This window comes from Kribbella sp. VKM Ac-2571, from assembly GCF_004362255.1.
Taxonomy (GTDB): Bacteria; Actinomycetota; Actinomycetes; order Propionibacteriales; family Kribbellaceae; genus Kribbella; species Kribbella pratensis.
The window spans coordinates 115,344-173,014 of the sequence record NZ_SNWS01000017.1; the positions used below are offsets into that span (position 1 = coordinate 115,344).

50 protein-coding genes (2 of these 50 cut by a window edge) are annotated in these 57,671 nt (G+C 68.0%); 31 read left to right on the top strand and 19 right to left on the bottom strand.

The window, feature by feature from the left end; all coding sequences use genetic code 11:
• Positions 1-664: the 5' portion of a DNA glycosylase AlkZ-like family protein gene (locus tag EV651_RS31650; RefSeq protein WP_133788929.1), read on the bottom strand. 440 nt of this gene lie to the left of the window's left edge; only the first 664 of its 1,104 coding nucleotides appear in the window; the start codon lies at positions 662-664; its stop codon lies beyond the left edge, outside the window.
• 131 nt (positions 665-795) lie between these two features.
• On the opposite strand from EV651_RS31650, the gene EV651_RS31655 reads away from it, so the two are divergent.
• A complete protein-coding gene (locus tag EV651_RS31655) occupies positions 796-1,050 on the top strand; it encodes a GlsB/YeaQ/YmgE family stress response membrane protein (protein ID WP_133788930.1) in 255 nt (84 codons plus the stop codon).
• Positions 1,051-1,086: 36 nt separating this feature from the next.
• Here the strand turns inward: EV651_RS31655 and EV651_RS31660 are convergent, their stop codons facing one another.
• The 5 genes from EV651_RS31660 to EV651_RS31680 form a co-directional block, all read right to left on the bottom strand.
• Positions 1,087-3,456: a glycoside hydrolase family 65 protein gene (locus EV651_RS31660; protein ID WP_133788931.1), complete on the bottom strand. Its 2,370-nt coding sequence runs from the start codon at positions 3,454-3,456 to the stop codon at positions 1,087-1,089.
• Complete coding sequence (locus tag EV651_RS31665; RefSeq protein WP_133788932.1) at positions 3,453-4,196, bottom strand: beta-phosphoglucomutase family hydrolase; 744 nt, start codon at positions 4,194-4,196, stop codon at positions 3,453-3,455. Before EV651_RS31665 ends, EV651_RS31660 begins: the two co-directional genes overlap by 4 nt.
• Positions 4,197-4,216: 20 nt before the next feature.
• Entirely contained in the window at positions 4,217-5,167 is a 951-nt protein-coding gene (locus tag EV651_RS31670; RefSeq protein ID WP_133788933.1) for a sigma-70 family RNA polymerase sigma factor, read from the bottom strand.
• A complete protein-coding gene (locus EV651_RS31675; RefSeq protein ID WP_133789008.1) occupies positions 5,164-5,577 on the bottom strand; it encodes a glyoxalase superfamily protein in 414 nt (137 codons plus the stop codon). The genes EV651_RS31670 and EV651_RS31675 overlap by 4 nt, the downstream gene beginning before the upstream one ends.
• 103 nt (positions 5,578-5,680) lie before the next feature.
• Complete coding sequence (locus tag EV651_RS31680) at positions 5,681-6,682, bottom strand: acetylxylan esterase (RefSeq protein WP_133788934.1); 1,002 nt, start codon at positions 6,680-6,682, stop codon at positions 5,681-5,683.
• Between the two features lie 139 nt (positions 6,683-6,821).
• Between EV651_RS31680 and EV651_RS31685 the strand changes: the two genes are divergently transcribed.
• From EV651_RS31685 to EV651_RS31725, 9 genes are read left to right on the top strand one after another with little or no spacing between them, the layout of a single operon-like run.
• Positions 6,822-7,409 (top strand): PadR family transcriptional regulator, encoded by a 588-nt coding sequence (locus EV651_RS31685; RefSeq protein WP_166658858.1) that lies wholly within the window; start codon positions 6,822-6,824, stop codon positions 7,407-7,409.
• Positions 7,410-7,449: 40 nt separating this feature from the next.
• Positions 7,450-9,033, top strand: coding sequence for a sulfatase-like hydrolase/transferase (locus tag EV651_RS31690; RefSeq protein WP_133788936.1), 1,584 nt, complete (start codon positions 7,450-7,452; stop codon positions 9,031-9,033).
• Between the two features lie 10 nt (positions 9,034-9,043).
• On the top strand, positions 9,044-10,558 hold the full coding sequence (locus tag EV651_RS31695) for an ABC transporter substrate-binding protein (protein ID WP_133788937.1): 1,515 nt from the start codon (positions 9,044-9,046) through the stop codon (positions 10,556-10,558).
• Between the two features lie 5 nt (positions 10,559-10,563).
• Positions 10,564-11,505, top strand: a complete 942-nt coding sequence (locus EV651_RS31700; RefSeq protein WP_133788938.1) for an ABC transporter permease — start codon at positions 10,564-10,566, stop codon at positions 11,503-11,505.
• Positions 11,502-13,196 (top strand): dipeptide/oligopeptide/nickel ABC transporter permease/ATP-binding protein, encoded by a 1,695-nt coding sequence (locus tag EV651_RS31705; RefSeq protein WP_133788939.1) that lies wholly within the window; start codon positions 11,502-11,504, stop codon positions 13,194-13,196. Before EV651_RS31700 ends, EV651_RS31705 begins: the two co-directional genes overlap by 4 nt.
• Complete coding sequence (locus EV651_RS31710; RefSeq protein ID WP_133788940.1) at positions 13,189-14,019, top strand: ATP-binding cassette domain-containing protein; 831 nt, start codon at positions 13,189-13,191, stop codon at positions 14,017-14,019. The genes EV651_RS31705 and EV651_RS31710 overlap by 8 nt, the downstream gene beginning before the upstream one ends.
• The gene (locus EV651_RS31715) at positions 14,016-15,776 is read left to right on the top strand and encodes a sulfatase (RefSeq protein WP_133788941.1); all 1,761 of its coding nucleotides are present in this window, start codon (positions 14,016-14,018) and stop codon (positions 15,774-15,776) included. Before EV651_RS31710 ends, EV651_RS31715 begins: the two co-directional genes overlap by 4 nt.
• A complete protein-coding gene (locus tag EV651_RS31720) occupies positions 15,776-17,296 on the top strand; it encodes a sulfatase (protein ID WP_133788942.1) in 1,521 nt (506 codons plus the stop codon). The genes EV651_RS31715 and EV651_RS31720 overlap by 1 nt, the downstream gene beginning before the upstream one ends.
• 25 nt (positions 17,297-17,321) lie before the next feature.
• Positions 17,322-18,959 (top strand): MOSC and FAD-binding oxidoreductase domain-containing protein, encoded by a 1,638-nt coding sequence (locus tag EV651_RS31725; protein ID WP_133788943.1) that lies wholly within the window; start codon positions 17,322-17,324, stop codon positions 18,957-18,959.
• On the opposite strand, the gene EV651_RS31730 is transcribed toward EV651_RS31725, so the two are convergent.
• The 4 genes from EV651_RS31730 to EV651_RS31745 form a co-directional block, all read right to left on the bottom strand.
• Positions 18,943-20,001 (bottom strand): enolase C-terminal domain-like protein, encoded by a 1,059-nt coding sequence (locus EV651_RS31730; protein WP_133788944.1) that lies wholly within the window; start codon positions 19,999-20,001, stop codon positions 18,943-18,945. The two genes, EV651_RS31725 and EV651_RS31730, sit on opposite strands and share 17 nt — an antisense overlap.
• A 119-nt stretch (positions 20,002-20,120) precedes the next feature.
• Positions 20,121-20,498, bottom strand: coding sequence for a DUF4037 domain-containing protein (locus tag EV651_RS31735; RefSeq protein WP_202870597.1), 378 nt, complete (start codon positions 20,496-20,498; stop codon positions 20,121-20,123).
• 11 nt (positions 20,499-20,509) lie between these two features.
• Positions 20,510-20,716, bottom strand: coding sequence for a hypothetical protein (locus tag EV651_RS31740; RefSeq protein ID WP_133788945.1), 207 nt, complete (start codon positions 20,714-20,716; stop codon positions 20,510-20,512).
• The gene (locus EV651_RS31745; protein WP_238157311.1) at positions 20,709-21,356 is read right to left on the bottom strand and encodes a methyltransferase domain-containing protein; all 648 of its coding nucleotides are present in this window, start codon (positions 21,354-21,356) and stop codon (positions 20,709-20,711) included. Before EV651_RS31745 ends, EV651_RS31740 begins: the two co-directional genes overlap by 8 nt.
• A gap of 42 nt (positions 21,357-21,398) precedes the next feature.
• Here EV651_RS31745 and EV651_RS31750 point away from each other — a divergent pair, with 42 nt between their 5' ends.
• From EV651_RS31750 to EV651_RS31770, 5 genes are all read left to right on the top strand, one after another.
• Positions 21,399-22,040, top strand: a complete 642-nt coding sequence (locus EV651_RS31750) for an HAD family hydrolase (RefSeq protein ID WP_238157312.1) — start codon at positions 21,399-21,401, stop codon at positions 22,038-22,040.
• A 98-nt stretch (positions 22,041-22,138) separates the two neighbouring features.
• Positions 22,139-22,888, top strand: coding sequence for a universal stress protein (locus EV651_RS31755; protein WP_133788948.1), 750 nt, complete (start codon positions 22,139-22,141; stop codon positions 22,886-22,888).
• Between the two features lie 37 nt (positions 22,889-22,925).
• On the top strand, positions 22,926-25,649 hold the full coding sequence (locus EV651_RS31760) for an AAA family ATPase (RefSeq protein ID WP_202870598.1): 2,724 nt from the start codon (positions 22,926-22,928) through the stop codon (positions 25,647-25,649).
• Between the two features lie 12 nt (positions 25,650-25,661).
• Complete coding sequence (locus tag EV651_RS31765; RefSeq protein WP_133788949.1) at positions 25,662-26,840, top strand: N-acetylglucosamine-6-phosphate deacetylase; 1,179 nt, start codon at positions 25,662-25,664, stop codon at positions 26,838-26,840.
• Between the two features lie 82 nt (positions 26,841-26,922).
• Positions 26,923-28,188 (top strand): ABC transporter ATP-binding protein, encoded by a 1,266-nt coding sequence (locus tag EV651_RS31770; protein WP_133788950.1) that lies wholly within the window; start codon positions 26,923-26,925, stop codon positions 28,186-28,188.
• A 3-nt stretch (positions 28,189-28,191) separates the two neighbouring features.
• Here EV651_RS31770 and EV651_RS31775 read toward each other — a convergent pair whose 3' ends face one another.
• Positions 28,192-28,869 carry an alpha/beta fold hydrolase gene (locus EV651_RS31775; RefSeq protein ID WP_133788951.1) on the bottom strand — a complete coding sequence of 226 codons (678 nt, stop codon included), beginning with the start codon at positions 28,867-28,869 and terminating at the stop codon, positions 28,192-28,194.
• An 81-nt stretch (positions 28,870-28,950) separates the two neighbouring features.
• On the opposite strand from EV651_RS31775, the gene EV651_RS31780 reads away from it, so the two are divergent.
• A complete protein-coding gene (locus EV651_RS31780; RefSeq protein WP_133788952.1) occupies positions 28,951-29,373 on the top strand; it encodes a MarR family winged helix-turn-helix transcriptional regulator in 423 nt (140 codons plus the stop codon).
• Positions 29,374-29,417: 44 nt separating this feature from the next.
• Here the strand turns inward: EV651_RS31780 and EV651_RS31785 are convergent, their stop codons facing one another.
• Positions 29,418-30,182: a sulfite exporter TauE/SafE family protein gene (locus EV651_RS31785; RefSeq protein WP_133788953.1), complete on the bottom strand. Its 765-nt coding sequence runs from the start codon at positions 30,180-30,182 to the stop codon at positions 29,418-29,420.
• 121 nt (positions 30,183-30,303) lie between these two features.
• On the opposite strand from EV651_RS31785, the gene EV651_RS31790 reads away from it, so the two are divergent.
• From EV651_RS31790 to EV651_RS31800, 3 genes are all read left to right on the top strand, one after another.
• Positions 30,304-32,247 (top strand): glycoside hydrolase family 43 protein, encoded by a 1,944-nt coding sequence (locus EV651_RS31790; protein ID WP_133788954.1) that lies wholly within the window; start codon positions 30,304-30,306, stop codon positions 32,245-32,247.
• Positions 32,248-32,268: 21 nt separating this feature from the next.
• Complete coding sequence (locus EV651_RS31795; protein ID WP_133788955.1) at positions 32,269-33,336, top strand: LacI family DNA-binding transcriptional regulator; 1,068 nt, start codon at positions 32,269-32,271, stop codon at positions 33,334-33,336.
• A 69-nt stretch (positions 33,337-33,405) separates the two neighbouring features.
• On the top strand, positions 33,406-35,160 hold the full coding sequence (locus EV651_RS31800) for a beta-galactosidase family protein (RefSeq protein WP_133788956.1): 1,755 nt from the start codon (positions 33,406-33,408) through the stop codon (positions 35,158-35,160).
• Here EV651_RS31800 and EV651_RS31805 read toward each other — a convergent pair.
• The gene (locus tag EV651_RS31805) at positions 35,157-35,882 is read right to left on the bottom strand and encodes a sulfite exporter TauE/SafE family protein (protein WP_202870599.1); all 726 of its coding nucleotides are present in this window, start codon (positions 35,880-35,882) and stop codon (positions 35,157-35,159) included. The genes EV651_RS31800 and EV651_RS31805 overlap by 4 nt on opposite strands.
• Before the next feature lie 90 nt (positions 35,883-35,972).
• On the bottom strand, positions 35,973-36,095 hold the full coding sequence (locus EV651_RS43060) for a hypothetical protein (protein ID WP_255512273.1): 123 nt from the start codon (positions 36,093-36,095) through the stop codon (positions 35,973-35,975).
• A gap of 127 nt (positions 36,096-36,222) precedes the next feature.
• On the opposite strand from EV651_RS43060, the gene ligD reads away from it, so the two are divergent.
• The 8 genes from ligD (at position 36,223) to EV651_RS31845 (ending at position 45,231) form a co-directional block, all read left to right on the top strand.
• On the top strand, positions 36,223-37,143 hold the full coding sequence (gene ligD / locus EV651_RS31810) for a non-homologous end-joining DNA ligase (protein ID WP_133788957.1): 921 nt from the start codon (positions 36,223-36,225) through the stop codon (positions 37,141-37,143).
• Entirely contained in the window at positions 37,133-37,645 is a 513-nt protein-coding gene (locus tag EV651_RS31815; protein ID WP_202870600.1) for a hypothetical protein, read from the top strand. Before ligD ends, EV651_RS31815 begins: the two co-directional genes overlap by 11 nt.
• 106 nt (positions 37,646-37,751) lie before the next feature.
• On the top strand, positions 37,752-38,951 hold the full coding sequence (locus tag EV651_RS31820) for an ROK family transcriptional regulator (RefSeq protein WP_133788958.1): 1,200 nt from the start codon (positions 37,752-37,754) through the stop codon (positions 38,949-38,951).
• 89 nt (positions 38,952-39,040) lie between these two features.
• The gene (locus EV651_RS31825; protein WP_238157313.1) at positions 39,041-39,886 is read left to right on the top strand and encodes a carbohydrate ABC transporter permease; all 846 of its coding nucleotides are present in this window, start codon (positions 39,041-39,043) and stop codon (positions 39,884-39,886) included.
• Positions 39,879-40,682, top strand: a complete 804-nt coding sequence (locus tag EV651_RS31830; protein WP_133788960.1) for a carbohydrate ABC transporter permease — start codon at positions 39,879-39,881, stop codon at positions 40,680-40,682. The genes EV651_RS31825 and EV651_RS31830 overlap by 8 nt, the downstream gene beginning before the upstream one ends.
• A gap of 11 nt (positions 40,683-40,693) precedes the next feature.
• On the top strand, positions 40,694-41,953 hold the full coding sequence (locus EV651_RS31835) for a sugar ABC transporter substrate-binding protein (protein WP_133788961.1): 1,260 nt from the start codon (positions 40,694-40,696) through the stop codon (positions 41,951-41,953).
• A 2-nt stretch (positions 41,954-41,955) separates the two neighbouring features.
• Positions 41,956-43,068: a glycoside hydrolase family 15 protein gene (locus EV651_RS31840; protein ID WP_238157314.1), complete on the top strand. Its 1,113-nt coding sequence runs from the start codon at positions 41,956-41,958 to the stop codon at positions 43,066-43,068.
• Entirely contained in the window at positions 43,069-45,231 is a 2,163-nt protein-coding gene (locus EV651_RS31845) for a TIM-barrel domain-containing protein (RefSeq protein WP_133788963.1), read from the top strand.
• A 4-nt stretch (positions 45,232-45,235) separates the two neighbouring features.
• Here the strand turns inward: EV651_RS31845 and EV651_RS31850 are convergent, their stop codons facing one another.
• Positions 45,236-46,288 (bottom strand): Gfo/Idh/MocA family protein, encoded by a 1,053-nt coding sequence (locus EV651_RS31850; RefSeq protein WP_133788964.1) that lies wholly within the window; start codon positions 46,286-46,288, stop codon positions 45,236-45,238.
• A gap of 114 nt (positions 46,289-46,402) precedes the next feature.
• Between EV651_RS31850 and EV651_RS31855 the strand changes: the two genes are divergently transcribed.
• Entirely contained in the window at positions 46,403-47,410 is a 1,008-nt protein-coding gene (locus EV651_RS31855; RefSeq protein ID WP_133788965.1) for a LacI family DNA-binding transcriptional regulator, read from the top strand.
• 47 nt (positions 47,411-47,457) lie between these two features.
• Here the strand turns inward: EV651_RS31855 and EV651_RS31860 are convergent, their stop codons facing one another.
• From EV651_RS31860 to EV651_RS31870, 3 genes are read right to left on the bottom strand one after another with little or no spacing between them, the layout of a single operon-like run.
• Entirely contained in the window at positions 47,458-47,808 is a 351-nt protein-coding gene (locus EV651_RS31860; protein ID WP_133788966.1) for a helix-turn-helix transcriptional regulator, read from the bottom strand.
• Entirely contained in the window at positions 47,805-48,251 is a 447-nt protein-coding gene (locus tag EV651_RS31865) for an SRPBCC domain-containing protein (RefSeq protein WP_133788967.1), read from the bottom strand. Before EV651_RS31865 ends, EV651_RS31860 begins: the two co-directional genes overlap by 4 nt.
• Entirely contained in the window at positions 48,248-49,651 is a 1,404-nt protein-coding gene (locus EV651_RS31870; RefSeq protein WP_238157315.1) for an MFS transporter, read from the bottom strand. The genes EV651_RS31865 and EV651_RS31870 overlap by 4 nt, the downstream gene beginning before the upstream one ends.
• Positions 49,652-49,856: 205 nt before the next feature.
• Between EV651_RS31870 and EV651_RS31875 the strand changes: the two genes are divergently transcribed.
• Entirely contained in the window at positions 49,857-51,617 is a 1,761-nt protein-coding gene (locus EV651_RS31875; protein ID WP_133788968.1) for a glycosyl hydrolase family 28 protein, read from the top strand.
• Between the two features lie 38 nt (positions 51,618-51,655).
• Positions 51,656-52,876, top strand: a complete 1,221-nt coding sequence (locus EV651_RS31880) for an alginate lyase family protein (protein WP_133788969.1) — start codon at positions 51,656-51,658, stop codon at positions 52,874-52,876.
• Here EV651_RS31880 and EV651_RS31885 read toward each other — a convergent pair.
• Positions 52,864-56,211, bottom strand: coding sequence for an alginate lyase family protein (locus tag EV651_RS31885; RefSeq protein ID WP_133788970.1), 3,348 nt, complete (start codon positions 56,209-56,211; stop codon positions 52,864-52,866). The genes EV651_RS31880 and EV651_RS31885 overlap by 13 nt on opposite strands.
• Before the next feature lie 787 nt (positions 56,212-56,998).
• Between EV651_RS31885 and EV651_RS31890 the strand changes: the two genes are divergently transcribed.
• Positions 56,999-57,671 carry the 5' portion of an HNH endonuclease signature motif containing protein gene (locus tag EV651_RS31890; RefSeq protein ID WP_166658861.1) on the top strand. Its footprint extends 1,328 nt past the window's final position, so only the first 673 of its 2,001 coding nucleotides appear in the window; it begins with the start codon at positions 56,999-57,001; the stop codon falls past the right edge of the window.

Consider the following 57,671-nt stretch of genomic DNA (forward strand, 5'->3'; position numbering starts at 1 on the left):
TCGCCCGCAGCAGGCCCATCGAACGCAGCCGCTGCTCGTCCCGGATCCGGGCCGCCTTCGCGATCGGCACCGCCGGATCGTCCGGGTAGACCCGGGACGCCAGATCCCACAAGCGGTCCCGGCCGTCGCGGCCGGCGACCGCCACCTCGCCGCGCTGCATCATGAACTCGAGCATTTGCGACACGTTCCGGTTGTTGGTCCAGCCGCTCGACCTCCATGGCCGCACACAGGTGTCCGGTAGTTCGCGCATCACCAGCGGACCGTCCTGCCGTAACCGCTCGAGGATGTCGACGCGGCAGCCCTCGTTGGCCCGGACCCAGTCCCGCCGATACTCCTGCCAGTCGAGCGGCTCCCCGTCGCTCGGCCACGCCACCATCTCGGCCCGGAACAGCGCCAGCGTCTCCGGCAGGCGCACGAACCCGCGGAACTCCAGCAGCTCCAGCGAAGCCAGCGCGTCGGCCAGCTCCGCCGGGTCGTACGACGAACCGAGCCGGCTCCAGGCCACCAGATCGGCGTTCGGCGCGACGTACGCCGTCTGGTCGAGCTGCAGCACGTTCAGACCGCGCACAACCTCGAACAGATCACCCGGCCGCTCGCTGGTCAGCAACTGCGCGCGCACAGCCAACCGCCGAGCATCCCGCTTCGAGAGCTGATGAATAGCCACAACCCGAGGCTAGGCCATGGCCCGGGGCCCAGGGTCCGGTCCGGGTTCGGTCAGGGGGAACTCCACTGCCGTGGGCCTGGTTGCGACGGCAGACTGGTGTCATACCGTTCGACTCTCGGAGGACATCAGCCATGATCGGCTTCATCATCGCCGGACTCATCATCGGAGCGCTGGCCCGGCTCTTCACGCCCGGCAGGCAGAAGCTCGGCCTGCTCGCCACGCTGCTCCTCGGACTCGCCGGCTCGGTGATCGGCGGCACCATCGCGAGCCTCCTCGGCACCGGCGGCATTTTCGAGCTGAACGTGCTCGGGTTCATCATCGCGGTGATCTCGTCGGTGATGCTCGTCGGCACCGCCGAGTCGCTGGCCGCCCGCAAGAAGAACTGACCAACCAGTCCCTGACTCCTGGCGAAGCGCCGGCCTTCAGCTGCTCTCGTTGACCCCCAGCGCCGGCCGCGGCTCGCGGCCCGGCGGCTGTGGCGGCCGGGGCAGCAACGGCCGGCGTTTCTCCAGTGTCCGGACCACCGGCTGCTTCGCGGTGACCGTGAGCTCCTCGCCCGCATGCCGGATCCTCATCGACGCGTCCGGCCCGTCGTGCACCGAGTACTTCACCGCCACCGGATCGATCTCCACCTTCAGCCGGACGCCGCGCCACCGGATCGTGAAACTCAGCCCGGCCAGGCCGATCGGCAGCGCCGGATCGAACGACAGGCCGCCGTTGTGCTCACGCAACCCGCCGAAACCGGCCACCAGCGCGCTCCACGCACCGCCGAGCGACGCCATGTGCAGGCCGTCGCCGGTGTTGTGGTGCAGGTTGCGCATGTCGATCAGCGCGGCCTCGTACGCGTAGTCGTAGGCCAGATCCAGATGCCCGACCTCGGCCGCCATCACGGCCTGCACGCACGCCGACAACGACGAGTCCCGCACCGTCAGCCGCTCGTAGTAGTCGAAGTTGCGCGCCTTCTCCTCGGCGGTGAACGCGTCGCCGCACCAGTACGTCGCCAGCATCAGGTCGGCCTGTTTCACCACCTGGGTGCGGTACAGCTGGAAGTACGGCGCATGCAGCAGCAGCGGATACCGGCCCTTGTAGGCCTCGAAGTCCCACACGGCATACCCGGTGAAACCTTCGGACTGCGGGTGTACGCCGAGATCCGCGTCGTACGGCACATACACAGCAGCCGCCGCGTCCCGCCAGCGGGCCTCTTCCTCGCTGTCGACACCGAACTCGCGCGCCTTGGCCGGAAACTTCGCCGCGACCTCGGCCGCGGACCGCAGGTTGCGCGCCGCCATCAGGTTGGTGAAAACGTTGTCGTCGGCAACAGCGCTGTACTCGTCCGGACCGGTCACACCGGGCAGATGCCAACGGCCTAGGCGGTCGTGGTGGCCCAGCGACATCCACAACCGGGCGGTCTCGACCAGCAGCTCCAGCCCGACCTCGTCGAGGAAGTCGTCGTCGCCGGTAGCCCTGTAGTAGCGCATGACGGCTTCGGCGATGTCGGCGTTGATGTGGAACGCCGCCGTACCCGCGGGCCAGTAGCCGGAGCACTCCTGGCCGCGGATCGTCCGCCACGGGAACGCGGCGCCCTGGAAGCCCAGCTCCTCGGCCCGTTGCTTGGCCATCCGCAGCGTCGAATGTCGCCAGCGCAGCGCGTCGGCAGCCGCATCGGGCATCGTGTAGGTCAACACCGGCAGCACGAAGCCCTCGGTGTCCCAGAATGTGTGCCCGTCGTACCCGGCTCCGGTCAGACCCTTGGACGGGATGGCGCGCCGCTCGGCGCGCGCACCGGCCTGCAGGACGTGGAAGAGCGCGAACCGCACCGCCTGTTGCAACTCCGGGTGTCCCTGCACCTCCACGTCGGCGCCGTCCCAGAAGTCGTCCAGGAACTCGGCCTGCTGCTTGGTCAACCCGTCCCAGCTGGAGAACCGGGCACTCGCGAGCGCGGCCGCGACCTGGTCCCGGATCGCGGTCTCCGACCGCAGGCTGGACCAGCCGTACGCCAGGTACTTCACCACGCGCAGGCTCTCGCCCGGCTGCAGCTGGCAGATCACCGTGGTCCGCGCCCAGTCCTCACGGACGTCCTGGTCCATCGCGTAGCGGGCCGACGTGTCCACCTCGTGCGACATCGCCGCGGCCATCAACTGCTGGCTCCGCGTCGTCCGGTGGATGAGGACGGTCCCGTGTTCGCCGCCGTCATGGCTGACCGGCTTCAACGGGTTGTCCAGTACGGCGGCCACGCGCGGATCGTCGGACAGCTTCGGCTGCGCCTCGTTCGCGACGAGCTCGGACTGGATCACGAAGCGCGCGGGCTGGTCGACGGGCTCCACGACGTACTCGATCGCGGCCACCGCGCGCTGGGTGAGCGACACCATGCGGCGGCTGCGGACCTTGACCCGCTTGCCGCCGGGCGACGTCCAGTCCACGTCGCGTTCGAGGATGCCGGTCCGGAAGTCCAGCGAGCGCTCGTGTTTGGACAGGTAGCCGTAGCGGACGTCGAACGGCGAGTCGTCGACGAGCAGCCGGATCAGTTTGCCGTTCGTGACGTCGACGAGGGTCTGCCCGGACTCCGGGTAGCCGTAGCCGGCCTCGGCGTACGGAAGCGGACGCTGCTCGTAGAACGAGTTCAAATAGGTGCCGGGAATCGCGTACGGCTCGCCCTCGTCGAGGTTGCCGCGCAGTCCGATGTGGCCGTTCGACAGCGCGAACAGAGACTCCGCCTGGGCCAGCTTGTCCATGGCGAGCCGTGTCTCCCGCAGCCGCCACGGCTCGATCGGGTGGTGGCCTCGGTCGATCATCGGTTCTCCAGCAAGTCGGCGAGGTCGCGGACTACGACGTCGGCCCCGTGCGTCTTCAGGTCTGCGGCCTGGCCGACGCGGTCCACCCCGATCACATACCCGAAGTGGCCTGAACGGCCGGCGGACACGCCGGCGAGTGCGTCCTCGTAGACGGCCGCCGCCGACGGCTCGAGGCCGAAGCCCTTGGCCGCGGCGAGGAACGTGTCCGGCGCCGGCTTTCCTTTCAGGCCCTTGGTCCGGATCGTCACGCCGTCGACGATCTGCTCGACGTACTGCGCGAGACCGGTGACCTCGAGCACCTCGCGGGTGTTCGCGCTCGACGACACCACGGCTCGTCGGAGCCCGGCTTGCTCCGCGGCCTGCAGGTACCGCCGGGAGCCCTCGAACACGTGCACGCCCTCGGTCCGGATCCGTCGCTGCACGGCCTGGTTCTTTCGGTTGCCGAGGCCGTTCACGGTCATCGCGGACGGCGGATCGTCGGCGGTCCCCTCCGGCAGCGTGATGCCGCGCGCGGTGAGAAAGTCCCGGACACCGTTGGCCCGCGGCTTGCCGTCGACGTACGCGTCGTACTCCGCCCGCGCGTCGAACGGCTGGAAGGCGATCCCGTGCTGCGCCGCATAGTCGCGGAGAAACTCGTCGAACATCTCTTTCCATGCAGCAGCGTGAACGGCAGCGGTATCGGTGAGCACACCGTCCAGGTCGAACAAACAGGCCTGGATCCCCGTAGGTAGTCCCAGCATGCTTCCCACAGTAGCGGCCGCTAGGGAGTCAGCCGGTCAGGTAGGCCGAAGGCGGGGAAGCGGGAGTAGCCGAAGGTCATGATTTCGGCGATCTTGCCGTCGTGCACGCGGAGCACGTCCAGCTTGAACGCCCGCCACACGGTGTCTCCCGGGCGCAGCAGGTACGACGCTGCCGCGGGCAACCGGTTCGCCGATGTCGGCACCAGCCGCCACTCGCCGTCGCGGTTCGGTCCGAGCCCACGTTCGAACAGCGGCAGGCATGCGGCGAGGCCGTCGAACGACAACCGGTCGGGCGGCATCGAGATCCGCAGGTCCTCGGCCGCGATCGCGATCGCCGCCGCGGCGTCACACCGCTGGTGTGCGTCGATGAACCGCGCCAGCACCTCTCGCTCCTCAGCTGTCGGCTGCGGCGCACTCCAGTCGCTCCGACGTACCGGCAGGCGCTGCTGCATCGTCACCCGGGCCCGCTGGAGTGCGCTGTTCGCCGCGGCCACGCTGGTGTCCAACAACCCGGCAGTCTCGGCGGCCGACCAGCCGAGTACGTCGCGGGCGATCAGCGTGGCTCGCTGTCGAGGAGGCAATGCTTGAAGCGCGATCAGGAACGTCAGCTCGATCGTCTCCCGGTCCACGGCGACCACGTCGGGCCGATCGTCGGCCGGGGCGATCTCGTCGAGCAAACGGTCCGGGTACGGCTGCAGCCACACCAGGTCCCTCGCGGTCGGCCGCCGTACGACGTCCAGGCAGATGTTGGTCGCGATCTTGTAGAGCCAGGCCCGGAAGTACGTGCGCCCGTCGTACGAGTCGCGGGCGCGCCACGCGTGCAAGAACGTGTCCTGCACCGCGTCCTCGGCCTCGTCGTACGACCCGAGCATCCGGTAGCAGTGCACATGAAGCTCCCGCCGATACCGCCCGGCCAGGGCGGCGAACGCGGCCTCATCACCCGCGAACGCCGCCTCCTCGAGAGTTGTCACGGCCGGTGTCCTACCTCCTGGACCGTCCAGCCGTTGCCGTCCGGGTCCTCGAACGACAGGAAGGTCTCGTAGTCACCGCGGTCCGGCGAGAGCCCGGGCTGCTTGCCCGCGGCACCGAAGTGGAACGGTTCGCTCACCTCGACGCCCCGCCCGACCAGCTCGGCCCTCGCCGCCTCGATGTCGGTCACCACCAGGTGCGTCCCCTGGTAGCTGCCCGGTGTCGCCGAGGTCACCCCGACGCCGATGGTGATCGAGCACGCCGACCCGGGCGGGGTGAGCTGCACGACCCGGAACGAGTCGCCCACCCGATGGTCGACGTCCTCGGCGAAACCGAGCTGGTCGGTGTAGAACTTCTTCGCCCGGTCCACGTCCGACACCGGCACGATCACGAGCTCGAGTTTCCAGTCCATCTGTGCCATCTTGAGGCCTCCGCGGTCACGGTCGGTCCAGTCTGACCGACATCGATGACCGTGTAACGCCGTACGGACCGAAAACTCATCGGTCCGCCGATGACTAAATTCCTTCGGCCTCGAAGATCCCGGCGAACCAGTCGAGCTGCGCGAGCTGCTGGTAGGTCTGCCCGCCCTCGTGGTTGTTGTAGTGGTAGACCTCGATCTGCTTGTCCGCACTGCCCCAGTGGTTGTACGCCGCAAAGACCGTCGACGGCGGGCAGGTGGCGTCCATCAGCGCGACCGAGAACAGCGCCGGCACCGTGGCCAGCCGGCCGAGGTTGACGCCGTCGAAGTAGCCGAGGGTGTTCAGCGCCGCGTCGACGTCGTGCCGGAATCCCTTCAGGTACCGCGTGATCTCGCCGTACGGGTCCTTGTCGGTGATCTGCAGCGCCCGCTGGAAGTGGCACAGGAACGGTACGTCGGGAGCACAGCCGAGCAGCTCGATCCCCGCGATCGGCGCGAGGCCGGCCGCGGCGATCGAGATGCCGCCGCCCTGGCTGCCGCCGCTGACGATCACCTTGCCCGGATCCACGAACGGCGACGTCCGCGCCGCCTCGATGGCCCGCACCGCGTCGATGTAGACACGGCGGTAGTAGTACGTCTCGGGGTCGGTGATCCCCGCGGTCATGAACCCGGGCGTGTGGTTGAGGCCGGCGTACGGCGTGTCGTCCGGCGTACCGTCGGGGCCGCCGGAGCTGTAGCCCTGGCCGCGGGTGTCCATCACGAAGTGGGCGTAACCGGCCTGCGCCCACAGCGTGGTCGCGTGCGGGAAGCCGCGGCCACCGGAGTACCCGTGGTACTGCACCACGGTCGGCAGCGGGCTGTCCATGCCGGCCGGAACGTGCAGCCAGCCCTTCACGGGCGAGCCGCCGAAGCCGGCGTAGGTGACGTCGTAGGTGTCGATCACCGCGAGCTTGTTGTCGATTTGGGTGAACGTGGCGGACAGGTCGTCGGCGCGCGCCTTCTCGATGGACCGGCGCCAGAAGTCGACCAGGTCGGCGGGAGCGGCCACCTCGGGCCGGTACTCGCGGAGCTCGTCGAGGGAAAGGTCGAACATGGCCATAAGCGCCAAACCTACGCCCAGAAAGCATTCCGCGGAAAGCGATGTCCACATCCGGTCGGGGCGCGAACCCTTGACGGGGTATTCCACTTGTGGTGTCCTCACGGGTATTCCACTTGTGTCATACCAGCTGGAGGCGGTCATGAAGCTCGAGCACATCCTTCTCGGCGTGCTGCTGATGCGCCCCAGCACCGGGTACGACCTCAAGCGCTACATGGACGCCCGCGGGACGTTCCTGCGCCCCAACACCCAGATGAGCCAGGTCTACCGCTGCCTGTCGTCGATGGAGGACCGCGGCTGGGTCTGGCACACCGTCGAGCCGCGGCCGGGCGCCCAGGACGCCAAGACCTACCGGGTCACCGACGAAGGGATCACGGTGTTCATGGACTGGCTCACGGCGCCGTACTCCCCGACCACGATCTTCACCCGGGACCCCGGGTTCTACGGGCGGCTCGCGTTCTGCGGGTTCCTCCAGCCCGACCAGGTGATCGAGCTGCTCGATCGGGAGATCCTCGCCCGGCAGCTGCAGATCAAGCGCTACCGCGACCGCGACCGCTCCGTTCCCGAAGAGCCTGAGCTGCCGTACGACGCGGACCTCCAGGCCCTGGTCGAGGAGCGGACCCACGAGCTCGGTTCGCAGTACATGGACCAGCACGTCGCCTGGTGCATCGAGCTCCGCGAAGAGCTGCAGAGCCGCAGCTCCCAGCGGCGCATCCGCGCGGTCGACTGACCGCAGAGCCACGTTGGTTGGCCCCTTCAGGAGCACAGCTATGCCCACTTCCAGGCCGAACATCCTGTGGATCAGCACGCACGACATCAACCCGCATCTCGGTTGCTACACCGGGATCTGGCCGGGGGCCGAGCTGGCGTCCACACCGCGCCTCGACGCGCTCGCCGCCGAAGGGCTGCTGTTCGAGCAGGCCTTCGCCGCCGCCCCGGTCTGCGGCCCGTCCAGGAGCGCGATCGTCACCGGCTGCTTCCCGCCGGCGATCGGCACCATGCACATGCGAACGCGGGCCACTCCCCCGCCGGACGTCCGTCTGCTGCCCGAGTACTTCCGCGCCGCGGGCTACTGGACCGGCAACACCGCGTTCACCGACTTCCAGGTCGACGTTCCCGACCCGGTGTACGACGAACTCGGCGACCACGCGCACTGGCGGCTGCGAGACGATCCGGAGCAGCCGTTCTTCATGGCCTTCCACAGCCTGATCACGCACGAGTCGCAGATCTACCTGAGCGACGAGGAGTTCGCGAGCAGGACGCCCGATGCGCACCGTGTGCAGAAGGCCGACGTACCGCCGTACCATCCGGACACCGAGGTGTACCGGACGTCGTGGCGCCGCTATCTCGAGCTGATCAGTCAGATGGACCACTGGGTCGGCACCCTCCTCGACCAGCTCGAGGAGGACGGGCTCGCGGACAACACGATCGTCGTGTTCTGGAGCGACCACGGGCTCGGGATGCCGCGCGGCAAACGGTGGGCGACCGAGCTCGGGTTCCGCGAGCCGTTGATCGTCCGTTGGCCGGGGCAGATCGCGCGCGGGTCGACGTACGCCGAACCGGTCGCGCTGATGGATCTGGCGCCGACGATGCTCGCGATGTGCGGGCTCGACGTACCGGGCCACATGCACGGCGAGGTGATCCTCGGGCCTGACGGACAGCTCCGGAGCCGCAGCCAGTACGTCGTGAGCGCGCGGGACCGAATGGGTGAGGCCGAGGACACCTCCCGCTCGATCCGTGACCGCCGGTTCCGCTACACCCGCCATCTGCATCCGGACCGTTCGCCGATGGGCCACACCGAGTACCCGGACAACCTGTGGACCTGGAAGGAACTCCGCCGGCTGTTCGCGCAGGAAGCCCAGCAACAGCTGGCGTTCGGCGAACAGCCGTCGATCCTCACCGAGCTGCAACGCTCGATCGTTGCCGCAAGCAAGCGTGCTCCGGAGGAGCTGTACGACCTCCGGAACGACCCGCACGAGGAGCACAACCTCGCCGGATTGCCTGAGTACTCCGACGTACAGCAGCGGCTTGCCGCCGCGCTCGACAGGTGGCTGGCCGAGGTCGGTGATCTCGGCACCAGACCGGAGCGTGACCTGCTCGCGCGATGGCGTCCCGACGGACGGCGCCCACGCGCCGCGGAACCCGAAATCGACAGCCGAGACGGCCTGGTGGCGCTCACGGGGACGACGGACGGCTCCACGATCGGCTGGACAACCGCCCCTCCCACGGCGGACAGCCGTCGGTGGCAGCTCTACACCGCCCCGTTCACCCCACCCGCACCGATCTGGGTCAAGACCTGGCGGCTCGGCCACGAGCCCAGCGCAGACGTCCCGATCGCAGCACCCGCACGTTAAGGAGCCGACCATGCTCATCCGCCGCTGCAGCGCGTTAGTCGCCGCTGCCGCCCTCGTCGTCGGGGTCGGTGCCTGTTCCGGCGCCGGCGCGAGTTCGTCCGCCGCCCGGACGCTGACGATCGCGAACGTCCTCGACAACAACTCCTTCGACCCCACCCAGCTGAACATCGGCAATCAGATGCAGTACTGGTCACCGGTCTTCGACACGCTGCTGACCCGCGACAAGGACAACAAGCTGAAGCCGTGGCTCGCGACGTCCTGGGCGTACGACGCCAAGCGCACGACGCTCAACCTGAAGCTCAAGAGCGGCGTGAAGTTCACCGACGGTACGCCGTTCGACGCGACAGTGGTGAAGGACAACCTGACCAACCTGGCCGCGGGGACCGGGCAGAACGCGTACATGGGCCGGTCGATCGCGACGTACCAGATCGTCGGACCGACCGAGCTGAACCTGAAGCTGAAGGCGCCGGACCCAGGGTTGATCGACTACCTGGCCAGCGTCGGCGGCGTGATGGCGAGCCCCAAGTCGCTCAAGTCGGCCACGGTGGCGACCGTGCCCGTCGGCAGCGGCCCGTACGTGCTGGACAAGACCGGGACCGTTGCCGGGAGCACCTACACGTACAAACGGAACCCGGACTACTGGAACGCCGCCGCCTTCCCGTACGACAAGATCGTCATCAAGCCGATGACCGATGTGACCGCTCGGCTGAACGCGCTCAAGTCCGGCCAGCTGAACGCGACATTGACCGACACCAACTCGCTCGCCGATGCCAAGCGCAGCGGGTTGACCGTCAACACGACGCCAGTCAACTGGAACGGCCTGCTGCTGATGGACCGCGAAGGCAAGCTGGTGCCGGCGTTGAAGGACCTGCGGGTGCGGAAGGCGATCAACTTCGCCTTCGACCGCGAAGCGATCCTCAAGAACGTCTCGCACAGTGAAGGTGCGCTGACCACCCAGATCTTCAACGCCGCCGGTGACGGCTACGACAAGTCGCTCGACAGCACCTACAACTACGACCCGGCGAAGGCCAAGCAGCTCCTCGCCGAGGCCGGCTACGGATCAGGCTTCTCGATCACGATGCCGGAGTCGTCCGGGTTCGCGCAGTACAACGCGATCATCGAGCAGCAACTGGCCGCGATCGGCATCACGGTGAAATGGGTCAAGGTCCCGTCCAACGCAGTCATCCCCGAGATCCTGTCCGGCAAGTACCCGGTCGCGTTCATGACGCTGGGCAGCCAGTCCGCCTGGCAGGACATCCAGAAGTCCGTCACCCGCAAGTCACCGTGGAATCCGCTGAAGGCCGGCGACCCGCAGCTCGACAAGCTGCTCGCCGCCGCCCAGAACGCATCGGAGGCGCAACTGCCGGCCGCGATGAAGGCGGTCAGCAAGTGGCTCGTCGACAACGCCTGGTTCGATCCGTGGTACCGCGAGAACAGCGTCTACCTGAGCGATGCGAAGACCGCGGTCGCCATGCAGGCGTACAACGTGGCTCCCGGTATCAGCTCGTTCTCGCCGAAGGAGTGATGGGCATGCTCGGATTCATCGGGCGCCGGCTGGTCGCCTGCCTGGTACTGGTCGTGGTGATCGCCGGCATCACCTTCCTGCTCGCCTTCTCCGGCACCAGCAACGTCGCCCGCAACCTGCTCGGCGAGAGCGCTACCCCGGACCAACTGGCCGCGAAGAACGCGGAGCTCGGTCTGGACAAGTCTCTGCTCGCGCAGCTCGGCACGTGGGCCGGGCATGCGGTCCGCGGCGACCTGGGCATCTCCTGGTTCACCAACGAGCCTGTGGCGCAGGCGATCGCCAACCGGCTGCCGGTCACCTTGTCCATGGTCGTTCTGGCCGTTTCCCTGACGGCATTGATCAGTGTCGGGCTCGGTGTGGCGGCGGCAGTGCGCGGTGGCTGGCTGGATCGGGTCATCCAGGTGCTGAGCGTCGCGGGATTCGCACTGCCGAACTTCTGGGTCGCGCTGGTCCTCGTGGTGTTCTTCTCGGTCACGCTCGGAGTCCTGCCGGCAACCGGCTACGTACGGCTCTCGGAGTCACCTGGGAGCTGGGCTGCGGCCCTCGTCCTGCCGGTGGCCTCCCTGGTGATCGGGAGTACGGCGTCCGCCGCGCAACAGGTCCGTGGTGCGGTGATCGACGTACTGCGTCAGGACTTCGTCCGCACGTTGCGGGCCCGGGGTATCAGTGCGCGGTCCGTCCTGTTCCGGCACGCGCTGCGGAACGCGGCGATTCCCGCGCTGACCGTGCTGTCACTGCAGTTCATCGCCCTGCTCGGCGGTGCCGTGGTGATCGAGAAGGTGTTCGCGATCCCCGGTCTCGGCACCCTCACGGTCAACGCAGCGCTGCAGGGCGACGTACCGGTGCTGATGGGTGTCGTGGTCACGCTGGTCGTCCTGGTCGTCATCGTCAACCTGGTCATCGACGTCGTCAGCGGCTGGGTCAACCCCAAGGTGCGTGTCCAATGACAGCTCGCAAAGTGTTCCGCAACCCGCTGGCGGTCGCGGCGCTGGTGATTCTGCTGGTGATCGTGCTGGCGAGCATATTCGCGCCGCTGGTCGCGCCGCACAGCCCGACCGCGCTCCGACTCGACCAGATCAATGCCGGCCCGGGCGGTGGCTACCTGCTTGGCGGTGACGGTGCCGGCCGGGACATCTTCAGCCGCCTGCTGTACGCCGGCCGCAACACCCTGACCGGCGCGGTGATCGCTCTCTCGGTCGCACTGGCGCTCGGCGTGGTCTCCGGTCTGCTCAGCGGGTACTACGGCGGTCTGCTCGACGGCGTCCTCGGCTGGGGCGCCAACCTGCTGATGGCGCTGCCGTCGATGATCGTGCTGCTCGCGCTGTTCCAGGCGCTCGGCTCGTCGATCTACCTGGCCATGGTCGCGTTCGGCGTGATGCTGTCACCCGGTTTCCACCGCCTGGTGCGAAGTCAGGTGATGGCGGTCAAGCACGAGTTGTACGTCGACGCGGCCCGGGTCTCGGGGCTGAGCGATCCCCGGATCATCGGCCGTCACGTGCTCCTGGTGGTCCGCGCGCCGATCGTCATCCAGGCGGCTGTCGTGGCCGGTATCGCGATCGTCGTGCAGTCCGGGCTGGAGTTCCTCGGGCTCGGCGATCCGGGGACGCCGACCTGGGGCGGCATGCTGCAGGACGCGTTCACGAACATCTACACGTCCCGGGTCGCGATCTGGTGGCCGGGTATGACGATCGCGCTCACCGTCGCGTCGCTGGTCCTGCTGGGCAACGCGATCCGCGACGTCATCCAGCGCACCGAGCGGCCCCGCAAGCCACCGAAACCGCCTGAGCTCGTCCCCGCGACCCCGGACACCGAGGAGCTGCCGCTGCTGCGGATCACGAACCTGACTGTCGGGTACCCGAGCAGCGACGGCTACCGCGAGGTCGTGCACGGTGTCGATCTCGACGTACGGCACGGGGAGGTGATGGGTCTCGTGGGTGAGTCAGGCTCCGGCAAGACCCAGACCGCTTTCTCGGTGCTCGGTCTGCTGTCACCCGGCGGCACCTTGCTGGGTAGCAGCAGTATCGCCTTCGACGGCACCGAGCTGGCCCGGCTGCCCGAGTCGGAGCGACGCGCGCTGCGCGGCCGGCGGATCGGGTACATCCCGCAGGAGCCGATGTCGAACCTCGACCCGTGCTTCCGGGTCGGCGAACAGCTCGTCGAGCCGTTGCGCGCGGTCAGCGGCCTGTCCAAGCAGGCCGCCGTCGCGGAAGCACTGCACCTGCTGGAGCGCGTCGGCATCCCGGACCCCCGACGTACGTTCGCCGCCTATCCGCACGAGATCTCCGGCGGTATGGCGCAGCGTGTGCTGATCGCGGGCGCGGTGTCGGGCAAGCCGGATCTGCTGATCGCGGACGAGCCGACGACGGCGCTGGACGTGACGGTGCAGGCCGAGGTACTCGAGCTGCTGCGTGGGCTGCAGACCGAGTTCGGTATGGCGATGTTGCTGGTCACGCACAACTTCGGGGTGGTCGCGGACATCTGCGACCGGGTGGCCGTCATGCAGGACGGACGGATCGTCGAGGTCGACGACGTCCGGCCGTTGTTCGCGAGTCCGCGGCACCCGTACACACAGACTTTGCTCGCCTCGACGCTCGAGGACAGCACGCCGCGCACCCGCCTGGAGGTGAATCATGCTTGAAGCACGCAACGTCGTGGTGGAGTACGCCGGTCGCGGCTGGCGGTCGAAGGGCTTCAATGCCCTGCACGATGTGTCGTTCGACATCAAGCCGCACGAGACGCTCGGTCTGGTCGGTGAGTCCGGCTCCGGGAAGACCACGATCGGGCGGGCGATCCTCGGCCTGGTCCCGGTCGGTTCCGGGTCGATCCGGTTCGACGGGCGGGAGCTGGTCGGGATGTCGCGCCGGGAGCGCCGGGGCTTGAGTGACGACATCCAGGTGGTCTTCCAGGACCCGTACAGCTCGCTCAACCCGTCGATGACCGTCGAGGACATCCTGGTCGAACCGCTGGTCGCCCGTCGTACGGCGGATCGTCGTACGGCGAGTGAACGTGTCCGCACACTCCTCGACCAGGTCGGTCTGCCGCAGGACGCCGTACATCGGCTGCCGCGGGAGTTCTCCGGCGGTCAACGGCAGCGGATCGCGATCGCCCGGGCGCTCGCGTTGCAGCCGAAGCTGATCGTCTGTGACGAGCCGGTGTCCGCGTTGGACCTGTCCACGCAGGCGCGGGTGCTCGACTTGTTCATCTCGATCCAGGAGGAGACCGGCGTGGCCTATCTCTTCATCTCGCACGATCTCGCGGTCGTCCGGCACATCAGCCACCGCGTCGCGGTCCTGTACCGCGGCGACATCGTCGAGTACGGCGACGCGCTCGACGTCACCGAGCGTCCCGAGCACCCGTATACGAAACGGTTGCTGATGGCCGCACCCCTTCCCGACCCGGACCGCCAGGCACTGCGCCGTCAGGAACGCCGCGACCTGCTGGCGAGTGAGGCGATTGCATGAAACGCGCTGTGATGGTCATGTACGACTCGCTCAATCGGCGGATGCTCCCGCCGTACGGCGCGGAGAACGTGCACGCACCGAACTTCAGCCGGCTGGCCGAACGCACGACCCTGTTCGAGAACTGCTACGCGGGGAGCATGCCGTGCATGCCGGCCCGGCGTGAGCTGCACACCGGCCGGTACAACTTCCTGCACCGCTCGTGGGGTCCGCTGGAGCCGTTCGACGATTCGATGCCGGAGCTGTTGCAGCAGAGCGGCGTACACACGCATCTTGCAACAGATCACCAGCACTACTGGGAGGACGGCGGGTCGACGTACCACAACCGGTACTCGACGTACGAGTTCTTCCGGGGGCAGGAGGGTGACCGGTGGAAGGGACACGTTCGTGATCCCGAGGTGCCCGAGACGCTGAACGCGACAACGTTCTTGAGTCGGCAGGACTGGGTCAACCGGCAGTACCTGCAGGACGAGGCGCGGCATCCGCAGACGCTGACTTTCGACGCGGGGATCGAGTTCATCGAGACGAACTTGGGAGAGGACAAGTGGTTCGTGCAGATCGAGACGTTCGACCCGCACGAGCCGTTCTTCAGCTACGACGAGTACCGGCGGTTGGCCGGCGTTGACACCGAGGCGCCGGTGTTCGACTGGCCGTCGTACCGGCGGGTGGTCGAATCGCCGGAGGAGGTGGAACGGGCGCGCGGCGAATACCTGTCGCTGCTGGCGATGTGCGACCGGTCGCTCGGCCGGGTGCTCGATCTGTTCGACCGGCACGGGTTGTGGGACGACACGATGCTGATCGTGTGCACCGACCACGGGTTCCTGCTCGGTGAGCGGGGGTGGTGGGGCAAGAGCGTGCAGCCGTGGTTCGACGAGACGATCCACACGCCGTTGTTCGTGTGGAATCCGCGGGAGCGGGCGGCAGGGGTACGACGGGACGCCCTGGTGCAGACGATCGATATCGCGCCGACGCTGCTCGACTACTTCGCTGTGGACGCTCCGGCCGACATGCAGGGGCTGCCGTTGACAGGTGATCAGACACGTGCGGGCGCGTTGTTCGGCTCGCATGGTGGCCATGTCAACGTGACGGACGGCCGCTACGTCTACATGCGTGGCTGTGCGGACTCGTCCAACGGTCCCCTCTACAACTACACGCTGATGCCTACGCACATGCGCGCCCGCTTCCGGCCCGGGGAGCTCCAGGACGCGACCCTGACCGACGGCTTCACCTTCACCAAGGGGGTTCCACTGCTGAAGGTCGCGGGCCCACCTGTCGGGAACCCGTGGTGGCATGGCTCGCTGCTGTTCGACCTCCAGAACGACCCGCAACAGCGGCACCCGTTGCGAGACGACGAGCTGGAGCTGCAACTGTGCAGCCTGATGGTCGACCTGATGCGCGCCAACGACGCACCTGCCGAGCAGTACGAACGTCTCGGTCTGCCGGTCGAAGGACCTGTGCTGACAGCGCATCTGCTCATCGAACGCCAGTGGGACCAGGCGCAGCGGGCCCTCCGGCCGTCGGTACGCCGGAGCGAGCTGGCAGCGGACTCTCCGCTGCGAACGCTGACGTTGACCGACGTATTGGAGCGCTACCCGGACCCATTGCCAAGTCACCTCACAGCAGGGCTCAACGGAATGCGCAGGCTCATCCCGACCGCGCCCCTGCTCGAGGTGTTCGCCGCACATCCCGGTGTGACCGCCGAGATGATGCTGGAGCTCGACACTGCCTTGTCCGTCCACGCCGCCCGAGAGGTGAGTTGATGCCCCAACCGAACCGCCCGAACATCGTCTTCGTCATGTCCGACGACCACGCCGCGCACGCGATCTCGGCGTACAGCGACAACACGAGCCGCAAGGTCAACAGCACGCCGCACCTGGACCGGCTGGCGCGCGACGGCGTGCGGATGGACGCGACGTACTGCACGAACTCGATCTGTTCGCCGTCGCGGGCGTCGATCCTGACCGGGACGTACAGCCACGTGAACGGCGTCGCGTCGATCTTCACCGAGATCGACTACCGCGTGCCGACGTTCGCCGAGGTGCTGAAGGAGGCCGGCTACCAGACCGCGCTGTTCGGCAAGTGGCACCTGGGTGAGCGGCCGGAGTCCGCGCCGCGGCACTTCGACGCGTGGCGGGTGTTCCCCGGGCAGGGTGAGTACGTCGACCCGCTGATGCTCGGACCGGACGGTGCCTCGTCGGTCCCTGGATACGCGACGGACATCGTGACTGACCAGAGCATCGACTGGATCAGGCAGCGGGATCCGGATCGGCCGTTCCTGCTGCTGGTGCACCACAAGGCACCGCACCGGCCGTGGGTACCGGACGAGAGGCACAAGCACCTCTACCCGGTCGGTTCGATCCCGGAGCCGAGCACACTGTTCGACGACCACAGCACGCGGAGTCAGGCGGTCCGTGGCGTCCGCATGTCCGTCGCGGACGACCTGGGTGCGGACGAGCTCGGTGAGAAGCTGCCGGACGAGCTACGCGGTCCGGAGAACCGGGAGGCGCGGATGCGGTGGAAGTACCAGCGCTACCTGCGTGACTACCTGCAGTGCGTCCAGAGCATCGACGACAACGTCGGGCGGCTTCTCGACGTACTGGACGAGGAAGGGGTCAGCGACAACACCGTTGTCGTCTACACATCCGACCAGGGGTTCTTCCTCGGCGATCACGGGTGGTTCGACAAGCGGCTCATGTTCGACGAGTCGCTGCAGATGCCGATGATGATCCGCTGGCCGTCGGTGATCCCCGCCGGCAGCACCTGCGACGCGATGGTCACCAACGTCGACTTCGCGGCGACGTTCCTCGACATGGCCGGCGCGCCGGCACTGCCCACCTCGCAAGGCCGGAGCTTCCTGCCGGTGCTGCGTGGTGAGGAGGTCCCGGACTGGCCGGATGCCGTGTACTACCGGTACTGGGAGCACGACGACCCGATCCACCACGCTCCGGCGCACTACGGCGTACGGACGAAGGAGTTCAAGCTCATCCACTACTACGGCGCCGGTCTCGGCGTACCGGGGTCGTCGGAGCGACTCTTCGAGTCCGAGTGGGAGCTGTACGACCTACGCAAGGACCCAGAGGAGCTCGTCAACGTCGCCGACGACCCGACGTACGCCGACACACGCGCTGCCCTGACTGTCCAGCTAGCCGAGCTACAAGCCCACTACGAGGACCTCCCCTACGAAGGCCCGTCAACACCCGCGCCAACCTGGTCCTGGGCAGACGAGAAGTCCCTGCGCCAGGTAGCCGAGTACACCAAACGCCTGAACCAGGAGGCGTAGCTTAGGACCGTGGAGGGGGGTCCGGATGAGTGAAGCGACTGTGTTGTCGGTGAATGTCGGACTGCCGAAGAACGTCGAGTGGAACGGGAAGACCGTCTACACCGGTGTATGGAAGCAGCCGGTCGACGGACCGGTGACGGTCCGTCGGCTGAACCTGGACGGCGACGGCCAGGGCGACACAGCCGGCCACGGTGGTGAGCAACGCGCGATGCTGGTCTACCAGCTCGACTCCTACCGTTACTGGGAGAAGTATTTCGGGCGGGACGACTTCGTCTACGGGCAGTTCGGCGAGAACCTGACGGTCGACGGACTGCCCGACGACGAGGTCTGCATCGGGGACCGGTACCGGATCGGCAGCGTGGAGCTCGAGGTGACGCAGCCGCGGGTCACCTGCTACCGCGTCGGGATGCGGATGGGCGAGCCGGAGCTGCCCGCCCTGCTCGTCAGCCATCACCGGCCCGGGTTCTACTGCCGGGTGATCACAGAGGGCGAGGTCGCGGCAGGCGACTCCATCGTCAAGACGGCGACCGGCCCTGGTGCGTTGAGCGTGTCCGACACGGACGCGCTGCTCTATCTGCCCGGCCGGGACCAGGAGAAGCTGCGGCTCGCCGTACAGATCCCCGCGATGAGTCCTGGCTGGCAGGGGTCGTTCCGCGACCTGCTGGAAGAGGCTGACACGCCCAAGCCGGCCTGGGACGGCTTTCGGCCGCTGCGGGTGACTGATGTGGTTGCCGAGACGAGTGACGTGTTCTCGGTGCACCTCGCAGCAGTTGACGGTGGTGAGCTACCAGCGACTCAGGCCGGTCAGTACCTGACATTTCGGTTGCCCGGTGCGGTGCGCAGCTATTCGCTCTCCACCTCCCGCGGCTATCGCGTGAGCGTCAAGCGCGAACCTCATGGTCTTGGGAGTGAATACCTCACGCAGCTAACACCCAGCAGTCTGCTGGAAGTCGCAGCACCACGTGGTGAGTTCGTCCTCGATGACGGGACCGAGCCGGTGCTGCTCATCTCAGCGGGCATCGGCGTGACGCCTGTGCTCGCGATGCTCCACAGCCTTGCCGGTAGTTCCCGTGAGGTCTGGTGGATCCACGCGACCCGCGGGCCGGCCGAGCACGCATTCGCGGCGGAGGCACATGAGTTGCTTGCGCAGCTTCCTGGTGCTCACGAGCACGTGTATTACAGCTCGATCGGCGGCCGGCTGACCAAGGACAAGCTTGCCGGCCTGGCCCTGCCCACCGATGCGACGGCGTACGTCTGCGGGCCGGAATCGTTCATGGCGGACATGCAGGAGGCGCTGAACGCCCTGGGTGTGAGGCGGATCCGCACGGAGCTGTTCGGAGCGTTGGCGTCGCTGAATCCAGGTGTCGTCGGCCAGCCGAGCAGACCGCCGCACCAACCAGATATGCCCGGCACAGGACCACTGGTCACGTTCGCCCGCAGTGGTATCTCCACAGCCATGCAAGACGGCAGTCTGCTCGAGCTGGCCGAAGCTTGCGATGTACCGGCCCGCTGGAGCTGCCGCACCGGCGTCTGCCACAACTGCATCACCCCACTGCTGTCAGGCGACCTGACCTACTCCCCCACCCCGCTAGAACCTCCCCCGTACGGACAGGCCCTGATCTGCTGCTCCCGCCCGACAACCGACCTCATCCTCGATATGTGATCGGCAGGTCGAGACCGAAGCCGGGGGCTTCGGACAGTACGACGTGACCGCCCTCCAGGACGTAGTAGCCGGGGCCGGGGACGCCTTCGATGATGGGGGTGTTGCCGAGGCCGGCTGCCAGGTGGGCGGCGTACAGGGTCTTGAGGGGCTGGCCCCAGGCGTGGGGTGAGGCTTCGGCCTTCAGGAGCGGCATGGTGCGGCGCCAGGCCGTGAGGCCGTGGCTGGTGACGTCCATGAGGGCTACGTCCACGAGACCCTCACGAGCCAGCTCGAGGACGTGCTCCACGTTCGGGTCGTACTCACCGTCGGCGACCTTAGGGCGGGAAGGCCCTGGTGACATGGTCCGCAGGTGGTCGTGGAGGGCTTCCAGGTCCGGGCGGCGTTCGGCGAACGGTTCCTCGATCCAGTACAGATCGCAGTCCGCGACGCCGTCCAGGTACTCGAAGAGGCCGTTGAGGGTGAACCCGTCGTTGCCGTCGACAAGGATCCCGGCGTCCGGGTACAGCTCGCGCGCCAGCCGGGTCACCTCGATGTCCCGCTGCAGTCCGGCGCGGGTGTCCATCCAGCGGTGCCCGCGGCCGATCTTCAGTTTGAAGTCGCGGAACCCGAACGCGTGGTCCTGTGCGAGATTCGCCCGGATCGCGTCCATCCCGCCGTCGAGGTCGTCGAAGTAGATGCCGCCGCTGTAGCAGCGCACCCGCGGCGACCCGGTTGCGCCGAGCATCGCGTACACCGGCAGGTCGAGGATCCGCGCCGCCAGATCGTGCAGCGGGTAGTCGAGGAACTCGGCCGCCGGGTCGATCACGCCCTGCTCCGGATCGATCAGCTCGGCCAACGACCGGCCGAGCAGCTGACCGGGATCCGCGTCGTACAACGGCAGCCCCCAACCCGTCGCGCCGCGGTCGGTCTCGACGACGTACGCCGTGGTGCTGCCGCCGTTCCCGTGACTCCCGAGGAACGCGTTACGGCCGATCGTCCGCAGATACTCGTAGCGGATCTCAGTGGTCGTGACGGAGCTGATGACGTGCCTGGCGAGGGTCATCGGTCAACGATAGACAGCAATCAGCTTCCGGAACGCGGCCGGGTTGCTGAGTACGTCGGTGTTGTCCGCGAACTGGTCGATCGCCCCGATCAGCCCGTGCCGCGAGACCGCGTCGTCGGTCACCGTCGCCAGACACGCGTCCGCGAACCGCCCAGCATGGAGCACCTGCGCGGGCCGGTGGCCAGCGCCACGTCGAGCCCGTCCGGGTGACCGAGGCGAGCGAACGCCGTACCGAGCCACTTGCTGTACGGCGCATAGGTCCGTGCCTGCAGCATCGCCAGCCGCATGAGGTCCCGCACCAGCCGAGCAGCCACCACACGTGACCCGAGCTCGTCGCCCACCTCGTGCGTGCGCTGGACGAATGCCTCCTCCTGCGCGATCCGCGACCACTGGCACGCGAGCGTCCACCGCCAGATCTGGTCCGGGTACCAGGCGAGTGCGTCACGCACCCGCTGCGAAGCATCGAACCCGAGCCGCTCGCGCAACCAGTCCCCCACGGTTGTGACCGTCACATGATGCCGCGGCTCGTAGCTGTCCCAGCCGAAGCGGACCGGGTATCCGGCGTACTCGTCCGGCAGCCCGTCGTCGACAGCCTTAACCCGAGCAGACCGGCCGCATAGTCCACGTCCCCCACCAGGGGCGCGACCACCTCGGCGTGAAACCCGTCCGCAACCTCAGCCGCCTGCCGGAACTCAGCCATTGCGAACTCAGCCATTGCGCCGAAGGACGGCCCACAGGCCCCAACCAGCGTGGGACATGACCGCAGACCAAGACTCACCGGACACACTCTCCAACGCGGCGAGCACCGTCGGGATCGGCACGTGATGCGGCGCGTCCTCCCCTAGCGCGTTGGACCACACCAGTACCCCGTCCGGCGCCAAGGTGCGTACGACCTCGTCAGCAAACAGAGGTACGTCGGCCAGCACCACAGCCCGCGCCGACGCAGTTGCGACAGGCAGCCGCGACGCATCACCCACGATCCGCCACGGCTCCGTCGAGCGGCTGAGCATCGCCCACGTCAGATCCAGGCTGATCACTTCGGACCAGACGCCGTGGAGGAGACCGGACAGCAGACCGGTCCCGCAGCCGACTTCCAGGCAGAGGCCTTGCGGCCACGGACCACCACGCTGCAACGCGTCAGCGAGTGGCACAGGGCGGTAGCCCCCGCGCTCGTCGTCCCAGACCGGAGCCAGCTCGGTGTAGCGCCGTACCGTCTCCTCAGCCTGCTCGGCGGACCACGTGGACGGATGCAGTGCCAGGTCGAGGGACATCCGCTGGCTGGCGGCCGCCTCCTTACGGGCCGGCTTGTCGGGGTCCGCCGGAATCAGCTGCCCCAGCTCTGTGATCTGTCCCATTCGCGAGCCTTTCGCCTCGGTGTGCCCGTCTACAGTTGCCCGGTGAGACATGTGGTGTGGGACTGGAACGGGACGCTGCTCAATGACAATCACGCCGTACTGGCTGCCGTCAACGAAGTTTGTGCGGGGTTCGGGCGCGCGGAGCTGAGCTGGGGCGAGTGGCAGGCGGCGTACGCGCGGCCGATGCGGCTCTCGTACGAGCAGATCCTGCAGCGCCCGCTCGACGAGGAAGAGTGGGCGCAGGTCGACAAGCTCTACCACGACCGGTACGACGCTCTCCTGCACACCTGTGAGCTCGCCGCGGGCGCCCACGACGTACTGCGAGCCTGGACCGCCGGCGGGCGGACTCAGTCGTTGCTGTCCATGTGGTTCCACTCGCGCCTCGCACCGACGGTCGAGCAGTACGGCCTCACGCAGTACTTCACCCGGGTCGACGGGCTGCCCGGAGAGGTCGGCGGCGGCTCGAAGGCCGACAGCCTGATCCGCCACCTGGAGGCACAGCAGCTGGACCCGTCCGATGTAGTGCTCATCGGAGACGTCGTGGACGACGCCAACGCCGCCCAGGCAGCCGGCGCCGGCTGCGTACTCGTCACGACCGGCGCGATGACCCTAGAGGCCCTGCAAACCACGGGCGCACCAGTCACCGCCTCGATCACGGAGGCGCTGCGGCTGCTGGACACGTGAGTCCCTGGGGTAACGACCCGTGGTTCTCCCTGGTGTGATGCACCTGCCTGCGACGAGACGGTGGTGTCACACCGAAGAACGTCCAGGGAGGCACCCCGATGAAGCAGTACTACGGCCCAGTGGTGGTCCTACTCGAGAACGACAGCCAGGACACCTTGGAGTGGGCGGCGGCCGAGGCTGCCTCCCGTAGCGCCGAACTGCGCATCGTGTACGCGTTCCGCTGGCCGCACCTGCTCGACCCGCTGGGCGAGCTGACCGTCGAAGAGCGGGACCTCGAGGCGGCGGACGCAGTCGTGGACGAGGCGATCGAGCACGTCCAGGCGATCTTTCCGAGCCTGCGCATCTCGTCGACGGTGTTCCCCGGCCGCCCGCTGACCGCCCTGCTGAACGAAGCCCGGGAGAGCACCGGGGCTCTTGTGGTGATCGGCCGCGGCCGCCGGTTCGAGCGGGCGTTGTCCCGCCGCCTGGCTCGCCGTACGACGGCCTCCCTGGCAGTTGTCGGGCTGACGTCGGACCACGCGGTCGGGCCGTCCACGGGCCGGGTCGTCGTAGCCGTCGGCGGCCACGACCGCCCCGACGCACTGGGCTTCGCGTTCGGTGCGGCACGCCGCCGGGGCACTGGTCTGACCATCCTGCAAACCACTCCCGCCGACGTGACCGCGTGGCAAACGGCGTACCCGGAGGTCGACGTACGCCGAAGCCCGGTCACCGGAACGGTCGAAAGCGCCGTCCTGGCCGAGTCCACCGCCGCAGCCCTCACCGTCCTGACGGCCGACCGCACCTGGCTCCAACAGACCGGCAGCGCGACAGTCGCCCGACTCGCCGGCGGTCCAGTCGTACTGGTCTGACCAGTGCACGCCGGGCGGCCCGGATAGGCTGCCCGCTGTGGGGATCGCGGATCGAGGGCTTCGGGGCCGGCGGCGGGAGACCGGCGTACTGGACGGATTGGTTCGCGAGGCGAAGGCCGGACGTAGCCAGGTGCTGTTGCTCACCGGAGAGGCTGGGGTCGGTAAATCGGCTCTGCTGGACGCACTGGTCGCCGGGGCGGATGGTTGCCGGGTCACTCGCACCGCGGGGATCGAGTCCGAGATGGAGCTCGCGTACGCCGGTCTGCACCAGTTGTGCCAGCCGTTCCTGGGTCATCTCGACCGGCTGCCTGCACCGCAGCGGGAGGCTCTCGGTACGGCGTTCGGCCTGGTGAGCGGCCCGGCCCCGGACAAGTTCCTGACCGGTCTCGCCGTACTCAACCTGCTCGCCGACGCAGCCACGGAGCAGCCCGTGCTGTGCGTGGTCGACGATGCGCAATGGCTGGACCTGATGTCCGCCCGGATCCTCGCGTTCGTCACCCGCAGGCTCGCGGCCGAGTCGGTGGTGATGGTCTTCGCGGTCCGCGCCGGCATCGAGCACGCCTTCACCGGGCTCACCGAACTCGAGATCCGCGGCCTCGACGACGCCGAAGCCCGCGATCTCCTGGACTCCGTACTCCCCGGACCGATCGACCCGCGGGTCCGCGACCGGATCGTGGCCGAGACGCGCGGCAACCCGCTCGCCCTGCTCGAGCTCCCTCGCGCCTGGACCGCGGCGGAACTGGCCGACGGCCTCACCGAAGGCACCCTGACAAGCAGGCTCGAGGACGGTTTCGTACGGCGCATCGAAGCATTGCAGCCCGCCACCCGGCTGCTCCTGCTGACCGCGGCCGCCGAACCGCTCGGCGACCCGACGCTGTTGTGGCGGGCGGCTGAGCAACTCGGGCTCGGCGCTGACGCTGCGGCGGGTGCGATCGAGTCCGGGCTGATCACCTTTGACCAGCACATCCGGTTCCGGCACCCGCTGGTGCGCTCGGCGGCCTACCGGACGGCCACGCCGCAGCAACGACTGGCCGTACACCGGGCACTCGCAGACGTCACGGATCCCGAGACCGACCCAGACCGCCGGGCCTGGCATCGCGCGCAGGCGACCATGGCCCCCGACGAGGGCGTCGCCGCCGAACTCGAACGGTCCGCACAACGGGCGCGAGCACGAGGCGGATTCTTCGCCGCCGCCACGTTCCTCGAACGCTCGGCCGCGCTGACCATCGACCCCGGTCTCCGAGCCGACCGCCTACTCGCCGCCGCCACCGCGAAACGCAGCGCCGGTGCGCTCGACGCTGCACTGGACCTGCTCGGCGCCGTGTCCGCCGGCCCCGGGAACGCTGTACGGCAGGCAGAAGTCATGCGCCTGCGCGGCGAGATCGCCTTCGACCGCGGACACGCGACCGAAGCAGCCCGAACGCTGGTCGTCGCCGCCAAGCAGCTCGATCCGCTCGACCACGAGCAGGCGCGGGTCGCGTACCTGGAGGCGATGTCGGCCGCGATCTGGGCGAGCGGCCCGGACACACCCGGCATTCTCGGCGAGGCCGCGTCCGCCGCACCCGCACCGGCGCCGTCGGACCCGCCGGGCGACCTGCTCCTCCAGGCACTCGCGCTCCGCTTCACCCGCGGGTACGCCGCTGCCGCAACGCAACTCGTCAAAGCCGTCGACCAGGCGCGGCAGAGCGAGAGCGATGCCGAGGACGTCCGCGGCTGGTTGTGGCTGGCCGGCAACCGAGCCAGCGGCATTGTCGCGATCGACGTCTGGGATCTCGACGCCGCGCTCGAACTGGCCGCACGGCACGAACGGATCGCCCGCGACAGCGGTGCGCTCGTCCAGCTCCAGTGGGCGCTGAACTTCCGCGCCAACGTGGTGTCGATGACCGGCGACCTCGCAGCCGCCACGGCGTACGTCGAGGAAGAGCGGCAGATCGCCGCCGCGACCGGAAACCGCGTGCTCGGGATCGGGCGTATGCAGCTGGCCGCTCTGCGCGGGAACGAGGCCGAGGCGACACCGCTGATTGACGCGATGATCCGCGAGGCACGCGCTCAGGGCCAGGGCCGGATGACCGCGATCGCGACGTACACCACCTCACTGCTGAACAACGGCCTCGGCCGGTACGACGCGGCCCGGGACGCGGCGCTGCAGGTGTTCGAGCAGGACGTCGTCGCGTACGGCGTACTCGTGATCGGCGAACTGGCCGAGGCCGCCTCGCGGACCGGCGACACCAAGCTGGTCGAAACCGCGCTGGCCTGGCTGAACGAGCGAGTCGCCGCCACGCCGTCGGACTGGGGTCGCGGGATGGAGGCCCGTACGCGAGCGCTGCTCAGCAATGACGAGGACGCGTACCGCGCGTCGATCGACCACCTGAGCCGGACCGGTCTGCGCATCGAGTCGGCCCGCGCCGAACTGCTGTACGGCGAGTGGCTGCGCCGCGAAGGCCGCCGTCAGGACGCCCGCGCGCACCTCCGCACCGCCCACGAACAGCTGGCCGCGACGGGTGCCGATGCCTTCGCCGAACGTGCCCGCCACGAGTTGCTCGCCACCGGTGAGACCGTTCGGAAACGCACGCCCGAGACCACGAACGACCTGACCGCGCAGGAGTCCCAGATCGCCGGCCTGGCCCGCGACGGCCTGACCAACCCGGAGATCGCCGCGCAACTGTTCATCAGCCCCCGAACCGTCGAGTGGCACCTCCGCAAAACCTTCGCCAAACTCGGCATCACCTCCCGCCGCCAACTCCGAACCCTGAAGCTCTAGGAGGCCAGTGTCATGAGCGAGGTGCTGGAAGGTCGCACGGCCGACGGGCGCGGGGTCCGGGTGCGGTTCTCCGGCGACGGGATCGAGGAGATCACCGACCACCCGTCGGCACCGGACCTGCTGCTGATCCCCGGTCTCGTCGACATCCAGCTCAACGGGTACGGCGGACTGGACGTCAACGACCCGTCCCGCCCGGCGAGCGAACTGGCTGACCTCGTCCGCGCACTGTGGGGGCAAGGGGTGACCACGGTCTACCCCACGATCATCTCCGCCGACGACGCGACGACGACCACGCTCGTCAAGCGAGCCGCCACCGCGCGCGCAAACGATTCCGATGTGGCCTACGGCGTGCCAGGCCTGCACCTGGAGGGTCCGTACATCTCGTCCGCGGAGGGCGCCCGTGGTGCGCACGACCCGGCCGTGATCCGCGACCCGGATGCCGACGAGTTCGACCGCTGGCAGGCCGCGGCCGACGGCGCGATCGCGATCATGACGCTCGCCCCCGAACGCCAGGGCGCCATCGAGTTCACCCGCCACCTGGTACAACCGTCGTCAGGGCCGGGCGCGGAGCGCGCTGTGGTTCCCTCGGTCGGGCATTCGCTGGCGACCGCCGCCGACGTCCACGCGTTCGCCGCCGCCGGCGGACGGCTCTCGACCCACCTCGGTAACGGACTGCCCGCTCAGATCGACCGTCACGACAACCCGATCTGGCCCCAGCTCACGGAGGATGCGCTCACCGCGGGGCTGATTGCCGACGGCCATCATCTCCCCGCCGACACGTTCGCCGCCCTCGTCCGCGCCAAGGGCCCGGGCCGTTGCGTCCTCACCAGCGACGCCGCCGCCTTGGCCGGGTGCGCCCCCGGTGACTACCAGACCGCGGTCGGCGGCGCAGTAACCGTCGGCTCCGACGGGAGCCTCCGCCTGCAAGGTACGCCGTACCTGGCCGGTAGCGGCGCCTCCCTTCTCGACTGCCTCCGCTGGGCCACCGGCCCCGGTGGGCTGCCCCTGGAAACCGCTGTCACCATGGCCACCACGACCCCTGCCGACCTCCTCGGCCTGCACAACCGCGGCCGCCTGGAAGTCGGCGCCCGCGCCGACCTGGTCCAGCTGACCAGCACCCCGGACCGCGCCGTCGGAGACCTCGTCACCGTCGTTGTCAACGGCAGATTGATTGCCTCTGGCAACAGTTGAGTTCTGGATCGTGCGGGACGCAACCAGTTCGCCCGGTGCCCAGTGCTTGCCGGTGAACCGGAACTTCCCGTATAAGGCTCACATGACGGCGATCCGGCTCGATGCGGTGTCCAAGGTGTTCGAGGGTGAACACCTGGCCGTGGACGAGTTGTCGCTGCAGATCGACGACGGCGAGTTCATGGTGCTGCTCGGGCCGTCCGGGTGCGGGAAGACGACACTGCTGCGGATGATCGCCGGCCTCGAACGCGTGACCGCCGGCGAGATCTGGTTCGGGCGGACCCTCGGGACCCGGCTCGCGCCGCGCGAGCGCGGCGTGGCGATGGTCTTCCAGACCGGTGCCCTGTACCCGAACCGGACGGTGCAGGAGAACATCATGTTCCCGCTGCAGATCGCCGGGCAGGACGACGTACAGGCCGGGTCGACCGCGGCCGGGCTCGCGCAGATCCTCAGCATCGAGTCGGTGCTCGACCGGATGCCGCGGACGTTGTCGGGCGGCCAACGGCAGCGGGTCGCGATCGGGCGGGCGCTGGTACGGCGTCCACAGGTGTTCCTGCTCGACGAACCGCTGTCGAACCTCGACGCCACGATGCGCACCGAACTCCGTCAGGAGATCGGTGCGATGACCAGGGACCTCAACGTGACCACGCTCTACGTGACGCACGACCAGGTCGAGGCGCTGACGCTGGCCGACCGGATCGCGGTGATGCGCGACGGCCGGATCGAGGACGTCGGTACGCCGACGCAGGTCTACAACGACCCCGCTACCGCGTTCGTGGCCGGCTTCCTGGGGACGCCGCGGATCAACCTGATGGCCGCGACCGTGCGCGTCACCGCCCACCACCGGGTCGCCCTCGACCTCGGCAGCCAGTCGATCTCTCTGGACCCCACCGATCGCCGGTCACTGATCCTGCGCCACCACGACGGCGCCCAGGTGATCGTCGGCGCGCGCTCGAACGCGTTCAGCCTGACGCAGGATGCACCGAACCAGCTGACCGGCACGATCCGCGCGTTCGAGTTCCACGGCCAGCAGTCGATCGCGTTCGTCCAGTGCGGCATCGAGGTCGTCGACCCGGACAAGATCGGCCGCGTCGCGCCCACCCACGCGTACTCCGCCGTTGACCGTACGCCGTCCCGCCTGACCAGACTCCGGTCCCGCATCACCCGCCGTACGCCGCCCCCTCCCCCACCCGAACCTCACGGCCCCACCCACCGCCGCGCCGACCTGGTCGTAGAACTCCCCGTAGACACCGAGTTGGCCCGAGGCACCCGGGTCCACCTGGCCCTGGACACCACCCGAATCCACATCTTCGACCAAACCGGCCACCGAGTAGACCGCATCACCCGTTGACGATCAGGAGAGGACTGCGGCAAGGAGGAGTTCGGGGGTTTCGAGTTGTGGGAGGTGACCGGTGGCCGGGAGGAGTGTGTAGGTGGACCGCGGGATCGCTGCGGCGTAGGCCTTGCCGTACTCCGGGTCCGCGATCCGGTCGCTCTCGCCCCAGACGACGTGCACAGGTACATCGATGTCGCCGAGCCGCTCGAGCAGCGTGGGATCGGACATGGTCGGGCCGGTGTAGGCGAGCAAAGCCTGCACGTCGGGACTCGGTCCGCCCGCACTCGGTGGCACCGGCAGCTTGGCCGGGTCGTGGAACGAGTACGTCCGGAGCTCGGCGGGCGACAGGCCGCTGACGTCGGTCAACGGATGACCGTCGACCTCGATGCCGATCCCGTCGACGATCGCGACGCCGGTCACCCGTGGGCTCTTGCGCAGCGCGATCTCCGCGGCGAGCCAGCCACCGAACGAGTTGCCGATCACCGTCACGTCGGTGAGATCCAGTTCGTCGAGCATCTCGACGTACGACGCGGCGAGGTCGGCGACCGTGGTGACTCCGGCGCTCCTCGGTGTGCCGCCGAAACCGGGGTGCGTCGGCAGCATGACCCGGGACTGGGTGCGCTCGGCCAGCAGGTCGCCGAAACCGCTCATCGTCTGCACGCCACCGCCGCCGTGCAACAACAGGAACGTACTCATCAGCACTCTCCATCAGCTTGTTTATATAAGGAACCTTAGATCAGCTACCTGATATAAGCAACCTGATGTACGCTCGGCGTCATGAAGCACCAGCCCGCGGATGTCGCCCTGGCCGTGAAGCGCCTGCAGCACCGGCACCACCGCGCGCTCAGCCGCGCACTCGCACCTCTCGGGCTGTCGCTCGTGCAGTGGGACACCTTGCGGCACCTGCATCGCGAACCCGACGCCTCGTTGCACGACCTCGCGGTGCTGACGTTCCAGACCGACCAGTCCTTCGGCTCACTGGCCACGCGGATGGCCGAGCGCGGCCTGATCGAGCGAATCCCCGGACCGGGTCGCGCCGTGAAGCACCGCCTCACCGCGAAGGGCGAACAGCTCCGGGCCGAGGGCCAGGCAGCCGTGAACGACGTCTTCAAGTCGTCGTTCCACAACCTGTCCGCCGCCCAACTCCAGCAACTCGGCGACCTGCTCAACACAGCCCTGGGCCCCGACCCGACCGCCTGACGGCCGAGTGCGCCGCCGATGCCCGGGCCGCTCCGGGACTGTGATCAGCGGAGCATCAGCACTGCGGCCGTGACGCCGGCCACCACGATCAGACCGCGGAGCAGGCCGCTCGGGAGGCGGCGGCCGATATGTGAGCCGACATAGCCGCCGGCCACGGAGCCGATCGCGAGGAGCACGATCGCGGTCGGGTTCAGGTCGGCGATGAAGACGAAGATGACGCTGGCGACGAGGTTCGCGGCCAGCAGGGACAGGGTTTTGAGGGCATTCACGACGCGCAGCTCGAGGTCCAGGCCGAGGCCGAGCACCGCCATCATCATCACGCCCGCACCGGCGCCGAAGTACCCGCCGTACACGCCGGTCAGCGCGGCGAAGAACGTCGTCGCCGGTGTCATCGCCGTCCGCGTCTCCTGCGGTTCCTCGTGCCGGGAACGCAGCCAGCGGGAGATCCACGGCTGGACCCCGACGATCAGACAGGTGAACAGGATCAGCCACGGTGCCGCCGCGGCGAACACGCCTGGCGGCAGCGCGAGCAGCAGTACGGCGCCCCCGATCGCGCCGATCGCACACGTCAGCACGACCGCGATCGTCGTGGGACGGGAGACCTCGCGGAGCTCACGGCGGTAGCCGAACGAGCCGCTGAGCGCGCCGGGAAGGAGGCCGATCGTGTTCGAGGCGTTCGCCACGACCGGCGGAATCCCGAGTGCGATCAACGCCGGGAAGCTGAGCAGCGACGCGACTCCGACGGTGGAGGTGAGGATGCCGGCGCCGAGTCCGGCCGCGATGATCGCCAACTGCTCCGCACCGGTCACGTCCGATCTCGATCGAGTGCGGGACGAACTGGCGGCGACTGCATACCGACAGCTTATTGACAGGGCCGTAGTCTGAGGCATTCTGTTTACGTAAACATTCTCCCCGCCCGGAGGTAGGCCTGTGAAGCGAACAGTGATTGGGGCCGTGGTGAGCGTCGTGCTCGCCGCAGTTGGGGTCAGCGTGCCGGCGGCGCCGGCCAACTCCGCCGAGCCGTCGACGTACAGCTCCTTCCGGCCGGGCGAGCCCTGGCTGGACACCAGCGGCAAAGTCATTCAGGCACACGGCGGGCAGGTCGTGCCGTCGAAGGACGACGACGGCCGGCGCATCTACTACTGGTACGGCGAGGATCGCAGCAACGGCTACTACGACAGCCCGGGTGTGCACCTGTACTCGTCGTACGACCTCTACAACTGGAAGGACCAGGGACTCGCGCTCCGCGCGATGAACTCCCCCGACCAGTTCGAGAACGACCCGTACTTCGCGAAGCTCTACAAGAAGTACACGCCCGCGCAGAAGGACGTCGTCTGGCGCGACCTGTCGACCAACAGTGTCCGCACCGACGGCTGGGCCCGCCCGTCGATCCTCGAACGCCCCAAGGTGATCTACAACAAGAGCACCGGCAAGTGGGTGATGTGGGTGCACTCCGACGGCCCGTCGTCGCCGACCAGTACGTCGACGTACGCCCGCGCCGAGGCCGGCGTGGCCATCGCCGACTCACCGAAGGGCCCGTTCCGCTGGATCGACTCGTACCGCCTGAACCGGGTGCCGAGCGACTCCGTGCCGTGGTGCGGTACGTCGTCCGCGTTCGACCCGGCCGGCGGGATGGCGCGGGACATGAACCTGTTCGTGGACGACGACGGTACGGCGTACATCATCTACTCCTCCGAGGAGAACCGGACGATGTACATCTCCAAGCTGAACAGGTCCTACACGTACCTGTCCGCGGCGCCGGAGAACGCCGTACAGGGCAAGGATTTCGTCCGCACGCTCGCGTGCAACCAGCGTGAGGCACCGGCCATGTTCAAATCGGAGGGCACCTACTACCTGGTGACGTCGGGAGCTACCGGCTGGGACCCGAACCCGGCGCACTACGCGACCTCCCAGAACGTCCTGGGTCAGTTCACCGACCGCGGGGTCCCCATCACCGGCGACGGCGCGGCGACCACGTACCGGTCGCAGAGCACCAACGTGATCCCGGTCGACCCGAAGCAGAACAAGTTCGTCTTCATGGGCGACCGGTGGACCCCGAGCGATCTCGCGAACGCGCCGTACGTCTGGATGCCGATGAGCTTCGGCGAAGGCGGCGCACTCACCATCGGCCCGGACACCGAGTGGACGTTGGGCGATCTGACGCCGTACACCCGCTGGACCGTCACGAGCACGATCCCGGACAACGTCTGGCTCAACGACACCAGCACACTGCCGACCACCGTCACCGTGACGACCGCGAGCGGATCGCAGCAGGTCGCCGTCACTTGGGACCGGTCGAGCATCGCGCAGCCGGGCCCCGCGACGCTGCGTGGCACGTTGGCGGACGGCAGGACGTTCACCCGCTCGGTCGTCGTCGTGCCGCACGGTCTGCGGTACGCCGTGAACGCCGGCGGGACCGCCACGCCCGACTGGACCCGCCTGACCCAGGTCGCGTCGACCGAACAGCCCTTGCTCAACTCGGCACCCGAACAGGCGCTCGGCACCGACCCGGCCACCGGGACGACGTGGGGCTTCACGGGGTCCAGCGCACCGGCCGGGACTGGTGACCTCTATACGACCCTGCGGTACGCCAAGAACCACGAGCCGCTGGTCTATACGTTCGAAGGTCTCGAGCCGGGCACGTACACGGTCCACGCGGGCTATTACGACCCGTGGCCGTGGGCCAACCGCGCGGCCGAGGTGACCGTCAACGGAGCTGTCGTCGACCAGCAGCGCCTGTTCACCGCGACCGGCGTCGCGGCGTCGTACGGCGGAATCCAGGTCGGAGCCGACGGCAAGATCACGGTGTCGATCGCGCCCACCCGGTCTCCCGACATCCAGGTCAGCTGGCTGATGGTCGCCCGTGGTAGCTAGCGCCCCACCTATGCTGATGCCATGTCGAGCGAGGTCAGGGGCGAACGCCGCGGGGTCAAGGGACACCCGAAGTCGGGACCGTCCATCGGCGACGTCGCTCGGTTGGCGGGCGTGTCGTCGCAGACCGTGTCACGCGTGTCCACGGGCTCGGAGCCGGTCAAGGCCGAGACCCGGGAACGCGTGCTCGATGCGATGCGGCAGCTGGGATACGCACCGAACCTCGCCGCGCGGGCGCTGCGCCGAGGCAACTTCCGGTCGATCGGTCTGATCGCGCACCAGGTCATCCGGACCGGTGAGTCGAAGACCATCGAGGCGGTGATCGAGGCCGCCCGGCGGGAGGGGTACTCGGTGAGCCTCGTCGACGTCGAGAGTCCTTCGTCGAGCGACGTCAGCGAGGCGGTGCAGCACCTCAGCCACCAGGCGATCGACGGCTTGATCATCATCCGGGCCGAAACCGCGACCCCGGCGGCTCTGGCGCTGCCGCCGACCATGCCGGTCGCGGTGTCCGACTCGCGCTTCATCGGGCACCATCCGGCGGTCGGCGCCGACCAGGTCGGTGGCAGTCGCGCCGCGGTCCAGCACCTGCTGGATCTCGGGCACGAGACCGTCCATCACATCGCGGGGCCGAGCGATTCCGGCCCCGCGGACCTGCGGGCGACCGCCTGGAAGCAGACGCTGGTCGACGCCGGACGGGAGGTCCCGGAGCCGTTCGGCGGTGACTGGTCCGCGGAGACGGGCTACAAGATCGGGAACGAGATCGCGCAGCGCGACGACGTGACGGCGGTCTTCGCGGCGAACGACGAGACGGCAGCCGGCCTGATGCACGCACTGCACGAGGCCGGCCGCCGGGTGCCGGACGACGTGAGCGTCGTCGGGTTCGACGACATCGACCTCGCCGCCCACCTCTGGCCGCCGCTGACAACCGTCCGGCAGGAGTTCCACCAGATCGGTCACGACCTTGTCGAGGTCATCATGCGGCAACTCGGCGGGCGGGAGCAGCTGACCGGATACCACGGCACGGTGCCCGCGCCGCTCATCGTCCGGCAGAGCACGGCAGCACCTCGCAAGCGTCGGCGTACCCGCCGCTGATTCCGGGTGGACAGTCCCCGGCCGGTCCGGTTACCGTCAGAGATGTTTACGTAAACAAGAGGAGAGCCCATGCCCGGCTTCGCCATCGGTGAGTCCGACTTCGTCCTGGACGGCCGTCCGTTGCAGATCATCTCCGGTGCCCTGCACTACTTCCGGATGCACCCGGACTGCTGGGCGGACCGGATCGAGAAGGCGCGGCTGATGGGGCTCAACACCATCGAGACCTACGTCCCCTGGAACCTGCACAGCCCGCGCCCCGGCATCTTCGACACTTCCGGGATGCTCGACCTCGGGCGGTTCCTCCGCGAAGTTGCGGCCGCCGGGATGTATGCGATCGTGCGGCCTGGACCTTACATCTGTGCGGAGCTGGACAACGGCGGGCTCCCGGCGTGGCTCTTCCGCGACGACAATGCCGATGACAGGGTCGGGGTACGTCGCTACGAGCCCAGGTTCATGTCCGCGGTCACGCAGTACCTGCAGGATGTGCTGGAGATCGTCCGCCCGCTCCAGATCGACCAGGGCGGACCGGTGCTGCTTGTGCAGGTCGAGAACGAGTACGGCGCGTTCGGGAACGACCAGACCTACTTGAAGGCGCTGGCCGAGGTGATCCGGAACGCCGGTATCACGGTTCCGCTCGTCACGGTGGATCAGCCGACGGACTCGATGCTGGCCGCCGGCGGACTGGACGGCGTACTGCGGACCGCGTCGTTCGGGTCCCGTGTCACGACGCGGCTCGAGACGCTGCGGAAGCACCAGCCGACCGGACCCTTGATGTGCATGGAGTTCTGGGACGGGTGGTTCGACTACTGGGGCGGACGCCACCACACGACGAGCGCGGCCGATGCCGCTGCGGAGCTGGACACGCTGCTCGCGGCCGGGGCGTCGGTCAACATCTACATGTTCCATGGCGGTACGAACTTCGGACTGTCCAGCGGGGCCAACGACAAGGGCGTGTACCGCCCGACCGTGACGTCGTACGACTACGACGCACCGCTCGACGAGGCGGGGAATCCGACGGAGAAGTTCCACGCGTTCCGTGAGGTGATCTCGCGGTACGCGCCGGTGCCGGACACCGTGCCGGCCTCCCAGCCGGCCGCGCCGGAGTTCACCGTCGCACTGTCCGATCCGATAGGGCTCCTCCCCGGCTTCTGTGGAACGTGGTCGGAGCATCAGGACCTGCCGACGCTCGACGATCTGAACGCGCGGCTTGCGATCTTTCGGACCGAGTTGCGTCAGGGTGGGCCGGCGTTGCTGACGTTCGGCGAGGTCCGCGACCGCGTGCAGGTGTTCCTGGACGGTGCACCGGTCGGCGTTCTGGAACGCGAACGCCACGATCGCGCGATCATGCTCCCCCACACCCGCGGGCGGCTCGAGCTTGTCGTCGAGGACCAGGGGCGGGTCAACTACGGTCCTCGGATCGGCGAGCCGAAGGGCCTCATCGGGCCGGTCCGCGTCGGCGCCGAGGAGCTCACCGGCTGGACCGCCTGCGGGATCGACCTCGACAGGGTCCCGCAGCTGTTGCACTCCGCCGGCCCGACCCCGTCCGCGCTCGGTATCGGGCCGACCGCGTGGCGCGCGACGTTCGAGACCGACGGCGAGTCCGACCTGTTCCTGCGAACCGATGCCTGGGGCAAGGGTTTCGCCTGGATCAACGGCTTCTGCCTCGGCCGCTACTGGCGCCGCGGCCCCCAAGAAACCCTCTACGTGCCGGCGCCTCTCCTGGAGCAAGGCACCAACAACCTCGTCGTACTCGAGCTCGAGGTCCTCGAAACCGCCGCAGCAACCTTCACCGGGTCGCTGCGGTTGGGCTTCACCGACCTTTAGATCGCCAACAGTCCCTTGGTCGCCGCCACGATGCCGCCGGCAACGGCCAGGGACAGCACCAGCAGGCGGGCCACCCGATCCGGGATCCGGCCGGCCAGCAGTGCGCCCAGGCCCGCGCCGAGGATCAGTCCAGCAGCCGCCACGAGCCATTCGTCGCCCGCGAGTGGAGGCACGCCGCGGGTGACGAGGGAGAAGATGTTGACGATCGTGCCGTAGAAGAGGGCGTTCGGCACGAATTCGCGGATCGTCCAGTTCGCGTTGACGGCGTACAGCGACACCGGAGGTCCGCCCAGGCCGGCGGCCGTGTTCATGAAACCGCCGGCCGCGCCTGCGGTCAGCGCGCCGGCGAGTCCGTTCAGAGCTCGTACCCGCAGACCGCTCATCAGCAGCGCCGCGGTCACTGTCACCAGTCCACCCATCACGACGAGGAGCACCGGCTCGGGCAGGACTCGGGAGAACCAGGCGCCGAGCGGCGCCGTACACGCGGCCGCGATCACCAGCGGGACCATCGCCCGCAAGCGCACCTGCCGCCACCCGCGGGACAGGCCCAGGACACACACAACGCCGGCCGCGCAGTTCGCGAACGAGACACCGTCCGCGGGTCCGAGCAGAATCACGAGCGCGGGCACCGCGACCAGCGCAAACCCCATGCCCGTGAGCCACTGCACGAAGGCCCCGAGCAGAACAACCCCGCCAAGGAGCAAGCCCGCAGTACCACTCACTGCGGAACCTCCTGTTAGGCGACGTCCAAAAGTTTCGCATACGGGCCGACGCCGATCGCTCGCAGACCTCGATGTCCGCGCCGAGGGCCGTCAGTAGCCGCCGCCACCGCCTCCGCTGCCGCCGCCGTACAGGATCGCCAGTACGACGAGGGCGATCACGACCAGCGTGAGCACCACGATCCACGCGACTCTCTTCCGCGCCTGAGCTGTCACTATGTGACACCTCCCACATAGCAGTACCACCCGGTTCCCCCACCGCCCGTCCTCCAACCCCTCGACGCATGCGACACGCCTCACTGGGCACCAGAATCTGGTGGCAGACGGCAAATGGGTGTCGCCGATGCTGGCGACATTGACCGAGGAACGGTTCTCAGATCCGGCGTGGATCTACGAGCGGAAACTCGACGGCGTGCGGTGCCTCGTCCACCGGACCGGCGACCGCGTGTCGCTGTACTCGCGGAACCACCACGAGCTGAACAACAGCTACCCGGAGCTGGTTGACGCCCTCACCGCGCAGCAGGGCGACTTCGTCCTGGACGGCGAGATCGTCGCGTTCGCGGGCCACGTCACCAGTTTCGCCCGCTTGCAGCAACGGATGCAGGTGAAGGATCCCGAGGCCGCGCGCCGCAGCAACGTCGCCGTCTATCTGTACTTGTTCGACGTCCTGCGACAGAACGACCGGGACCTCACCGGCCTCGAACTCCGCGAACGCAAGGCTGTACTCCGCAAGCTCCTCACGTACGCCGATCCGCTCCGCTACACCGCGCACCGCAATCGCGACGGCGTCGCCTACTGGGAACACGCGTGCCGCCAGGGCTGGGAAGGGGTGATCGCCAAGCGGGCGGACTCGACGTACGCCCACGGCCGTTCGAAGGACTGGCTGAAGTTCAAGTGCGTCACCGCACAGGAGTTCGTGATCGGCGGCTTCACCGACCCGCAGGGCAGCCGATCCGGCTTCGGCGCCCTGCTCGTCGGGTACTACGAGAGCGGCGAACTCCGGTACGCCGGGAAGGTCGGCACCGGCTACGACCAGCACACCCTCGACGAGCTCGGCCGCGAACTCGTAGCCCTGGAACAGGACGAACCGGCCTTTGCCAAGGGCAACCTCCCGCGGTCACGGGTGCACTGGGTGAAGCCGCGTCTGGTCGGCCAGATCGCGTTCTCCGAATGGACCCGCGACGGCCGGCTCCGGCACCCGAGGTTCCAGGGACTCCGCGACGACAAGTCCGCACACGAAGTGATCCGGGAGCGTGCCCGATGAAGGTCGGCCGACGAACAGTCAACCTGAGCAACACCGACAAGGTCCTCTTCCCCGACGACGGTGTGACCAAGGGCGATCTCATCGAGTACTACGAAACCGTCGGGTCACACATGACGCAACCCTCGTCTACCTGGCCAATCAGGCCTGCATCACGCCGCACTCCTGGCTGTCCCGCGCCGATCGCCCCCACAACCCCGACCAACTGATCTTCGACCTCGACCCGCCCGACGGGTTCGAAGCGGCCCGCCGCGCAGCGCTCGACCTGCGAGAACTGCTCGACGACCTCGGCCTGCCCACGGTCGTCAAGACCACCGGAGGCAAGGGACTGCACGTCCATGTCCCACTCGGTCAGACCGCAGTACCGCCGTACGCCGTCCGCGCCCGGCCAGGCGCCCCGGTCGCCACCGTCCCGCACCGCCTGGCCAACGACGGCGACCCCTGGCCCCGCCTCCGCGGCCGCTCCCTGACCAAACCCCGCCACCGCCTGAAACAAGCCGCCTGACCGGCTGTTGGAAGATTCGTACCCGCCCTCGGCCTCTTGACAGCGTGACGCACCTGGGCTTAATTTCTCACTAAATTTAGTGCTGAAGTAAGTCGGAGGAGCGTCGGTGAGCGGTCAGAGTTCCCGCAGTGACGTGGTGCCGTCCGGCATCGTGACCCTGCTCGGTACCCGCGGGCCCACCTCGCGGACGGCGATCGCCCGCAGCCTCGGGCTCAGCCCGGCCACGGTCACCCAGGTGACCAAGGACCTGATCGCCCGCGGGATCGTCGAGGAACTCGAGTCCGTGCCGTCGAACGGCGGCCGGCCCGCCCGGCTGCTCGGCCTGGCGAGCCGGACCGGTGTCGCGCTCGGCGCGAAGGTGACCGCCGACCATGTCGCCGTGGTGACGGTCGAGCTCGACGGGAGTGTGCGCTCGTCCGGATCGCACGACTTCGACCCGGCCGCGGCAAGCGCGCTCGACCGGCTCGGCCGGATCCTGACCGAGGAGGTCGCCGGGCTCGACGACCTGTTGCTCGGCGTCGGCGTCGGTGTCCCCGGGTCAGTGGACTCGCAGGCGTCCGGCATCGTCGACGCGCCGACTCTCGGATGGCGGGCCGCGCAGGTCGGACCGATCCTGCGACAGGCTGTCGGTACGCCGGTGCTCGTCGACAACGACGTGAACACGCTGGCCGCGGCCGAGCGGTTGTACGGGATCGGCCGCGAGCATTCGTCGTACCTGGTGGTCACGATCGGCCGAGGAATCGGCTGCGCGATCGTCGTGGACGGCGGCATCTACCGGGGCGGCAACGGTGGTGCCGGCGAGATCGGTCACATCCCCGTGTGGTGCACCGGCGGCGAGCAGCCGCCGTGCACCTGCGGCTCGACCGGGTGTCTGGAGGCCTACATCGGCGCGGCCGGGCTGGTCCGCACGGCGCGCGGCCGAGGAGTGCTGGGACCCCGCGGAACGCTGACCGGCCTGTTGCGGGCGGCAACCAACCGGGACGAGGGCGCGCGAGCGATCTATGCGGAGGCGGGCGATCTGCTCGGCCGGGCTCTGGCCGGTGTCATCCACACCGTCGATCCGGAGGTCGTCGTACTGCTGGGCGAAGGGGTGGACGGTTGGGAGTTCTGGCAGCCCGGGTTCGAACCGTCCTTCCGGAGGTCGTTGCTGCCGGCCCGCAAAGGCGTACCGGTGATGGTCGAGCCGTGGACAGAGGACCAGTGGGCCCGCGGCGCCGCCTCGCTCGTGCTCGCCTCGCCCTTCGACTCAGCCGGGAACGGCGGCGAGCAGAGCCGTCTCGTCCGCGCCCGGATGGGAGCGTCTTGAGTACGCCGACGCTCACCCGGCCCAAGTCTCAGCAGGTAGAGCGACCAACCACGACACGTCGTGCGACGGGTTGGAAGAAGCTCGGTTGGGTGCTGTTCTTCCTGCTGCCCAGCGCTGTCCCGCTGTTCGTCTTCACGCTCGTGCCGATGGTTTCCAGCCTGTGGGTCAGCCTGCACAGGTGGAACCTGATCTCGCCGATGCAGTGGGTCGGGCTGGACAACTACACCAACCTCCTGACCGACCCGATGACCCGTCGCGTCTTCCTGCACACGCTGATCTACGTCGTCGGCTATCTGCCGCTCGTGTACGCCGGAGGTCTCGGGCTGGCGCTGGCACTCAACCAACGGCTCAAGGGGCGCGCGTTCCTGCGGGCGACGTACTTCCTGCCGGTCGTGACGAGCTGGGTCGTCGTCGCGCTGGTGTGGAAGTGGCTGCTCAATCCCGCGAACGGCCTCGTAAACCAGGTGCTCGGCTTCTTCGGCGTACCAGGCCCCGGCTGGTGGACGGATCCGCACTGGGCATTGCCCGCGGTGATCCTGTCCTCGGCCTGGAAGGACCTCGGCTTCGCGATGGTGATCCTGCTCGCCGGACTGCAGGCGATCCCTTCTGACGTCCGCGAAGCAGCGTTGGTGGACGGGGCGAACGCGTGGCAGCGATTCTGGCGGATCACCCTGCCGCTGCTGTCGCCCTCGACCTTCTTCGTGGTCGTGATCTCGCTGATCAACGGCTTCCAGGTCTTCGACCAGGTGTACGTGATGACCGGCGGCGGCCCGTCCGGGTCGAGTCAGGTGGTCGTCGGACAGATCTACGACCTGACCTTCCGGTACGGGCGGGCCGGTGAGGCGTCCGCACTGTCGTGGATCCTGTTCGCGGTGATCCTGGTGATCACGGCGTTCCAGATCCGCGGCCAGCGGCGGTGGGTGCACTATGCGTAGGCTCTGGCTGTACGCCGCCGTCCTGGCCGGCGCGGCGATCATGCTGTTTCCCTTCCTGTGGACAGTGATCACCTCGATCACGCCCGAGGGATCGCTCGCCGACGGGCCGACGCTGATCGTCCACAACCCGACGCTGGACGCCTACCGCACGCTGCTGGACGCGGTGCCGATCTGGCGGATCCTGGTGAACTCGCTGCTGATCGCGATCGCCTCCACCCTCTTCCAGTTGGTCACCGGGTCGATGGCGGCGTACGGGTTCGCCAGGCTGCACTTCCCGTTGAAGAACGTGATTTTCGGCTGCTACCTGGCCACGCTGATGGTGCCGTTGCAGGTGCTGGTCGTTCCGCTGTTCATCGAGATGAAGACGCTGAACCTGCAGGACACGTACTTCGCGCTGCTCGCCCCGACGATCGCGTCCGCGTTCGGAGTGTTCCTGCTCCGGCAGGCGGTCACCGCCGTACCGGCGGAACTGGACGAGGCGGCCACCATCGACGGCGCCGGGCACCTGCGGATCTTCACCACCATCGTGCTGCCGCTGATCCGGCCGGCACTCGCGACCGTCGCCGTGTTCGCGTTCATGGGCAGCTGGAACAGCTTCCTCTGGCCGCTGGTGGTGATCCGGTCGCCGGAGTTCATGACCCTGCCGCTCGGCCTGTCCACGGTCCAGGGCCAGTTCACCACCCAGTGGGACGTCGTGATGGCGGGCTCCGTCGTCTCGATCGTGCCGATCGCCGTCGTCTACCTGCTCGCGCAGCGCCACATCATCGCCGGTGTCGCACACACCGGTATCAAGTGAGAGGAACACCCATGCGCCTACTCAAGTTCGCGGCCGTCTCAGCACTGAGTCTGACCGCCGCGCTCGCGCTGACCGCCTGCGGGCAGGGATCCGCGACCAAACAGGCTGCCGCGCCCGCCGGCAAGTCGGTCGTGCGGTACATGAACTTCTCGTCCAACGACGGGCACGAGAAGGACCTGACCGCGATCGTCAACGCTTTCCAGGCGGCCAACCCGGACATCACGGTCCAGGTCGAGACCGTGCCGTACGCCGACTACTTCACGAAACTGCAGACCGCGGTCGCTGGTGGCACCGCGGCCGACGCCTTCGAGCTCAACTACGAGAACTTCGTCACGTACGCGAGCAACGGCTCGCTGGCCGAGCTGAAGAACGCCGACTCGTCGGCGTACAAGAAGACCCTGTACGACGCGTTCAACTCCGGCGGCAAGCAGTACGGCGTACCCGAGTCCTTCTCCAACGTCGTGCTGTTCTACAACAAGGCGATGTTCAAGCAGGCCGGCGTCGCCGAGCCCACGGCCGACTGGACCTGGAAGGACGAGCAGGCCGCGGCCGCCAAGCTGACGAACAAGGCGACCAAGACCTGGGGCGACTACCAGCCGGTGTCGTACAACGAGTTCTACAAGGTGCTCGCGCAGAACGGCGGTGAGTTCCTGAACGCGGACCGGACCGAGGCCACGTTCAACTCGCCGCAAGGCGTCGAGGCCGCGAAGTTCCTGGTCGGCAAGGTGGGCAAGACGATGCCGACCGAGGCCGACGGAGCCGGTACGCCGGACTTCGACTCCAAGCTGTTCAAGTCCGGGAAGCTCGCGATGTGGCACACCGGGATCTGGATGTTCTCGGCGCTCGACGACGTGAAGTTCGACTGGGACGTCGTTGTCGAGCCGGGCAACACGCAGAAGGCCTCCGCGATGTTCGCGAACGGGCTCGTGGTGAACGCCGCGTCCAAGAACGCCGACGCGGCGCAGAAGTGGATCACCTATCTGGCGTCGTCGGACGAGACGACCAAGACCCGGCTCGCGTCGTCCTGGGAACTGCCCCCGGTCGCCGACGAGACCAAGCTGAAGAGCTACCTCGACCAGCCGAAGCCCGCCAACCGTGAGGCCGTGTTCACCGCGCTCGAGGCGCCCGTGCTCCCGCCGGTGATCGAGCGGCAGCAGGAGATGCAGGATGCGGTCACCCAGGAACTGACGGCGGCGGCCGCCGGCCGGAAGACCGTCGAGAAGGCGCTGGCAGACGCCCAGTCCAAGGTGAACGGTCTGCTGAAGAAGTGATCGTGTCGAACGTAGATCTCACCAGGCTGCGTGCGCTGGCCCAGCACAGCCACGCGGTCATCACCGAGCACCAGGACGCCGGCGGCGCGTACCCGGCCGCGCCGACGTTCTCGGCGTACAAGGGGTACGCGTGGCTGCGGGACGGGTCGTTCACCGCCGAGGGAATATCACGGTACGGCGATGTCGCGTCAGCCGACCGGTTCCACGACTGGGTGGATCGGGTGCTGCGGGACCGGCGGGCACAGGTCGACGACCTGTGCGCGGCGGCCGCCAGAGGTGAGCGACCCGCCGACTCCACGATGCTCCCGACGCGGTTCACGTTCGACGGCGCCGACGGGTCGGATCCGTGGTGGGACTTCCAGACCGACGGCTACGGGATGTGGCTGTGGTCGGTCGTGAGCCACGCGCACCGATACGGCCTCGACCTCGAACGGTGGCGCGGTGGGATCGACGTCGCCGTCGACTACCTGGTCGCGTTCTGGGACCGGCCTTGTTACGACTGGTGGGAGGAACACGTCGAACAGCGGCACGTGTCCACGCTGGGTGCGATCCACGGCGGGCTGACGGCGATCGCGCCGTACACCTCGGTCACGGTCCTGGAAGTTGCCGAGCGCATCCGTTCGCTGGTCGATGCCGAAGGCACTCGGGACGGCCATCTGACCAAGTGGCTGGGGTCGTCGGCGGTCGACGGCTCGCTGCCGGCGTGCGTCGTGCCGTTCGGGCTGGTGACCGGTGGCGTCGGCGCGGCCACACTGGCCGCGGTCGCCCGCGACCTCGATGTCGACGGCGGCGTGCATCGGTTCCGGGCCGACGTGTTCTACGGCGGCGGGCAGTGGATCCTGCTGTCCGCACTGCTCGGGTGGAACCTCGCGGCCGCCGGTGACACCGCCGGCGCCTGGCGGCACCTGCGCTGGATCGCGGACCAGGCGTCGCCCGAGGGTGACCTTCCCGAGCAGGTCGCCCACCATCTGTTGCACCCCGGCGCACGCGACGAGTGGATCGCGCGCTGGGGCACCGTGGCCAGCCCGTTGCTCTGGTCGCACGGCATGTACCTGATCCTCGCCGACGAACTCGGCATCCTTTCCGAAGAACACAGTCTCCGCGAGAAGGCCTGAATGATCACGCATCGCCCCTACGGCATCGAGCACCCGTACGCCACCTCACCCGACCAGCGCGTACCCGTCCTCCCGCTGGCCGGTGAACCGGTCCGTCTCGGCGTCGTGGCCTCCCCCGGCATCACGTCCGTCGTCTGCGAGTGGGGTACGTCGACACTCGAGATGGCACCCGCGCGCGCCACCGCGGCCGATGCCGCGGCCCTCGCCGGCGGCGAAGGACATCTCAGCGAGGCGCAAGCGAAGTCGTTGGGTTCCGACGACGGGTGGTCGGTCGTCACGCCGCCGGTCCTGGAGCCGGTGCGCTACCGCTTCCGGGCGGGTGACGAGACCACCGAGTGGTTCGAGGTCGCGCCGGCCAGCTGGGTGCCTGACCGTGGTGAGGTCCGCGGCGGCGGCGATCGCGTGCGCGCTGTCGAATGGCTGGTCTCGGCGGACGGTGTGCATCGGGCCAGGTTCGAGCTGCCGCTGCGGCCGGGCGATCACCTGGTCGGATTCGGGGAACGGTACGACCATCTGGACCAGCGCGGGCAGCAACTCGACGCGGTGGTGTTCGAGCAGTACAAGGCCCAAGGTGCTCATGGGCGTACGTACCTGCCGATGCCGTTCGCGCATGTGGTGAACGGCGGTTGGGGATTCCATGTCCGCACGTCCCGGCGTACCTGGTTCTCGTCGGACGACCGGAACCTGAAGGTCGAGGTCGCCCTGGGCGACGACTCGGTCGTCGACCTCGGCATCTACGAGGGTTCGCCGACAGAGGTGCTGACGGCGTTCCTCGACGAGGTGGGGAGGGCCGAGGAGCTGCCCGACTGGGTGTTCCGGTTGTGGGCCTCCGGCAACGAGTGGAACACCCAGGACCTGGTGATGGCGCGGATGGACGCCCACCGGGACCTGGACATCCCGGTCGGCGCGGTGGTGATCGAGGCCTGGAGCGACGAGGAAGGCATCACGATCTGGCGCGACGCGCAGTACGACGTCACAGCGGACGGCAGCGCGCACAAGGCGAGTGACTTCAGCTACCCGGCTGACGGCGCGTGGCCCTCCCCCAAGGCGATGATCGACGAACTGCACGACCGCGACATCAAGGTGATCCTCTGGCAGATCCCCTTGCAGAAAAGCGAATTCAGCACCGGGCAGGTCGCGGCCGACGCCGACGCGATGGTCCGCGAAGGTCACGCGGTACTCGAGGCGGACGGTACGGCGTACCACAATCGCGGCTGGTGGTTCCCGCAGGCGCTGATGCCGGACCTGTCCGTGCAGCGGACCCGCGACTGGTGGACGGAGAAGCGGCGCTACCTGGTCGAGGACCTCGACGTCGACGGGTTCAAGACCGACGGCGGCGAACACGCGTGGGGCCACGACCTGCGCTACGCGGACGGCCGGCTCGGGGACGAGGGCAACAACTTGTTCCCGGTTCACTACGCCCGCGCATTCGGTGACCTGCTCCGCTCGGCCGGCAAGGCGCCGGTGACGTTCTCCCGTGCGGGCTTCACCGGATCGCAGGCCCACGGCATTTTCTGGGCGGGTGACGAGGACTCCACTTGGGAGGCGTTCCGCTCGTCGATCACCGCCGGCCTGACCGCCGCGTCCTGCGGCATCGTCTACTGGGGCTGGGATCTGGCCGGTTTCTCGGGCCCCGTCCCCGACGCCGAGCTCTACCTCCGGGCCACTGCCGCGTCGGCCTTCCTGCCGATCATGCAGTACCACTCCGAGTTCAACCACCACCGCCGTCCGCTCCGCGACCGTACGCCGTGGCACGTCGCCGAGACCACGGGTGACGACCGGGTCATCCCAGTCTTCCGCGCGTACGCCGTACTGCGGGACAAGCTCGTTCCGTACCTGGCCGCGCAGGCCGCGCGAACGATCGCCACCGACCGCCCGCTGCTCCGGCCGCTCTTCTTCGACCACGCCGACGACCAGGAGATCTGGCACCACCCGTACCAGTACCTCCTGGGCGACGACCTGCTGGTGAACCCGGTGCTCGAGCCCGGAGCCACCACGTGGACGACGTACCTCCCGTCAGGCACCTGGTATGACGCCTGGACCGGTAGTTCCGTGCCGAGCGGCCGGGTGACCCGCGACGTACCGCTCGACACCATCCCGGTCTACAGCCGCACCCCCGGCTGGAACCTCGCTCGAGGCGTCGTCCCCGAGGTGCCGAGCTGAACTGTTATCGGGCTGCGCCGCGGACGGTCGCGTTCTGCTGGGCCGTCAGGGCCAGCCGCATGGTTTCGAAGGTGTGCTCCTGCGGCGCGGCTGTGGTGGTTCGGTCGCGGACGTCACGCAGCACGTCCGAGTAGTAGGTCACCGGGACGTCCGAGCAATCGATGTAGTGCGTGCCGTCCTTGTCCACCAGGAACAGGTGGTTGCCGCCGTCGCGGCCCGCAATGTCGACGTACTTGCGCAGCTCGATGTAGCCCTCGGTGCCGAGCACTGTCAGCCGGCCGTCGCCCCAGGTCGGCAACCCGTCGGGCGTGTACCAGTCGACCCGGATGTAGCCCTGGGCGTTGCCGCTGCGCAGCAGGAGCTCGCCGAAGTCCTGCAGGCCGGGCTCGTCGGGGTTGGCGAAGTTCCCGACCGCGCTGGTCACCACCTCCGCGGACCGTGCACCCGTGAACCAGAGGAACTGGTCGATCTGGTGCGAGGCGATATCGGTCAGAATGCCGCCGTACCGCGCCTTGTCGTAGAACCAGTCCGGACGGCCGCCGCCACCGGCCAGATGGCCGCGGTCGCCGATCCGGTGCGGCCCGACGCCGAGGGTCTGCACGACCGTGCCGATCCGGCCCTCGCGGACCAGCTCACCGGCCTTGAGCACGCAGGGGACCTCGAACCGCTCGGAGAACGTCACCGACCAGAACCGGCCGCTCTGGCCGACCGCCTTCTCGACCTCCTCCAGTTGCTCGAGGGTGACGCACCCGGGCTTGTCGGCCATCACGTCCTTGCCGGCCCGCAACGCCGCGACCGCGATCGGCCCGCGCCGGTCCGGTACGGCGGCGGTCACGATCAGGTCGATCCCGTCCTGGGCGATCAGCTCGTCGGGATCCTCGATCACGGGGACGTCGGGATACCGCTCCCGCATCGTGCCCGCGACCGCTGCCGCGGGGTCGTCGGTGGCCATCCCGGCGAACGTCGCACCGGCCGCGATCAGGCCGGCGACCTGACCGAAGATGTGCGCGTGGTCGAGCCCGACGGCGGCGAATCTGATGGGCTGGCTGGAATTCAAGAGGGCTCCAATAGAAAGTGATCGATCCACTTCTGCGTTGACAGCTAATCGGAGCCGGGATTTAGTGTCAAGACCTCCGACGGGCATTCATAATGGTTCGGAATAGGGGTGAACATGACAGATTCGGCGTCCGAGCGGCCGGCGACCATCCACCAGGTCGCCAGCCTTGCCGGCGTGTCGCACACCACCGTGTCCCGATACCTCCAGGACAAGGACAGCCTGAAGCCGAAGACCAGGATCAAGGTCGAGTACGCCGTCAAGACGCTCGACTACCGCCCCAACCTGGTGGCTCGATCCATGCGGACGCGGCACACGAACCGGCTCGCGATCGTGCTCGCGTCAGGTGCGCACTTTCCCGGACGGCTGCTCGCCGCCGCATCGCGAACGGCGCACGACGCCGGGTACCAGGTCGAGATCGTCAGCGTCGACGGCGGAGCCCGCGAGCGTTCGGAACGGATCGACGAGCTGGCCAGGTCCGGCCAGGTCGAAGGTATCCTGGCCCTCTCGCCGATCAGCCTCAAGGGCAAGAACGCGCACCGGGTCCCGATCGTCGAGAACGGCACCTACGACGACAAGTTGCACGGCCTGGCGGAGCTCGCCGACGCCAGCGAGATCCGCGAGATCATCGAGTACCTGGTCTCCTTGGGGCACCGGAGGTTCCTGCACGTCGCCGGCGCCCAGAACTTCGCCTCCGCCCGCAACCGCAAGAGCGTCTACCTCGAGACGATCGAACGCCTCGGACTGGAATCGGTCGGAGCCGTCGACGGTGACTGGTCGGCCCAGTCCGGCTTCGACGCGATCACCGCCCTGCCCGCCGACTGCCGTGTCACCGCGGTCGTCGCGGCCAACGACGTCGTCGCCATGGGCGTGATCCGCGGCGCGCTCTCCCGCGGCTGGAAGGTGCCCGACGACCTCAGCGTCTTCGGCTGGGACGACGAGGAGATCGGCCGCTTCGCGACCCCGTCGCTGTCGACCGTGGCCGTCGACCGCGAGGCCCAGGGCCGCGCCGCGGTCCATCAACTCCTCGCCGAAATTCGCGGCGAACCGGCCACGCGGCCGATGCCCCGAACCATCAACCACCTCATCTACCGAGAATCCACCGCCCCACCGCCCCGCCACTAGCCGACCCCACCGCGGCCAAGAGGTCAGGAGGTCAGGAGGTCAGGAGGTCAGGAGCCTTCGGCAGAACGCTCCGCGGCCTCGGCGGCCTCCTTGATGGTGGCCAGCCGCCGGTCCCAGTCGGCCGCGAGCGCAGACATCCACTGCGCCGTCGCGTTCAGCATCTGGGGCCGTACCGAGTACCGCACCTCACGCCCGATCCGGCTGCCGGAGACGAGGCCGACGGCATCCAGCACCGAGAGATGCTTGACCACCGCCTGCCGCGAGACCGGCAGTCGCTCGGCGAGCGTCGTCGCGGTCGCTTCGCCCTGGACGGCGAGCAGATCCAGCAGCCGGCGGCGCGTCGGATCGGCCAATGCGGCCAGGACACCGTCGACAGCCTCGGTATCACTACTGGTCACACGGATGATTCTTCCGCGCGCTTCTTCAGAGCGTCCAGTTCCATCGGCCAACCGCCCGAGTTGTCCTTCACCGCCTGGTCGCGCAGCTCCGCGGACCCGGACAGTGCCGCGAAGCCGCTTTCCACGACGCTGAGGCGCGTCTGGTCACCTTCGGACCTGAGCGTGAACTCCACCAGCGTGCTGTTGTCGTCCCGCAGCTCCTGTCCCGGGAACGCACTCGCCCACCGATACGCGAGGTACGTCGGCGGATCGACCTTCTCGACCCGCACCGGGAAGTCGCCGTACTCGGGGTTCTTCGCCAGCAGCGTCTCGCCTTCCCGCGCCACGGTCCCCGGCAGGGTCGCCTTGTCGGCAACCCAGAAACCAGGCTCCGCGACCAGCGACCACACCCGCTCCAGCGGCGCCGCAATCAGAACTTCCCGCTCGATTCGATCGTTGCTCATCCCACGAACTCCTCATCTTTGATCTGCAACCCCACGGTTGCACGTATGTTGCGTCGGCGCAACCCGACCCACACGAGACCGGCACTGACAACCGTCACGGCCACATTCAGGCACAGCGCGAGATGGATGCCGGTCAGCTCCAGCTCCTGAGTGGCGGCAATCGCACTCAGGACCGGGATACCGATCGAGATCGCCACCTGCTGAGTCATCGAGGTCAGCCCCGTGGCCAGACCCTGCTCCTCGTCGGGCAGGCCTGACGTGCCGGTCACCGTGTACGCGACGATCGAGGCCACGTGCCCGAAGAACCCGACGAACAAGGCGGGAATCAGGATCGCGAGTGCGGCCCGGTTCACGCCGAGGAACATCAGCGGGAAGGTCGCCACGGCCTGCACCAGCATCGCCACCGTCAGAACCTTGCGTACGCCGAAGCGCCCGATCACCCGTCCCGCGATCACACCGGCGGCCACCGCAGCCAAGCCCGGGATCCCGAAGATCAAGCCGGTGGCCAGCGGGGAGAACGCCAGGACGTTCTGCAGGTACAGCGTCATCAGGAAGATCATCCCGGTCTCCATCGCGAAGACCACGAGTCCGGCATAGTTGCCCCACTTCACGGTCGGCCGTCTGAGAATGCGCAACGGGGCAAGTGGCGCGGACGCTCGCAGTTCGACAACCCAGAAGGCGGCAAGGAGCAGAACTCCGACCACCGCGGCGAGCAAGCTCTTCTCGACCACCGCGTAGATCACGGCCAAGAGACCGACCGAGACGCTGGCCGCACCAGGCAAGTCGAGAGCAACCCGCTGTGGAACGCGGCTCTCGCTGATCACAAACGGCGTACACACCAAGACCAGCACCGCGACCGGAATGTTGATCCAGAACGCCGCCCGCCAACTCAGCAGGCCCACCAGCGTGCCGCCGACCAGTGCCCCGACAGTGAAGCCACCGGAGAGTAGCGCACCGTTGATCCCCAGGGCGCGTTCCCGTACGGCGCCCTCGGCGAACGTGGTGGTGAGAAGCGACATCGCCGCGGGCAGGGCGAGCGCAGTAGCCAGACCCTGTAGCGCGCGGGCGGTCAACAGCAGCTCGGCACTCGTGGCCAGGCCGCCGAGGAGCGAGGCCACAGCCAGCACGACCATGCCCGCCATGAACAGCCTGCGGCGCCCGAACAGGTCGGCCACGCGGCCGAACAGCAACGCGAATCCCGCCGAGGGAAGCATGTAGGCGGCGGTGATCCACGGGAAGTCCGCGACCGCCATGCCGACGCCGGCACCGGTGTCCGGGAGCGCCACATTCAGGATCGAGAAGTCGACGGACACCATGAATCCCGCCAGCAGAAGGACAGCAAGAACCATCCGCTGCCTGCTGGTGAAACGTAGCCGCGGCGACGCTGTGTCGATAGTCAAGGACTTCTCCTCCGTCAGATGGGCTCCGCTCCCGGGGAACGGAACGTGCAACCCCAGGATTGCACGTCAATTCTCGATGCGCAACCGTGGAGTTGCGCCTGAGCTGACGAGCGAAATTTTCGCGGCAAGCGGTTGCTATTGATCGGCCCGGGTTCTCCGGACAAGGTTTCAGGGCCTTCCGCCGGAGATGCCAAGGAGCCTGAAGATGACCGCAGACCTCACGCGCCGCCGCCTGCTCCAAGCAGCCGGCGCGACTGTTGCCGCCGGCTACGTCACGTCCGGAGCTGGGACCGCGACAGCCACCCCCGCACCCGCTCCACCGCTGGTCACCTATCCGATTCCCGCCGGGGTGGCACAGGCGTCCACCTTCGAGGTCAAGGTGCGTACGGCGGCGGGCGCCTGGACCCCGCTGCCGACGTACTCGGTCAACCTCAAGCAGATCAACGCGATGACCGGGGCCGGCCAGGTACTGAAGTCGTCGATGGCGTACTTCGACTTCGACGGTTCGGTCGAGGTCTGGGTCCGGTACAAGAAGGGCACCATCGACGCCGCGCGGATCCGGCCACTGTCCCTGGGGATCGAGCCGGTCGTCGACGACGAGAGCACGTTGCTCTTCACGCTGACCGAACCGAGCAAGATCGTGGTCGAGGTGAACGGCGAGATCTTCGACTGCCTGCATCTGCTCGCCCGCCCGATCGAGACCGGCGTACCCTCCCCCGACGACCCGGACGTCATCTACTTCGGCCCCGGCGTGCACACGACCGCGACCGGTCAGCTGGAGGTTCCGAGCGGGAAGACGGTCTACCTGGCCGGTGGCGCCGTACTGAAGACCTCGGTGATCTTCAAGAACGTCACGAACGCCGGCCTGACCGGACGCGGTGTCATCTACGGCACCAACGGCGGCGGCTGCACCATCGTCAGCTCGCAGAACATTCGCGTCGACGGCATCTCGATGCTCGATCTGACGACCGGCTACGCGATCACCGCGGGGATGTCCGAACAGGTCGCGATCACCGACTTCGGCTACTTCAGCGCGGGCCAATGGGGCGACGGGATCGACATCTTCTCCAGTAGCGATGTGTTGATCGACAACTCTTTCCTGCGCTGTTCCGACGACTGCATCGCGCTGTACACGCACCGCTGGGACTACTACGGCGACACCCGCAACATCACCATCTCCAACTCGAGCCTCTGGGCGGACGTCGCGCACCCGATCAACATCGGCACCCACGGCAACACGGCCGATCCCGAGGTGCTGGAGAACATCACGATCAGCAACGTGGACATCCTCGACCATCGCGAACCGCAGAAGTGGTACCAGGGAGCGATCGCACTCAACCCCGGCGACAGCAATCTCGTCCGGAACGTGCGGATCGAGGACGTGCGGGTGGAGGACTTCCGCTGGGGCCAGTTCATCCATCTGCGGGTGGCCTACAACAAGTCGTACAACACCTCGGCAGGCCGCGGGATCGAGGGCGTCTACGTCAAGAACCTGACCTACACCGGCAAGAACGCGGAGACCGCGATGATGCTCGGGTACGACGAGACGCGCGGCATCAAGGACGTGACGTTCCAGAACCTCGTGGTCAACGGCACCGTGATGGCCTCGACCATGCGCAAGCCCGGATGGTTCACGGTCGCCGACATGGTCGACATGCACGTCAACGAGCACGTGACCAATCTGCGCTGGCTGGACGCCGCCACCGCCCCCACAACAATGCCTCCGACGATCACGACCGTCGACACCGGGCACCTCACCGCAGGCGTACCGGTTGTCCTCACGATCAGCGCGACAGGCTTTCCCACCGGTTTCGGCGCCCAGAATCTGCCGCCCGGACTCACCGTCGATAAGACCACCGGCGTCATCACCGGCGCCCCGACCGGCCCCGGCGCGTACAACACGAACCTGAGCGTCACCAACGTCGCCGGGACCACCACCAAGAGCCTCATCCTCACCGTGCGCTGAACGCCGGCGTACACACCACCGCCCCGAAGGAGAAGGACATGCACGAGAGGGAGATCGATCGACGTACCATCCTGAAAGCCGCCGGAGGTGTGGCCGCCGCAGGAGTAGCGGCTGCGGCCGGCGTCACCGGACTCGGCCGTCGCGCAGACGCAGCACCGGCCACGTTCACCCACCCCGGAGCGCTGCACAACTGGGGCGACCTCAATCGGGCCAAGGTCCGGGTTGCGGCGGGCGACGACCCGTGGCTGTCCGGCTGGAACCGTTTGACCGCCAACTCACATGCGCAGTCCACCTGGACACCGAGGCCGCAGGCAACGATCATCCGCGGCGGCACCGGCGAGAACTACACCATCCTCTACAACGACATCCATGCCGCGTATCAGAACGCCCTGCGCTGGTGGGTCCAGGGCTCGACCGCGCACGGCGACTGCGCGCGCAATATCCTCAACGCCTGGTCGGCCACCTTGACCACGGTCACCGGTAACGCAGACCGGTTCCTGGCGGCCGGCATCTACGGGTACCAGTTCGCGAACGTCGCCGAGCTCCTCCGCGGCTACCCGGGCTTCGACCTGGCGCGGTTCAAGACCATGATGCTCAACGTCTTCTACCCGATGAACAACGACTTCCTGACCAACCACAACGGCGCCTGCATCACGAACTACTGGGCCAACTGGGATCTGTGCAACATGAACTCGATCCTTGCCATCGGCATCCTCTGCGACGATGCAGCGAAGTACGACCAGGCCGTCAACTACTTCAAGAACGGCGCCGGCAACGGCTCGATCAAGCACGCCGTGCCGTTCGTGTACGACGACCAGGGCCTTGCGCAGTGGCAGGAGTCGGGACGCGACCAGGGCCACACCATGATGGGTATGGGCCAGATGGGCGCGTTCTGCGAGATGGCCTGGAACCAGGGTGATGACCTGTACGGGTACGACAACAACCGCTTCATGAAGGCAGCGCAGTACGTCGCGAAGTACAACCTCGGCCAGGACGTCCCGTTCACGAAGTACACCTGGGGCACCGGCCAGAACTGCGCCTATCAGGAACACACTGTCATCTCCAGCGCGAGCCGCGGCCAGCTCCGGCCAGTGTGGGAGATCCTGCACTTCCACTACACCAGGCGTAAGTACCTCTCGGTGCCGTACATCTCGGCGATGGCCGCTCAGGTCCGCCCCGAGGGCGGAGGCGGCGACTACGGCACGACGAGCGGCGGCTTCGACCAGACCGGCTTCGGCACTCTGGCCTACGCCAAGTAGACCTCGTCGAAGACGGCGGCGCTGAGCGCGAACGGTGCGCCGGAGACAACGGCCAGACCGACGTAGTACGGCGCGGAGCCGAAGGTCTCGATCAGTCCCGGCGCACCGATCTGCGTCCAGCTCACGCCGTCGGTGGAAACCTCGGCGGAGAAGGTGTTTCCGGTACGCCGGATGCGCAGCCAGCTGGGCGCACCGGTACCGGTCGTGGTCACGAGGCCGGTCGCCACGCGCAGCCGCTGAACGAACTGCGGCGTACCGCCGGCCAGCACCACCCCCGACAACTGGTCGAACGGTGACAGCGACTTGGTCATCAGCAGGCTCACCCGGGCGGCATCGCCTCGACTCACGACCCGGGCCGTGAACGTGGCGTCTCCGGTCACCGCCTGGTACGCGTACTGGGCCGTCATTCCCTGCCCGATCACGTTCAGATCCGAGCCGGCGCCGCGAATTGTGAACTGTCCCCTCGTGTCGCTGTAGCTGGTAATCCCCGGTGTCCGGATCGCGACAGCGCTGAAACTCCCAAGTTGCCGCTCGTCCAGAACATAGTCGCCGATATCGCCGTACTGCCACGGCGCCGGCGGAGGTGCTCCAACAGTCAGCGTGACTTCCGCGGAGCCCGCGCCGGCGGCATTGCGCGCGGAGACACCCAGCTTCACCGTCCCCGTCTTGAGCGGCCTGCCGCTGATGACACCGGTCTTCCGGTCCATGGACAGACCATCCGGGAGGCCGGTCACCGCGAAACTGATCGGATCGTTGCTAGCGGCAACCCGGAAGCGGAACTCCGTGCCGGTGTTCGCGAACGCGGATCCGGCGCTCGTGATCGACGGCACGGCCGGCGTCGGCATTGTCGCCGTCAGTTTCGACGAGTCGGGCCCTGTCCCGGCGGCATTCGTCTTCGCAACGACGTAGTCGTAGCTCTCGCCCGGCACCGCCGTGACATCCCGGTAGCGGGTCTCCACGCCGAACCCGATCGGCGCCACGCCCGAGGCGATCGCCCGGTACGGCCCACCGGCGTGCCGGCGCTTGACGTTGTACGTCGCCGCAACGTCAAGGTCGGACCACGCCAGCTCGATCGCACTGCCGGCGCTGCCGGACCGCAGTTCGCCCAGCGGTGCGGACGGGATCTCGCCCGACCAGTCCTGAACACTCACGTTGTCGAAGGCCGCTGTGGTCGACTCGGCGTACGGCGCGTCGACGCCGATCCCCGCGCAGACCGCGAGGCCCGCGTAGACGTCACGGCCCAGGTTGATCCGGGATGTGCCGACCTTGGTCCAGGTGCTGCCGTTCGGCGAGATGAGCCCGGTCAGGACGTCTCCCCTACGGACGAGCCTGACCCAGTACGGTCGCCGCAGCCGGTAGCCGTCGCTCGCCGCTTCGACGTACGGCGGCGGCAACGGCGTCGCGGACTGCGGCAGGGTTCCGAGATCGGAGATCGGAAAGCCCGCGTTGACGGTGATGCAGTGCTGTTGAGTCGGCGGTACGACGGTGCTGCCGGTCGCGACCGTGGAGCCCCCACCGACGGGCCGTACGGTCCACACACCGCTCCAGGTGTGCAACGGCAGCCCCTTGATCAGCATCGATGCATGCGCCGAGGACGCGGATAGACTCTGCCGCATCATCACGCCGATGGTCGCGTACTGCGAACTCACGGGGTGCACCACCCGCGCCGTGAGTACCCCCTCACCACGCAACGGCACGTAGACGAGCCGGAAATTGTCCTGCTCACCACCGATGTCCGCACCGCCGGCTTCGACGGTGAACCTTTCCCCGTCGAAGGTTGTGCCACCCGCAACCGCCTGGCCGATGTTCTCGCTCACCCAAGGATCCGCCCTCGCGATCGTCACAGGCAGCGACTCACTGCTCGAGCCGGCTTGGTTCTCGGCCCGAACCTTGTAGAAGTAGGTCGTCCGGCCGCGGGCGGACGTATCGCTCCACGCCGTCGACGGGATGCCTTCGGCCACGACCGCGTAGTCACCCGCGCGGCCGGTTGCTCTGCTGATCGTGTAGCTACTCGCGGCCGCGCCGCTGCGCGGTTCGACGGACTCCGCCCAGGTCAGTACGACGCCAGTGTCGGACCTTCCTGCCGTCAAGCCGCTCGGAACGCCGGGTGCCGCGTCAGGCGCAGACCTGGGGACGACCGGACGGGCTTGAGTGAAGGTGCCCCAAGCGGGGTGGTCGTCGCTGTTCCCCTCGACGAAGCGCGTGCCGCCGGCGCCACGGAACACCACCCGTTCGACGTTCGGCGCGGACAGTCCGCGCCGACTCACGTAGTGGGCGTAGGCAAGTTCGTAGATCGGCTGGAACGCACCACGGTTGATCGTCGAGATCGCCGTCTTGAGGTACTTCCCGGTGCGGTCGAGGTCGACGGTGAACGGCACGGAATCGTCGCCCAGGTTGTAGCGAGCGGTGTACTCGAAACCGTGCAGTATCCTGTTGTCCTGATGACCGAACAGGTCGATCCCCTGGTTCCAGGCGACCGCGGCGCAGTTGGCGAGCAGGCCGAGCGCCAACTGGGCGTAGGACTGCGACCGGCCGCTCTCTTGTCCCTGACCGGTCGCCGACACGACGATGTGCTCGATCCGGCCGTTGCCCGCGCCGGCCACGGCGTACCGCACCGCGTTCTCGAGCATCACCCGGTCGTCGCAGAACACGGCAATCGCCAAGATCGCCTGCAGAGCGGCGAGATCCCAGTTGCCGTTGGCAAACAACGCGTTGCCGGACACGGCCGGGTACCAGACCTTGCGGAACGACTCCGCACACCGGAGGACAGCACCAGGCGACCACCCGTCGTACCCGCTGTGCCTGAGGATCTCGGCGGCGTTCGCGAACTTGAAGACCTGCAGTCCGACGCCGAGTTGCCCGTCCGCACCGGTGATCGCGGTCAGACTGTTCGACCAGGCATCAAGGATGTCCCGCGCCTTGTCCGCGTACCGCACATCACCCGTGGCCGACCACATCAAAGCGTTCTGATAGGCGGCGCCCGAGTCGCTGACCGCCTCGTTCATGAAGTTCGCCGGCCCACGACCCCACGACGTGATCTGCCCGACGTTGCGGACCACATAGTCGTACGACGACCTGCCGTGCGCAGCCATCGCCAGAAGACCGTCGTACACCGGACTCACCCGCTCGGCCACGCCCTGCCGCATCCGCTGCAAATCATCCACATCATGCAACAACCCTGGATGCCTGAATGCCGCCTGCGTCCCCGACCCGGTAGGTGCCGCGGTTGACGTGGCGGCGGATCCGAGCTGCGCCGCGAGCACCGAACCGCCGGAGGCGATCAGCAACGAGCGGCGGCTCACGGTCGACAACGAGGTGACATCGGGTTCCGGCATCTGCACTTCTCCTCTGAACCGCTGGCTGAGCCGCCAAGCTAATGAGCAGCGGTCACACCCGGTCAACGGTTCGCAGGCCTCTCGCCCGCACAGAAACTTTCGCAGGGCTTAGGTCACTCTCGCTGGACCCAGGCGAGGACCTCGTCGAAGGCCCCGTACAGCTCGCCATCACCCCTGACGAACTGCCCCCACAGAGCCAATGGTGCAACCTCAGAGCCGATCGGCATGGGGGGCAAGCCTTCGGGCATCCTCCAAGGCACTGGCCAGTTCCGCACGACGAACTGCACGCCGGCCGGATCCCAGGGCGCCCGGCCCCTCGCGGTTCGCGAAATGCAGCCGGATCTGACGGCCCTCATCTTCAACGTCGCACCAGAAGCACCCGTGCGGCGCAGCGCGCCCAATGTCTCTCGGAGGGCAAGCCACGATCGGTGTGCCACCGCGGCCGGATCACCGTTGTGCACTGCTGCATCTATCGCATGGCATCCAACGGAGTTCACCAGCGCTGACATGCTGGTCCACTCATGCCATGCGGTGAGTCGATCAACGTCCGCAAGTTCGACGACACGCTCGACCCAGAAGGCTTGCAGATCAAAGAAGGCCTTTGCGAAGTGCAGCGCCCGTGTGGTCACTCTGCTGAGCGTCCTGCGGACCGGGCCGCCACGCAAGCAGTTTCGGCGCCGCCAACTCCAACTCAGCTCAGGCGATGCGGATGACGCGGTCGACGTTCACACATCCCCGATTTCAATTTGCTCTTAAGGGAACACTTGTTCTAATATGAGGCATGGCGGTGACCGTTGAACCTCTGCACCCTGGCGACGCTGATCTCGCCGGGTTCGCCGCCACGCCACGCTGGATCACTGCTTGGTCGGAGAAGGAGGAGACGCCTTCCCTGGACGCGGCGCCGGCGGCGTGGTTGGACGCGGTGGATCCTCCCGACGATCTGTATGACCCCGAGAACCCTCATCCTCCTCGGTTCCTGGGCGCGGAGGACTGGTACGACGACCTGCCGCCGATGTCGCGGGTGGACGGGCTCGAGTGGGAGCTCTGGGCCGGGGTCGATCAGGACGAGGCCGAACGCGAGATGCTGCGTCTGAAGGCGCCCGCATGGGTGTTCCTCCCGCCCGGCGCCGAGCTGGCCGCGGCGCTGGAGTCCGTGCGACCGCAGTGCGAGTCACCGATCGCGTTGATCGAACTGATGAAGGCCGCCTCCCGGATGGTGTCATGGCTGGAGTCGATCAAGGCCGACGCGATGGCGTCATTCGTCCGCCAGCGCAAAGCCCAGGCAACCGAGATCCCCCGCCCCACCCACATCGACTCCTCCGGCCGCCCCATCGACCCCGAACGCTCTTGGGCCGCCGAGATCGGCGCCGCGCTACACCTGTCCACCAACACCGCCGCCCGCCACATCGACACCGCCCTGCACCTGACCGGCACCCTGACCGCGACCCACACCGCGCTGC

Bases quoted from the DNA above. Each gene is read 5' to 3' on its own strand.
- EV651_RS31655 (WP_133788930.1), top strand. From the start codon at position 796: ATGATCGGCTTCATCATCGCCGGACTCATCATCGGAGCGCTGGCCCGG.
- EV651_RS31660 (WP_133788931.1), bottom strand. From the start codon at position 3,456: ATGATCGACCGAGGCCACCACCCGATCGAGCCGTGGCGGCTGCGGGAG.
- EV651_RS31665 (WP_133788932.1), bottom strand. From the start codon at position 4,196: ATGCTGGGACTACCTACGGGGATCCAGGCCTGTTTGTTCGACCTGGAC.
- EV651_RS31675 (WP_133789008.1), bottom strand. From the start codon at position 5,577: ATGGACTGGAAACTCGAGCTCGTGATCGTGCCGGTGTCGGACGTGGAC.
- EV651_RS31680 (WP_133788934.1), bottom strand. From the start codon at position 6,682: ATGGCCATGTTCGACCTTTCCCTCGACGAGCTCCGCGAGTACCGGCCC.
- EV651_RS31685 (WP_166658858.1), top strand. From the start codon at position 6,822: ATGAAGCTCGAGCACATCCTTCTCGGCGTGCTGCTGATGCGCCCCAGC.
- EV651_RS31690 (WP_133788936.1), top strand. From the start codon at position 7,450: ATGCCCACTTCCAGGCCGAACATCCTGTGGATCAGCACGCACGACATC.
- EV651_RS31695 (WP_133788937.1), top strand. From the start codon at position 9,044: ATGCTCATCCGCCGCTGCAGCGCGTTAGTCGCCGCTGCCGCCCTCGTC.
- EV651_RS31700 (WP_133788938.1), top strand. From the start codon at position 10,564: ATGCTCGGATTCATCGGGCGCCGGCTGGTCGCCTGCCTGGTACTGGTC.
- EV651_RS31705 (WP_133788939.1), top strand. From the start codon at position 11,502: ATGACAGCTCGCAAAGTGTTCCGCAACCCGCTGGCGGTCGCGGCGCTG.
- EV651_RS31710 (WP_133788940.1), top strand. From the start codon at position 13,189: ATGCTTGAAGCACGCAACGTCGTGGTGGAGTACGCCGGTCGCGGCTGG.
- EV651_RS31715 (WP_133788941.1), top strand. From the start codon at position 14,016: ATGAAACGCGCTGTGATGGTCATGTACGACTCGCTCAATCGGCGGATG.
- EV651_RS31720 (WP_133788942.1), top strand. From the start codon at position 15,776: ATGCCCCAACCGAACCGCCCGAACATCGTCTTCGTCATGTCCGACGAC.
- EV651_RS31725 (WP_133788943.1), top strand. From the start codon at position 17,322: ATGAGTGAAGCGACTGTGTTGTCGGTGAATGTCGGACTGCCGAAGAAC.
- EV651_RS31730 (WP_133788944.1), bottom strand. From the start codon at position 20,001: ATGACCCTCGCCAGGCACGTCATCAGCTCCGTCACGACCACTGAGATC.
- EV651_RS31740 (WP_133788945.1), bottom strand. From the start codon at position 20,716: ATGGCTGAGTTCGCAATGGCTGAGTTCCGGCAGGCGGCTGAGGTTGCG.
- EV651_RS31745 (WP_238157311.1), bottom strand. From the start codon at position 21,356: ATGGGACAGATCACAGAGCTGGGGCAGCTGATTCCGGCGGACCCCGAC.
- EV651_RS31755 (WP_133788948.1), top strand. From the start codon at position 22,139: ATGAAGCAGTACTACGGCCCAGTGGTGGTCCTACTCGAGAACGACAGC.
- EV651_RS31765 (WP_133788949.1), top strand. From the start codon at position 25,662: ATGAGCGAGGTGCTGGAAGGTCGCACGGCCGACGGGCGCGGGGTCCGG.
- EV651_RS31770 (WP_133788950.1), top strand. From the start codon at position 26,923: ATGACGGCGATCCGGCTCGATGCGGTGTCCAAGGTGTTCGAGGGTGAA.
- EV651_RS31775 (WP_133788951.1), bottom strand. From the start codon at position 28,869: ATGAGTACGTTCCTGTTGTTGCACGGCGGCGGTGGCGTGCAGACGATG.
- EV651_RS31780 (WP_133788952.1), top strand. From the start codon at position 28,951: ATGAAGCACCAGCCCGCGGATGTCGCCCTGGCCGTGAAGCGCCTGCAG.
- EV651_RS31795 (WP_133788955.1), top strand. From the start codon at position 32,269: ATGTCGAGCGAGGTCAGGGGCGAACGCCGCGGGGTCAAGGGACACCCG.
- EV651_RS31800 (WP_133788956.1), top strand. From the start codon at position 33,406: ATGCCCGGCTTCGCCATCGGTGAGTCCGACTTCGTCCTGGACGGCCGT.
- ligD (WP_133788957.1), top strand. From the start codon at position 36,223: ATGCTGGCGACATTGACCGAGGAACGGTTCTCAGATCCGGCGTGGATC.
- EV651_RS31830 (WP_133788960.1), top strand. From the start codon at position 39,879: ATGCGTAGGCTCTGGCTGTACGCCGCCGTCCTGGCCGGCGCGGCGATC.
- EV651_RS31835 (WP_133788961.1), top strand. From the start codon at position 40,694: ATGCGCCTACTCAAGTTCGCGGCCGTCTCAGCACTGAGTCTGACCGCC.
- EV651_RS31845 (WP_133788963.1), top strand. From the start codon at position 43,069: ATGATCACGCATCGCCCCTACGGCATCGAGCACCCGTACGCCACCTCA.
- EV651_RS31855 (WP_133788965.1), top strand. From the start codon at position 46,403: ATGACAGATTCGGCGTCCGAGCGGCCGGCGACCATCCACCAGGTCGCC.
- EV651_RS31865 (WP_133788967.1), bottom strand. From the start codon at position 48,251: ATGAGCAACGATCGAATCGAGCGGGAAGTTCTGATTGCGGCGCCGCTG.
- EV651_RS31875 (WP_133788968.1), top strand. From the start codon at position 49,857: ATGACCGCAGACCTCACGCGCCGCCGCCTGCTCCAAGCAGCCGGCGCG.
- EV651_RS31880 (WP_133788969.1), top strand. From the start codon at position 51,656: ATGCACGAGAGGGAGATCGATCGACGTACCATCCTGAAAGCCGCCGGA.
- EV651_RS31885 (WP_133788970.1), bottom strand. From the start codon at position 56,211: ATGCCGGAACCCGATGTCACCTCGTTGTCGACCGTGAGCCGCCGCTCG.